General features: G+C 62.3%; 22 protein-coding genes. 11 read left to right on the top strand and 11 right to left on the bottom strand.

Translation table 11 applies throughout. From position 1 onward, the window contains the following. Positions 1-62: 62 nt before the first annotated feature. Complete coding sequence (locus SNL23_RS02450) at positions 63-647, bottom strand: TetR/AcrR family transcriptional regulator (RefSeq protein ID WP_318301513.1); 585 nt, start codon at positions 645-647, stop codon at positions 63-65. Between the two features lie 133 nt (positions 648-780). Here SNL23_RS02450 and SNL23_RS02445 point away from each other — a divergent pair, with 133 nt between their 5' ends. Further along, complete coding sequence (locus SNL23_RS02445) at positions 781-1953, top strand: MFS transporter (RefSeq protein WP_318301512.1); 1173 nt, start codon at positions 781-783, stop codon at positions 1951-1953. Here SNL23_RS02445 and SNL23_RS02440 read toward each other — a convergent pair whose 3' ends face one another. Both SNL23_RS02440 and SNL23_RS02435 read right to left on the bottom strand, forming a co-directional pair. After that, a complete protein-coding gene (locus SNL23_RS02440) occupies positions 1954-2310 on the bottom strand; it encodes a type II toxin-antitoxin system HicB family antitoxin (protein WP_076014294.1) in 357 nt (118 codons plus the stop codon). After that, on the bottom strand, positions 2307-2558 hold the full coding sequence (locus tag SNL23_RS02435) for a type II toxin-antitoxin system HicA family toxin (protein ID WP_076014293.1): 252 nt from the start codon (positions 2556-2558) through the stop codon (positions 2307-2309). The genes SNL23_RS02440 and SNL23_RS02435 overlap by 4 nt, the downstream gene beginning before the upstream one ends. 189 nt (positions 2559-2747) lie before the next feature. On the opposite strand from SNL23_RS02435, the gene SNL23_RS02430 reads away from it, so the two are divergent. The 5 genes from SNL23_RS02430 to SNL23_RS02410 all read left to right on the top strand — a co-directional run bounded on the left by SNL23_RS02430 (position 2748) and on the right by SNL23_RS02410 (position 29892). After that, positions 2748-3731, top strand: coding sequence for a TauD/TfdA family dioxygenase (locus SNL23_RS02430; protein WP_318301511.1), 984 nt, complete (start codon positions 2748-2750; stop codon positions 3729-3731). Positions 3732-3886: 155 nt separating this feature from the next. Beyond that, positions 3887-10432 (top strand): non-ribosomal peptide synthetase, encoded by a 6546-nt coding sequence (locus SNL23_RS02425; protein WP_318301510.1) that lies wholly within the window; start codon positions 3887-3889, stop codon positions 10430-10432. A gap of 2 nt (positions 10433-10434) precedes the next feature. Further along, positions 10435-18351, top strand: coding sequence for a non-ribosomal peptide synthetase (locus SNL23_RS02420; protein WP_318301509.1), 7917 nt, complete (start codon positions 10435-10437; stop codon positions 18349-18351). A 138-nt stretch (positions 18352-18489) separates the two neighbouring features. Next, complete coding sequence (locus tag SNL23_RS02415) at positions 18490-28872, top strand: amino acid adenylation domain-containing protein (RefSeq protein WP_412104142.1); 10383 nt, start codon at positions 18490-18492, stop codon at positions 28870-28872. 60 nt (positions 28873-28932) lie between these two features. Next, positions 28933-29892, top strand: coding sequence for an alpha/beta hydrolase (locus SNL23_RS02410; RefSeq protein WP_076014288.1), 960 nt, complete (start codon positions 28933-28935; stop codon positions 29890-29892). A 76-nt stretch (positions 29893-29968) separates the two neighbouring features. Here SNL23_RS02410 and SNL23_RS02405 read toward each other — a convergent pair whose 3' ends face one another. The 5 genes from SNL23_RS02405 to pvdM form a co-directional block, all read right to left on the bottom strand. After that, a complete protein-coding gene (locus SNL23_RS02405) occupies positions 29969-32428 on the bottom strand; it encodes a TonB-dependent siderophore receptor (protein WP_318301507.1) in 2460 nt (819 codons plus the stop codon). 95 nt (positions 32429-32523) lie between these two features. Next, complete coding sequence (locus SNL23_RS02400; RefSeq protein ID WP_318301506.1) at positions 32524-34182, bottom strand: cyclic peptide export ABC transporter; 1659 nt, start codon at positions 34180-34182, stop codon at positions 32524-32526. 203 nt (positions 34183-34385) lie between these two features. Then, positions 34386-35234, bottom strand: coding sequence for a dihydropyoverdine dehydrogenase (gene pvdO, locus SNL23_RS02395; protein ID WP_076014346.1), 849 nt, complete (start codon positions 35232-35234; stop codon positions 34386-34388). A gap of 87 nt (positions 35235-35321) precedes the next feature. Further along, entirely contained in the window at positions 35322-36602 is a 1281-nt protein-coding gene (gene pvdN, locus SNL23_RS02390) for a pyoverdine-tailoring periplasmic protein PvdN (protein WP_167663056.1), read from the bottom strand. 9 nt (positions 36603-36611) lie between these two features. Continuing rightward, complete coding sequence (pvdM, locus tag SNL23_RS02385) at positions 36612-37958, bottom strand: pyoverdine-tailoring dipeptidase-like protein PvdM (protein ID WP_076014284.1); 1347 nt, start codon at positions 37956-37958, stop codon at positions 36612-36614. Positions 37959-38130: 172 nt separating this feature from the next. On the opposite strand from pvdM, the gene pvdP reads away from it, so the two are divergent. Continuing rightward, a complete protein-coding gene (gene pvdP, locus SNL23_RS02380) occupies positions 38131-39759 on the top strand; it encodes a pyoverdine maturation tyrosinase PvdP (protein ID WP_318301505.1) in 1629 nt (542 codons plus the stop codon). A gap of 27 nt (positions 39760-39786) precedes the next feature. Here pvdP and SNL23_RS02375 read toward each other — a convergent pair whose 3' ends face one another. Genes SNL23_RS02375 through SNL23_RS02365 form a run of 3 tightly spaced genes read right to left on the bottom strand, consistent with a single transcriptional unit; the run spans position 39787 to position 44329 of the window. Further along, on the bottom strand, positions 39787-41181 hold the full coding sequence (locus tag SNL23_RS02375) for an efflux transporter outer membrane subunit (protein ID WP_076014282.1): 1395 nt from the start codon (positions 41179-41181) through the stop codon (positions 39787-39789). 7 nt (positions 41182-41188) lie between these two features. After that, on the bottom strand, positions 41189-43156 hold the full coding sequence (locus tag SNL23_RS02370; RefSeq protein ID WP_167663059.1) for a MacB family efflux pump subunit: 1968 nt from the start codon (positions 43154-43156) through the stop codon (positions 41189-41191). Next, the gene (locus SNL23_RS02365) at positions 43157-44329 is read right to left on the bottom strand and encodes an efflux RND transporter periplasmic adaptor subunit (protein WP_318301504.1); all 1173 of its coding nucleotides are present in this window, start codon (positions 44327-44329) and stop codon (positions 43157-43159) included. Positions 44330-44599: 270 nt separating this feature from the next. Between SNL23_RS02365 and SNL23_RS02360 the strand changes: the two genes are divergently transcribed. The 4 genes from SNL23_RS02360 to SNL23_RS02340 form a co-directional block, all read left to right on the top strand. After that, entirely contained in the window at positions 44600-45082 is a 483-nt protein-coding gene (locus SNL23_RS02360) for a sigma-70 family RNA polymerase sigma factor (RefSeq protein WP_167663060.1), read from the top strand. Between the two features lie 128 nt (positions 45083-45210). Next, positions 45211-46548, top strand: a complete 1338-nt coding sequence (locus tag SNL23_RS02355) for a lysine N(6)-hydroxylase/L-ornithine N(5)-oxygenase family protein (RefSeq protein WP_318301503.1) — start codon at positions 45211-45213, stop codon at positions 46546-46548. A gap of 184 nt (positions 46549-46732) precedes the next feature. Continuing rightward, positions 46733-47953: a putative DNA modification/repair radical SAM protein gene (locus tag SNL23_RS02345; RefSeq protein WP_017476886.1), complete on the top strand. Its 1221-nt coding sequence runs from the start codon at positions 46733-46735 to the stop codon at positions 47951-47953. Next, positions 47950-48780: TIGR03915 family putative DNA repair protein (locus SNL23_RS02340; protein WP_076014277.1), on the top strand; the 831-nt coding region annotated here is incomplete at its 3' end. The genes SNL23_RS02345 and SNL23_RS02340, both read left to right, overlap by 4 nt.

The following is a 48780-nucleotide window of genomic DNA, read 5'->3' as shown; positions in this document are numbered from 1 at the left end:
GTAGCCGTTACCTAAATAACGGATATGCCCCCCTGGATCCTGACAACCCCCGCCGCACTCGTTCAGCGAACGACATGGAGCTTCAACCCGCGCAACAACAACTCCAACCCATGCAAGGCTTCTTCCAGCCGCGCCCCCGGGTCTCCATCCTGAACGATCCACAGCGATGCGCTTACCAGGCTGCCATTGATCAGCCTCGCCAGCGCCTGGCTGCACGCCTGCTCGACGAGGCCCGCCTGCATCAGGTCATCGAGCAAACGGCGCAGCGAGTCCACGCATTGCTGCTGGTCAGTTGCGCCCAGCACTGCCGGGGCATCCTGCAATACGATGCGCTGGACCTCGGGATCCTGAGCCATGCGCAAATAAACTCGGCAGCGCTCGCAAAACCCTTCCCAAGGATTAACGGCCTGTTCCGAGATACGCTGCAGGCTCGCGTCCATTTCACCGTCCAACTGCGCAACCACCGCCGCCAGCAAGCCTTTCTTGTCGCCAAAATGATGGTACAACGCTCCCCGGGTCAGGCCGGCGCGCGCGGTGAAATCGTCCATCGACGTTTGGGCGTAACCTTGCGTGGCGAAGGCCTGGCGGGCGCTGGCGATCAGGCGGGCGCGGGTGTCTTCGATCATGTCGGCACGGGCTCGGCTCATGGGTAAGGCTCGCAATAGGTGATTGACATACGGTGCGTATGTTACGCATGATTTATCACATACGCACCGTATGTATTTTGCCCCGAATACTTCGAATAGCAAGTTTCAGGGTGCTCAGGAAGAGGTTACACACATGGCAAACCCCTACGCCGAGCTGTTCCAGGCGCCAGGTTCCAGGGCTTTTGTATTGGCGGGCATGCTCGCCCGCATGCCGATCTCCATGACCGGCATCGGCTTGATCACCATGCTGTCGCAAGTGCACGGCGGTTACGGTTTGGCCGGTGCGGTGACGGCCACCTTCGCACTGGCCACCGCGTTTTGCGCGCCCCAGGTCTCACGGCTGGTAGACCGCTACGGCCAGGGCCGGGTGTTGCCGGTGGCTGCTTCCATCGGCGGCGGCGCGCTGTTGCTGCTGTTGCTCTGCACCCGCTTGCAGGCGCCGACGTGGACGCTGTTCATCTTCGCCGCCCTGGCCGGTTGCATGCCCAACATGTCGGCCATGGTGCGGGCGCGCTGGACCGAGTTGTATCGCGGTCAGCCCAAGTTGCAAACCGCGTTTGCCCTGGAGTCGGTGCTCGATGAGGTGGTGTTCATTGTCGGCCCGCCGGTTTCGGTGGGCTTGTGTGTGCTGCTGTTTCCCGAAGCGGGGCCGTTAATTGCGGCACTGTTTTTGGCAGTGGGCGTGACCGCCTTTGTGCTGCAACGCCAGACCGAACCACCGGTGCATGAACACCACGCCGAACACGGCCGTTGGCTGATCGCCTCGCCCTCGGTGTTGATCCTGATGGTGCTGTTGATGGCCATGGGCGTCATCGTCGGCGTGGTGGATGTGGTCAGCGTCGCCTTCGCCCAGCATCAAGGCCAGCCAGCCGCCGCGAGCATTGTGCTGTCGGTGTACGCCATCGGTTCGTGCCTGGCCGGGCTGGCGTTTGGCGCGCTCAAGTTGAAAGCACCGCTGCCGCGCCAGTTCCTGTACTGCGGCGTGGCGACGGCGATCACCACGTTGCCGTTGCTGCTGGTGACGAACATTCCCGGGTTGGCGGCGGCGATCTTCATCTCCGGGCTGTTCTTCGCCCCGACATTGATCGTGTCCATGGCCCTGGTGGAGCAAATCGTCCCGCCGAGCCGTTTGACCGAAGGCATGACCTGGCTGATCACCGGCCTGAGCATCGGCGTGGCCATTGGCGCCGCCAGTTCCGGCTGGATGATCGACAACTTCGGCGCCCCCAGCGGGTTCTGGGTGGCGCTGGCGGCGGGGGCGGTGGTGCTTGGGGCGGCGGTGTTGGGGTATCGGCGGTTGGGCTGATTACCCTGCAACGAGTGCGCCGCGATGTTGCAGGAATTCGTTCAGCGCTTGCCGCGTGAGGTCGTTCAGCGTGACTTTTTGCCGGGTCGCCGCGAGGGCGGCGGCTAAATGGAGGTCGTGGCCGACACGGACGTTGAACGAGCCCTTGCAGGGCTTTTCCGGTGTTTGCCCAAGGCCTTCGCAGGTCGCGATATAGTCGTCTACCGCGTTGCAAAAGGCCGCGTCCAGTTCGGCGACGGTTTTACCCTCATAGCTGACCAGTGCCTTGATGAAAAGCAGCTTTCCGAACAGGCAATTGTCTTCGATGCTGGCTTCGATGGAGCCGATGTAGCCTTTGTGTTTCAGCTGATTGTTCACTGAATCAGTTCTCCTGATTTCAATTGTTCGATGATTTGGCGCCGAATGTAGTGTTTCAGTTCGTTGCCGGGGTGAGGCTTGTGCAGGGTGATCATTGCACAGGGGTCGCCCTTGTCGAACCTGACCCGGCTACCCGCCCCTTCGATTTGCGTGTAGCCCAGGCGCCCCAGCAGCGTGACGAGTTCGGGCCAGGTAAACGCTGATTGCTCATTGAGCAGTTTGGCCAGCAGCTTTTCATTTTTCGACACGGCGATCCTTGCCTGTAACTAAATGTAGTTGCAATTGATGGGTTGAGTCAATGATAGGACAGCCTCGCCGAGCCACTCGGTGTTTGATGTAACCCTTGATGACACTGCTGCCTGCGCAACAAATCCCCCGCTAATTTTTCCCCTCCGGATTCGTTTTATAGGGACGACGTGCCTTTGGAGCCGAGCCACATGAACGTACTGCTGGAATTCAATGCCTTCCCTTTGTTGAGTGAGCGGGGCAGCTTGCCATTGTTGATTGAGGCCCCGGAGCCTGGTCTCGGATTGATGGATGTGTTCAATGAGCTTCAACCGCTGGTTGAACAGCATCTGCCGCAGGCGGGTGGCATCCTGTTTCGCGGCTTTGAGGTGGGCGGTGTGGACGAGTTTCGCCAGTTTGCTCAGGCATTTGGTCATCCGTTGCTCAATTACGAGTTTGGCTCCACACCGCGCAGCAATGTCACCCAAGGCGTCTACACCTCGACCGAATACCCTGCGCATCAGAGCATTCCGTTGCACAACGAGCAGGCCTACACCCTCGAGTGGCCAATGAAAATCTGGTTCTACAGCGTGATTGCCGCGCAGACCGGCGGTGAAACGCCGATTGCCGATAGTCGGGAGGTGTACCGCCGAATGCCGGAGTATGTTCGCCAGCGTTTTATCGAGAAGGGCCTGATGTATGTGCGCAATTATGGCAATGGCCTGGATGTGGGATGGGAGCAGGTATTCAACACCGAAGATCGGGGTGTGGTAGAGGCCTATTGCCAAGCGCACGCCATCGAGTGGGAGTGGAAAGACGATGGCGAGCTGCGCACGCGCCAGACCTGCCAGGCGGTGGCCCGGCACCCGTCGACCGGCGATTGGGTGTGGTTCAATCAGGCGCACTTGTTCCATGTCTCCAACCTGCCGGACGAGGTGCGGGAAACCTTGCTGGACATCGTCGATGAAGAGGACCTGCCCCGTAACGTTTATTACGGTGACGGCTCGCCCATCGAGGCCGAGGTGCTGGACGAGGTGCGTCGGGTACTGGACGAGTGCGCTATCCGTTTTCCCTGGCAGGCGGGGGATGTGCTGATGCTCGACAACATGCTCGCCGCTCATGCGCGTTCGCCCTTTACCGGGCCCCGGAAGGTGGTCGTGGCGATGGCACAAGGTTATAGCGAGCAACCTCGCTGAACCCTTACTTGGCGAGCCCAGGCGCAGCGCCCAACGGCGTTGCGTGCAGGTGATCGGCCTGCGGCTTTCCTGGCTAAATTAGCCTCTCCCTTGCTCGTTCTACTGGAAACGCCTTGGCCCGCAGGCCAGGCCGCAGATCAGTAAGGACGGAATGCATGAACGCTCAAGATTCACTTAGACTCGCTCGTCGTTTTATCGAGTTGCCTGCGCCGAAGCGGCATTTGTTTCTTGAGGCCTTGAAAGCGGAGAACGTCGACTTTTCGCTTTTTCCCATTGCGTCCGATGTGCAGGTGGCGGAGCGGGACGCCTTGTCCTATGCGCAACAGCGTATGTGGTTTGCCTGGCAATTGGACCCGCGTGGCAGTGCCTACAATCTGCCCATGGCCGTGACGTTGCTGGGTGAGGTGGATCAGCAAGCGTTGCAGCAGGCTGTCGATAGTCTGCTGGACCGTCACGAAACCTTGCGTACGGTGTTTCGCGAGCAGGATGACCAGGTGCTTCAGCACGTCCTTGATGCCGGGGAGGTCAGGGTCGAATTCATCGACTTTTCAGCGTTCGAAGACGCTGAGCGCGACGGGCGGATCGACACAGTCACCCGTGCCGAAGCCCTTGCACCGTTCGATCTGATTCAAGGGCCTTTGCTGCGTATCAAGTTGCTGAAGAAAAACCATGACGAACACCTGTTGCTGGTGACGTTGCACCACATCGTCGCCGATGGTTGGTCGATGGGGGTTCTGATCGATGAACTGGTGCGGCTCTACGATGCTGCCAGTTCGGGTGAAACGGCAACGTTGCCGGCCTTGCCCATTCAGTACCGCGATTACGCACTGTGGCAGCGCAGTTGGCTGGAAGCGGGTGAGCAGGCACGGCAACTGACGTATTGGCTGGACAAGCTCGGTGACGAGCATCCGGTCCTCGAATTACCGGCCGACCGTCCACGGCCTGCGGTGCCGGGGCATCGTGGCGAGCAGTACGCCGTGGATATCGATCCGCAATTGGCAGCCCAACTGAGGGGTGTCGCCAGAAAACACAATGTCACCCTGTTTATGCTGATGCTGGCTTCCTTCAGTGTGTTGTTGTACCGCTACAGCGGGCAAAACATTCAGCGCGTCGGGGTGCCGGTTGCCAATCGGCAGCGTACTGAGGTCGAGGGGTTGATCGGGTGTTTTATCAATACCCAAGTGCTGCACACCCACATTGACCCATTGATCGATACGGCTGAGCTGTTGCGCCGGGTCAAGGCCAGCGCGCTGGAGGCACAGTCCTTTCAGGACCTGCCGTTCGAGAAACTGGTGGAGGTGCTCAACCTTGACCGCAGCACCGCCCACAGTCCTTTGTTCCAAGTGTTGTTCAACCACCAGGCGAACGTGACGGACGTCCAGACCATCAAGACCCGCTCCGGGCTGGTGCTGGAAAAATCCCCTCTGCCCAAGACCACGGCGCGCTTCGACCTGGCCCTCGATACCGTTGAAAGTGACGGGCAGTTGCAGGCGGCGTTTACCTTTGCTGTCGACCTGTTTGACCGGGCGACCATTGCCCGTCTGGCTGAGCATTGGGTGCAGGTGCTGCGGGGCCTGGCGCAGGAAACCGTACTGCCCATCGGTGAATGGCCCTTGGGTGATCAATTGCGGCCTCAGGACGGGCTTACCGTCGAGCCGGACACCTGCGTGCACAGCCTGATTGAACAGGTTGCCCGGGATTTTCCCGAGCGTGTGGCAGCGGTCCATGAGGGCCACACCATCAGCTACGGCGAGCTGAACCGCCAGGCCGGGCAGTTGCAGCAGCAGTTGCAGGCGGCAGGGGTTGTGCCTGAGCAGGCAGTGGGTGTGGTGGCCGACCGGTCACCGGGCATGCTGGTGGGCATGCTGGCGATCCTCAAGTGCGGTGCAGCCTATGTGCCCCTTGAGCCTGACCAGCCGGCCCAGCGCCTGGCCTTTATGCTTGAAGATGCGGGCATTGTTCACGTCCTCGCCCCCTCGAATTGGGCGCAAACGTTGCCGGTGGGCATACAGTCGATCGCCTTCGACCGCATCGCGGATCTGCCGGGTACGGCACCTTGCGTTGAGGTTGCGCCGGGTAATCTGGCTTACATCATCTACACCTCCGGCACCACTGGCACGCCCAAGGGGGTCGCGGTCTCCCATGGTGCGCTGGTCAACTACGTGCAGGCTGTTTCACGGCGCTTGCCGATGGCCGACATCCAGAACCTGGCGATGACTTCCACCCCGGCTGCGGACCTTGGGCACACGGTGTTTTACGGTGCGCTGTGCAATGGCAAGACTGTGCACCTGTTGAGCAAGGAACGGGTGCTGGATGCGGATGCATTTGCGACCTACATGACCGAACACCGGATCGATGCGCTGAAGATCGTACCGTCGCACCTGGACGCCATGCTTTCGGCCAGTGGCAGCGGTGCAGTGTTGCCCCGCGAGTGCCTGGTTCTCGGTGGCGAAGCCTGCTCCGAGGCTTTGCTGTCGCGGATTGCCGGGTTTTCTCCAGCGCTTGCGGTCATCAATCACTACGGGCCGACCGAAGGTACGGTGGGGGCGCTGACGGCGCCGCTGGTCGCCGGGCAACCGCTTCATTTGGGTGACCCGCTGGACAGCGTGCGGGTACAGGTACTGGACGCGAGCCTGCTGCCAACACTCGGCGGCGCCAAGGGTGAATTGCACATCGCGGGCGTTGGCCTCGCGCGCGGTTACGTTGCTCATCCGGGGCTGACGGCCGAGCGCTTCGTGCCGGACCCGAATGGCCCGGCGGGCTCACGGATGTATCGCACCGGCGACTTTGTGCGGCGTGACCCGACTGGCGCTTTGCGGTTTATCGGGCGCATGGACCATCAGGTGAAAATTCGTGGCTATCGGGTCGAGCCTGGCGAAGTCGAGCAGCGTCTGCAAGCGCTGCCGGGCGTCAGGAAGGCGCTGGTCCGGGTCACTGGTGTGCCCGATGCGTTGCAATTGGTTGCGTACGTGGTTGCCAGCCAGGCGCCACAGGACGAGGCGGCCCTGAAAGCTTCAGGCGTCGAGCTGCAACAGGCGCTCAGGGGCTTTATGCCCGAGCACATGATCCCTGGGCAGATCGTTTTTCTTGATGAAATGCCCCTCACTGCCAACGGTAAGGTCGACGCCAGCCGTTTGCCGGCCCCAGGCGCTGCGGGTGATGAGCGGCAGTACGAGGCACCCGTCACCGACCATGAAAAACTCATGGCCAGCATCTGGGCAGAGGTGCTCGGGGTCAAGCGTGTGGGGTTGGCCGACAACTTCTTTGCCTTGGGCGGACACTCGTTGCTGGCCACGCAAATCGTCTCCCGGGCGCGCCGCCAGTTGGGCCTGGATATCCCGTTGCGATTGCTGTTCGACACCGCGGACTTGCGCAGTTTCTGCGCCGAGATCACCGGCCAGGCCGGCGCGGATGACGCGCCGTTTCGAATCCTTGATCGCCAGCAGAACCTTGCGGTGTCTCATGCCCAGCACCGGCAATGGTTGTTCTGGAAAATTCACCCGCAGAGCTCGGCCTACAACACGCCAATGGCCGTGCGAGTCAGCGGTTCCCTGGACAAGCTGGCGCTGCGCGCGGCATTCGATGCGCTGGTGGCACGCCATGAAAGCCTGCGCACGGTGTTTGTCGAAGAGCAGGGCGTGCCCTGTCTGAAAGTCCTGCCGAGCCTTTCGGTGCCCCTCGCCGAGGAATGCATCGGTGCGTTGCAGGGCCAGGCTTTGGAGCTCAAGTTGCAGGAGGAGATCCAGCGCCCCTTTGACCTGGCGAACGGCCCGTTGCTGCGTATCAAACTGCTGCAAGTCGGGGCCGAGGAGCATTTGCTGTTGCTGACGCTGCACCACATCGTTTCCGATGGCTGGTCCATGAGTGTGATGGTGCGTGAGTGCATCGCCAGCTACAACGCCCGGGTTTCGGGGCAGGCACCTGTCGCGCTTGCGCCGCTGGCTGTGCAATACGCGGACTATGCCACGTGGCAGCGCGAGCGCCTCAACGACGGGCAGATGCAGGCCCAACTGGGCTACTGGAAAGCCCGCCTGGAAGATGACTTCAGCGTGCTGGAGCTGCCCGCCGACCGCGTTCGGCCGCAGGTCCAGAGCTACCGCGGCGGGCGCATCGACGTGCGCCTGCCCGCTGAGCTGGCGGCCGGTTTGCGCCGCTTGGCGGTGAGCGCCAATGCCACCTTGTTCCACATTTTCCTGGCTTCTTTCGGCTTGCTGCTGGCGCGTTACAGTGCCACTGAAAAGATCAACGTCGGTGTGCCGGTGACCAACCGCAACCGCCTGGAACTGGAAGGCCTGATTGGCTTTTTCGTCAACACCCTGGTGGTGCGGGTCGGGGTGGATTTTACCGCGACCTTCAATCAGCTACTGGCCCAGGTCAAGGAAACCAGCCTGCAGGCCCAGGCCAACAAAGACATCCCCTTCGACGTGCTGGTGGAGGAGTTGGCGCCGGAGCGTGGCCTTGGCCATAACCCGTTGTTCCAGGTGATGTACAACCACATGCGTGACCTGGGCGAACAGGTCACCGGGCAGAGCCTGATCGGTGCGGATGTGCAGGAACTCGACCTGATCGAAGGCACCTCGCAGTTCGATTTGTCGCTCGATACCGTGGAGCGTTCGGACGGTGTACTGGCGACGTTCGTGTATGCCAGTGATCTGTTTGACCACGCCCGCATCGAACGCATGGCTGAACATTGGTTGAACCTGTTGCACGCCCTGGCTGCACAACCCCAAGTGAGCGTCGACCGGTTACCGTTGTTCTCGCCGCAGGAGCAGGTACGCCTTGAGCGCGACTGGTGCCAGGGTGCACAGACCACCCACTTGGCCGATACCGCGGTGGCGCGCCTGTTCGAAGCGCGTGTGCACGAGCAGCCCCAGGCACCGGCGCTGCTGATGGGTGATGAGCAACTGAGCTACGCCGAGCTGAATCGCCAGGCCAACCGCCTGGCCCATAAGCTGCGTGAACTGGGTGTGGGGCCGGAAGTGTTGGTTGGGGTTGCCGTTGAGCGCAGCCTGGACATGGTGATCGGCCTGCTGGCCATCCTCAAGGCCGGCGGCGCCTACGTACCGCTGGACCCGGACTATCCCCGTGAGCGCCTGGCCTACATGATGGAAGACAGCGCGATTGTCCTGCTGCTGACCCAGACGGCCCTGCAGTCCCGGCTGCCGATTCCGCCGGGGCTGCCCAGCCTGTGCCTCGACCAGCCGGACGACTGGCTCGCCGCCTACAGCGCCGACAACCTGGCCGTGCCTGTTGACCCGCAGTCCCTGGCGTATGTGATGTACACCTCGGGTTCCACCGGGCGGCCCAAGGGCGTGGCGATTAATCAGGGCTCCCTGAGCCTGCACGCCCAGGTATCGCTGGGGTTCTTCAACCTGTCGGCGAGCGACCGGATCCTGCAATTCGCCACCTTCAACTTCGATGGGTTTGTCGAGCAGTTGTACCCCGCACTCACGTGCGGCGCCTCGGTGGTGATACGCGGGCCGGCGTTGTGGGACAGCGGAACGTTCTACCGTGAATTGATCGACAAGGACATCAGCGTGGTCGACCTGACCACTGCCTACTGGTTCATGTTGGCCAAGGACTTCGCCGCCAAGGGGCCGCGCGATTACGGGCGCCTGCACCAGTTGCACGCAGGTGGCGAAGCCATGCCGCCGGAGGGTGTCGTGGCGTGGAAACAGGCAGGCCTGGGCCATGTACGGTTGCTCAATACCTATGGGCCGACCGAAGCCACCGTTACTGTCACCGCTCATGACTGCACGGCGTTCGCGGCGCCAGACAGTTCGGCACCGCCGGCGTTGATGCCTATCGGCAAGGCCTTGGGCGGGCGCTCGATTTACCTGTTGGATAACGGTGCGGCCCTGACCGCTCCCGGCGCTATTGGTGAGCTGCAGATCGGCGGCGGCCTGTTGGCGCGCGGCTACCACAATCGCCCTGCGCTGACGGCGGAACGTTTTATCCCCGACCCGTTCAGCGAACATCCTGGAGGTCGCCTGTACCGCACGGGCGACCTGGCACGCTACGTTGAAGACGGCGTAATCGAATACGTCGGCCGCATTGATCATCAGGTGAAGATTCGTGGCTTTCGCATCGAACTCGGGGAAATCAGTGCGCGGCTGTTGGAGCACCCGGCGCTGGGCGACGCCTTGGTCATCGATATCGATGGCGTGCTCGGCAAGCAACTGGTGGGCTACCTGGTGCCGACCGATGCGGCCATCCTGCATGCCGACGCCGAGGTCCAGGCCGCGTTGCTGGGGCGCATTCGCGAGGACTTGAGAAGCAGCCTGCCGGACTACATGGTGCCCGCGCACCTGATGTGGATGGCCGAGCTGCCCCTGACCCCCAACGGCAAGCTCGACCGCAAGGCCTTGCCGGCCCCGGATGCCCGTCAGATGCAGGCCCATTACGTGGCCCCGGCCACGGAGCTTGAGCAACAACTGTGTGACATCTGGGCCACGGTGCTGCGCATCGAGCGGGTCGGCATGCACGACAACTTCTTTGAGCTGGGCGGCCACTCCTTGCTGGCGGCCCAGGCGATTTCCCGAATCAACACCCAACTGGGCATCGATATGCCAATTCGCCAGATCTTCGAGACACCTGTCTTGAGTGAGTTTTCACGAACCCTGGAAAGTGCCGGCCAATCGCTGACTGAAGCGGGCTTGTCCGATATCGAGCAACTGATGAACGAAATGACGGAGGCTTGAACATGGATAAGACTACAGCTGAACGGATTGCCAAGCGCTTCGTTGGCCTGCCACTGGAGCAGCGCCGCCAGATCCTGGAAAAAATGCAGGCCACCGGCCAGAGCTTCAAGCTGTTGCCGATTGCGGCTACCCGTCATGACGTGGCACGCATCCCGCTGTCGTATGCGCAACAGCGCATGATGTTCCTGTGGCAACTGGAACCCGACAGCTCCTTCTACAACATCCCGATGGCCGTGAGCCTCAAGGGCGAGCTGAGCCTCGACGCGTTGAACCAGGCGTTAAGCCAACTGGTGCAGCGCCACGAAACCCTGCGGACGCGCCTGGTCTCTCAGGACGGCGAGTTTTACCAGGAGATCCTCGAACACCCAAGCGTTGTCCTGGAACACGAAGCTGTGGACGACCGTGCAACGCTCGACACCCTGGTCAAGCAGGAGCTGAGCCGGCCGTTCGATCTGCTCAACGACCCGCTGCTGCGGGTCAAACTGTTCCGCCTGGAGGCGCACGAGCATGTGTTGACGGTGTGCATGCACCATATCGTCAGTGACGGCTGGTCCAGCGAACTGATGGTCGAGACCTTCGTGCAGTGCTATGACAGCCTGGTGACCGGGCAGGCGATAAACCTGCCGCCGTTGCCGATCCAATACGCCGACTACGCCATCTGGCAGCGCGCCTGGCTGGAAGCGGGCGAGGGCGAGCGTCAGTTGCAGTATTGGCAACAGCAACTGGGCAGTGAGCAACCGGTGCTTGAGTTGCCTCTGGACCATCCGCGTCCAGCCCAGGCCAGCTACAAGGGCGCGGTGCTGCGGGCGGATATTGCGCCGGCCTTGTCGGCAAGCCTCAAGGCGCTGGCGCAGAAAAACGGCCAGACCCTGTTCATGCTGATGCTCTCGGCATTGGCCGTGGTGCTGTCGCGTTACAGCGGGCAGTCAGATATCCGCATCGGCGTGCCGAACGCCGGGCGCAATCGCAAGGACCTGGAGGGGCTGATCGGCTTCTTCATCAACACCCAGGTCATGCGGGTTCAGGTCGATGAATACACCACCTTCCAGGCGCTGCTTGAGCAGGTAAAACACGTGGTGGGGGGCGCACAATCCCATCAGGAATTGCCATTCGAGCAACTGGTGGATGCCCTGGCGCCGGAGCGCAACCTGAGCCACAACCCGCTGTTCCAGTTCAAGCTCAACCAAAACGTCGCGGGCGAAGCCAGCAGCGCAGGCGCGCGCAAGACGCTGAGCGGGTTGAGCGTCGAAGAGTTCCCCTTGAGCGGTGCTGACGCACGTTTTGACCTGGCGTTTGACTTCAGCGATAGCCCGAACGGTATCGAGGCCTGGTTCACCTACGCTACAGACTTGTTCGAAGCGCCGACCATTGCGCGTATCGCCCAGTCATTGCAGCAGTTGCTGCAGCAATTGGCACAGGCCCCGGACAGTCGCTTGCTCGACCATCCACCCGCCGCCCCGGCTTCCCTGGAAGGTGACGTGCTCGCGTTTGCGCACACCGATTTTCTCAGCCTGTGGCAGCAATCGCTGGAAATGGCGGGTGACACGCCAGCGGTGCGGTGTGGCAACCAAATGCTCACTTACCCGCAGCTGGAGCGCCAGTCGAACCAGTTGGCGGCTTACCTGCGTCAGCAGCAGATCGGCGCCGGCAGCCTGGTTGCCTTGTGCCAGGAGCGCTCCGTTGAGTGGGTCATCAGCATTCTTGCGGTGCTGAAAACCGGTGCGGCCTTCTTGCCGCTGGACGGCGCCCAGCCAACCGAACGCCTGCAAACGCTATTGGTCGACAGCGCTGCGGCCTTGCTGATTCGTCCTTCTGGCGATGAGCGGTTGGCGCAACTGGACGCCTGCCCGGTATTGGCCTTCGAACCGGCTACCTGGAGTCACTGCAATGAAGCGGCCGTGAGCCGCGACGTATTGCCGCAGCACACCGCCTATGTGATCTACACCTCGGGCTCCACCGGCCAACCCAAGGGCGTGGTACTCAGCCACCAAATGCTGGCCAACTATGTGCAAGGTGTCCTGGAGCGCTTGCAGGTACCGGCGGGGGCGAGCATGGCCATGGCATCGACCGTGGCGGCGGATTTGGGTCACACCATGCTGTTTGGCGCACTGGCCAGCGGCCGGCTGTTGCACCTGCTGACCAAGGACCATGCTTTCGACCCGGACAGTTTTGCCAGCTACATGAACGAGCATCAGGTGGATGTGCTGAAAATTGTGCCCAGTCACTTGCAGGGGCTGCTGCAGGCCGCCGACGCGGGTGCTGTGCTGCCTCGGCGCCTGCTGATTGTCGGTGGCGAGGCGTGCCCTTGGTCATTGGTCGACAAGGTGCGTCAACTGCATCCGGATTGCCGCGTGGTCAACCATTACGGGCCAACGGAAACCACCGTGGGGATTCTCAGTCATGAAGTGCTGGAAAACCTCGAGGGTTATCGCACCGTGCCGGTGGGCCGGCCGCTGGCCAACAGCCGGGTGCGGGTGCTGGATAGTGGGTTGAACCCCGTGCCTGAACGGGTGGCGGGTGAGTTGTACCTGGGCGGGCAGGGCGTTGCCCAGGGTTACCTGGGCCGTGCGGCACTGACCGCCGAGCGTTTTGTGCCAGACCCGCAGGCGCGTCACGGCGAGCGCCTGTATCGGGCAGGCGACCGGGCACGTGTCGAACAGGGCCGGGTGGAGTTTTTGGGCCGTGCCGATGAGCAAGTCAAAATTCGCGGTTACCGGGTTGAGCCTGGGGAAATCGCCGAGCTGTTACGCACCCTCGAGGGTGTGCAGGATGCGGTGGTCCTGGCGCAAGCCCTGGAAAGTGATCCGAGCCGTCTGCAACTGGTGGCTTACTGCGTGGCGGCCCCCGACATCAATGCTGCAACACTGGCCCCGCAGTTGCAGGCACGCTTGCCGGACTACATGGTCCCGGCCCATATCCTGCTGCTCGAGCGCTTGCCGCTGACCCTCAATGGCAAGCTCGACAAGCGTGCCTTGCCCCAGCCTGAAGTGGTCAGTCGCGAGTACGTGGCACCGGTGGGCGAGATTGAAGAGAAGCTCGCGAGTGTGTGGGCCGATGTGCTCAAGCTTGAGCAGGTGGGCACCACGGATAACTTCTTCGCGTTGGGCGGCGATTCAATCCTCAGCCTGCAAATCATTGCCCGGGCCAAACGCCAGGGCATCAAGATCACCCCTAAGCAACTGTTCGAAAAGCAGACCGTTGGTCTGTTGGCGCAAGTGGCCAAACGGGTTGAGGAAAAACCTCGCACCACGGCACCACAGCCGGTGCAGGAAGCAAATGGCAGGGTCCCGTTGTTGCCGATTCAGGCGCGGTTTTTCCAGACGCCTGTCGATCAGCGGCAGCGCTGGAACCAGTCAGTGCTGCTGACCCCCGCCGAACGCCTGGCCCCGGCTGCCCTGGAAACCGCATTGCAAGCGCTGGTGCAGGCCCATGACGCGTTGCGCATGAGTTTCAGCGAACAGCAAGGCCAATGGCGTGCGGAACTCCGGGCCCGTGCGCCTCAGCCTATCCTTTGGCAAAACACCCTGGATGACCTTGCGCACCTGCCCAATGCAGCCGATGAAGCCCAAGGCAGCCTCGACCTGAACGAGGGCCCGTTGGTGCGCGCGGTGCTGTTCGATCTGCCGGACGGCCAGCAACGTGTGCTGCTGGTGATTCACCATCTGGTGGTGGACGGTGTTTCCTGGCGCGTGCTGCTGGAGGACCTGCAAACCGCCTATCGACAGGCTGACCAGGGCGTCGCCATCACCCTGGACGCCAAGACCAGTTCGCTCAAACTGTGGGCCGCGAATCTGCAGCGCTATGCCGGCGAGGAAGCCCTGGCGGCTGAACGTGATTATTGGCTCAACGCGCTGGATCAGGGGAGCGCGGCGTTGCCGTGTGACTTCGTCGACGGTGCGCTGACCAATCGTCAGGCCGCCAACGTCTCTTCACGCCTGGACAAGGACCTGACCCACAAACTCCTCAAGCTGGCGCCCGTGGCGTATCGGACCCAGGTCAACGACTTGTTGTTGACTGCCCTGGCCCGCGTGCTGTGCCAGTGGAGCGGGCAGCCGGCGGTGAGCATTGCCCTGGAAGGTCATGGTCGCGAAGACCTGTTCGACGACATCGACCTGAGCCGCACCGTCGGTTGGTTCACCAGTTTGTTCCCGGTCAAGCTCACACCCCAGGCCTCGGTTGGCGAGAGCATCAAACACATCAAGCAGCAACTGTGGCAGGTGCCCAACAAGGGGATCGGCTACGGCGTGCTGCGTTACCTCGGTGCCGAGGCGTTTGCCGCTCAACTGCGTGCGCTGCCCGAAGCCCGGGTGACGTTCAATTACCTCGGGCAGTTCGACGGCAGTTTCGCCCGGGAGCAGGGCGCGCTGTTCGTACCGGCGAGCGAAGGCACCGGCAAGCGTCAGAGCGACGATGCGCCGCTGGGTAACTGGCTGAGCATCAATGGCCAGGTGTATGACGGCGAGCTGACCCTGGACTGGACCTTCAGCCGCGAGATGTTCCGCGAGGACACGGTGCAGCGCCTGGCCAGTGCCTACGAACAGGCACTCAAGGAAGTGATCGAACACTGCCTTGACGAGACCAGCCAAGGTGTCACGCCGGGGGACTTCCCGCTGGCCGGCCTGACCCAGCAGCAACTGGACCGCCTGCCGGTGGCTGCGCGGGACATCGAGGACATTTACCCGCTGTCGCCGATGCAGGAAGGCCTGTTATTGCACACCTTGCTGGAGCCCGGTTCGGGCATTTACATGATGCAGTACTGCTACCTGGTGGAGCACGGCATTGACGTGCCGGCCTTTATGCAGGCCTGGAAGCTCGTCGTCGGACGTCACGAAGTGCTGCGTACCTCATTCTGTTGGGATGTCAGCGAACGCATGGTGCAGATCGTTCACAGGCGACCGGAGCCGGCCATTCGTTTCTACGATTGGCAGCACGTCGACAGTGCCGATTACGAAAGCAAACTGGCTGTCGAGCTGGCGGAGGAATTGCACCAGGGCTTTGATCTGGCCAGGGAAGTACCGTTCCGCCTGCGCCTGATCCAGCTGGCGCCGGAGCGCTTCGGTTTTGTCTTCAGCAACCACCACGTGCTGTTGGACGCCTGGTGCCGAATGGGCATTGTGGATGAGTTCTTCAAAATCTATGACGGGCTGCTCAAGGGCGTGCCGGTGCAACTGCCGGTGCCTTCGCGCTACCGTGATTTTATTGCCTTGCTCGAAGGGTGGGATCAGGGTGCTTCCAAGCAATTCTGGACGGACAACCTGCGTGGCTTTGAGCGGCCGACGCCGTTGCCGTTCGACCACACCGTCAACCGTGAACAAGGCGAGGCGACGGTGGACGACCGGATCGTCTACTTCAGCCGCGAGCAGAGTGCCGCATTGGCTCAGAAGGCGCAGAGCGCGCAATTGACGGTCAATACTTTGGTGCAAGGTGCCTGGGCGATGCTGTTGCAACGTTACAGCGGCGAACGGGACGTACTGTTTGGCATCACCGTGGCGGGGCGGCCCATCGAGTTCCCGGAAATGCAGGCGACAGTAGGGCTGTTCATCAACAGTATTCCACTGCGCGTAGCCGTGCCGGGAGCGGAGTCCACGCAGAGTGCCAGGGCGTGGTTGCAGTCACTGTTCGAGCATAACCTGGGGTTGCGCGAGCATGAGCACCTGCCGTTGGTGACTGTCCAGGGTTGCAGTGAAATCGGCGCCGGGCAACCCCTGTTCGACAGCCTGTTCGTGTTCGAAAACGCGCCGGTGGAATCCAGCGTGGGGGTGCAGGCGGCGAGCATGAAAGTCCAGGCCGGGACCTCTCGCACCCACACTAACTACCCGATCACGGTGGTGGTGTACCCGGGTGAAGTGCTGGGCCTGCATTTGTCCTATGACCAGCGTCTGTTCGACGCGGCGACCATCGAAACCTTGCTGGCTGATTTCCAGGCCACGTTGCTGGCGCTGGCCGAAGGTCTGGATCAACCGTTCCATCAACTGCCGGGCCTGAGCCACGGCGTGTCCGAAGCCGATCAACTGCCGGCGTCACTCAACGAGGGCTATGCCCGGTTGTTCGGCGCAACCGTTGCGGACAACCGCCAGCGTATCGCCGCCAGTTGCCAGGGCCGTAGCTGGACCTATGACCAACTGGACGTGCAGTCCACCCAATTGGCCCGGGTCCTGCAATCGGCAGGCGTCGAGGCCGATGGCCTGGTCGCTGTGCTGGGTGAACGCGACCTGCCGTTGCTGGGCATGGTGATCGGTACGTTCAAGGCGGGTGCGGGCTACTTGTCCCTGGACCCGAACCTGCCGCTGAAACGCCTGACGGATGTACTGGGCCTGAGCCGTGCGTCGGTGCTGGTGTGCGACAGTGCGTGCCACACCCTTGCCCAGCAATTACTCGAGGGGCTTGAGCAGCCACCGGCCTTGCTCGTCTGGGAGCAGGTGCAGGCGCAACCGCCGCTGACCAACCCCTTGCGCGCACTGCCGATGGATGCCGGGCGCCTGTTGGCGTACGTGATCTTCACCTCAGGCTCCACCGGTGTGCCCAAGGGCGTGATGGTGGAACAGGCCGGTATGCTCAATAACCAATTGAGCAAAATTCCTTACCTGGGCTTGAGTGCGGCGGATGTGATTGCCCAGACGGCGTCCCAGAGTTTTGACATCAGTGTGTGGCAATTGCTCACCGCCACCTTGTGCGGTGCCAGGGTGCAAGTCATCCCGGATGCCATTGCCCAGGATCCGCAACAGTTGCTGGAGCATGTACGCACCACGGGCGTGAGCGTACTGGAGTGCGTCCCCGCGATGATTCAGGCGGTATTGGAGCTGCCCGCAGTAGCGTTGCCCGCCTTGCGTTACCTGCTGACCACGGGGGAAGCCATGCCGCCCGCACTCGCAGCACGCTGGCTGGAACGCTACCCGCAGATCGAGTTGATCAACGCCTATGGTCCTGCGGAATGCTCCGACGACGTGGCCCTGTACCGCGTCCGGGAGCCCGCTGGGCAAACGCACTTGCCGATTGGCACGCGCACCGATCACAACCGTTTGTATGTGCTGAATGATTTGCTCGAGCCGATGCCGGCACGGGCTACGGGTGAGCTGCATATTGCTGGTGTGGGAGTAGGGCGCGGCTACCTGGGTGACCCGGTGCGCACCGCCCTGAGTTTCGTTCCTGACCCGTTCAGCATCCATCCCGGCGGGCGCTTGTACCGCAGCGGCGACCTGGCCCGGCAACAGCCTGGCAGTGAGGTGCTGGAGTACATTGGCCGAGCCGATTTCCAAGTGAAGATTCGCGGCTATCGCATTGAACTCGGAGAGATCGAGGCGCGTCTGCAGGCTCACGAGGCGCTGCTGGGCGTGGTGGTTGTGGATGTCGAAGGTGTCGGTGGCAAGCAATTGGTTGCGTACTGCGTGCCTCGCGACCCGGCGCTGATCGAGGCCGGCCCGCAGGTGCTGGGCGCGCTGCGTACCGCGCTGGCGGAGCATGTACGTGCCAGCCTGCCGGGCTACATGGTGCCAGCGCAATGGGTGATGCTGCCTGCCTTGCCGTTGACCGCCAACGGCAAGCTGGACCGCAAGGCACTGCCGCAGCCCTCTGCCAGCCAGTTGCAGGCGGACTATATAGCGCCGGTGACTGAGCTGGAGCAACAGATGGCCGCAATCTGGGCTGATGTGTTGAAAGTGCCGCAGGCAGGCCTGGGTGACAACTTCTTCGAACTGGGTGGCCACTCGCTGCTGGTGGTGCAAGTGGTGGTGCGTGTGCGCGAGCAGTTATCGATCGAGGTCAGCCTGCGCGAACTGTTCGAACATCCGACCCTGGCCGCGTTCAGCAAGGTGGCTGCCGGCAAGCAGGACCAGAGTCAGACGATTCACAGCGAATTGGCTAAATCTTTGGAGGCCCTCAAACGTCTTACTACAGAGGAAATTGATGAGCTGACTTTGTAGGAGGGAGAGGGACACCTGACTCCCACATTGCAGCATTCAAGGAGCCGGACATTGTCCGGCTCTTTCATGTGTTCAACACCCCCGCGTGCCCCCGGGCGTTGAGCCGGTATTGGTGTAGGAGAGGTTCAAGTGCAAGCATTGCTCGATTCCGTAGAGTCACTGTCACCCAAGGAACGCAAGGCGCTGGCCACCTTGCTCAAGCGACAGGGCGTCAACCTCTATGGGCTCACCCCGATATTCAAAAGGGCCAGTGCCGAGCTTCCTTTGCTTTCCTACGCGCAGCAGCGCCAATGGTTTCTCTGGCAACTGGCACCGGACAGCAGCGCCTACAACATTTGTGCCGCGCTGCGCCTTGAAGGGGTGCTGGATGTGGAGGCCCTGCGCGCCAGTTGCCAGGCATTGGTGGAGCGCCATGAAGTGCTGCGCACCACCTTTCGCCAGGAAGACGACCAGACCGTGCAGGTGGTGCATCCGACGGGGGGCTTCACTTTGCAGGTCGATCCGTTGGCGGGCGCCGACCTCGACCGGCAGATCAAAGCGTACGTGCAGGCACAGACCGCCCAGCCGTTCGACCTGGAGCAAGGCCCGCTGCTGCGCATGAACTTGCTGCGGGTGAGTGAGCAGGACCATGTGCTGGTATTGACGGTGCATCACATTGTTGCTGACGGCTGGTCGATGCCGATTCTGGTCAACGACCTGGTGCAGTTTTACGCCGGCCACTGCCAAGGCCAGGCGGTCACGCTGCCTGAGTTGCCGATCCAGTACGCCGACTATGCCCTGTGGCAGCGCAACTGGATGGAAGCCGGCGAGCGTGAGCGTCAATTGGCGTATTGGCTGGAGAAGCTGGGAGGCGAGCAGCCGGTGCTGGAACTGCCCGCCGACCGCATGCGCCCGACGGTGCCCAGCGGCGCCGGTGCGCGCGTGGCGATGGATCTGGACGTGGCGTTGCTTGCATCACTCAAGGGCCTGGCGCAGCAACACGGCGTGACCTTGTTCATGGTGCTGCTGGCGTCCTTCCAGGCGCTGTTGCATCGCTATTCCGGGCAGCGCGAAATCAGGGTCGGCGTACCCATTGCCAACCGTGCCCGCAGTGAAACCGAAGGCCTGATCGGCTTCTTCGTCAACACCCAGGTGTTGAAGGCCGAATTCGATCCGCAGCTGCGATTCAGTGACTTGCTGCAACAGGTCCGGCAAACCGCGTTGGATGCCCAGTCCCATCAGGACCTGCCCTTCGAACAACTGGTGGAGGCGCTGCAACCCGAGCGCAGCATGAGCCACAGCCCGTTGTTCCAGGTGATGTTCAACCACCAGACCCAGGTTGCCAATGCCAGCCGTAACTTGCCGGGCCTGACGGTCAGTGGGCTGGACTGGCAAAGTCATACCACCCAGTTCGACCTGACCCTCGATACCACCGAGCACGCTGCCGGCCTGTCGGCCTCCCTGACCTACGCCGTCGACCTGTTCGATGCCCGTACCATCGAGCAGCTCGGTCGGCACTGGCACAACCTGTTGACTGCCATTTGCCAACAGCCTGCGCAGCGGATCAACGAGTTGCCGCTGCTCTGCGCCGACGAGCGCCAGCGCATCGTTGAGGACTGGAACCGCACTGCGGCGTCCTATCCCCGCGAACACTGTGTGCCGCAACTGTTTGAAGCGCAGGTTCAAGCCACTCCGGATGCCTGTGCACTCACCTTTGCCGGGCAGTCGCTGACCTACCGACAGCTCAATCGACAGGCCAACCAACTGGCGCACAAGCTGCGCGACATGGGTGTCGGCCCGGAGGTGCTGGTGGGCGTGGCTCTGGAGCGCGGGCTGGAGATGATTGTCGGCCTGTTGGCGATCCTCAAGGCCGGCGGTGCCTATGTGCCCCTTGACCCGAACTACCCTCGTGAACGCCTGGCACACATGATGAACGACAGCGGCCTGAAGCTGCTGTTGACCCAGGGCAGCCTGGTGGACCAACTGGCGGTGCCGGCCACGGTCAGCAGTCTGTGCCTGGACCAGGCTCCCGGCTGGTTGGGTGACTGCAGCGAAGAAAACCTCCCGGTGCTGGCTTTGCCGGCAAACCTGGCCTATGTGATCTACACCTCCGGCTCCACGGGTTTGCCCAAGGGCGTGACGATTCGCCACGATGCCTTGGTCAATTTCCTCTGGACCATGGCTGAACGTCCGGGCGTCGACGCCGGCGACCGTGTGCTGTCCCTGACCTCGTTATCCTTCGACATCGCAGGCCTTGAGCTGTACCTGCCGCTGCTGCGGGGGGCCTGTGTGGTGCTGCTGCAAGACCAGCAGAACCAGGACCCCCACGCGCTGCTCAAGGTGATCGACGAGCAAGCCGTCAGCGTGATCCAGGCCACCCCCTCCACCTGGCGCATGCTGCTGGATGCCGCTCCCCCGCAGGCACTGGCTGGCAAGAAAGTCCTCAGCGGCGGCGAAGCCCTGACTGCCGAGTTGGCCGAACGCCTGATCGCCCAGGCGGGCCATGTGTGGAACCTGTATGGCCCGACGGAAACCACCATCTGGTCGGGCGTGCACTATGTGCAGCGCAGCAGCGACGTCTGGCTGGGACGCCCTGTCGGCAACACCACGTTCCATGTGCTGGATGGCAACTTCGATGCTGTCCCGGTGGGCGTCAGTGGTGAGCTGTACATCGGTGGAGAGGGCTTGGCCCGCGGGTATCTGCAACGTCCCGGGCTGACCGCCGAGCGCTTTGTGCCGGACCCGTTCGGTAACGGCCGTCTTTATCGCACGGGTGACCTGGTGCGCTACCGCCAGGAGGGCGTGCTTGAGTACATCGGCCGTCTCGACCACCAGTTGAAGATTCGCGGGTTTCGTATCGAGCTCGGCGAAATCGAATCGCGCCTGCAGGCTCATGAATACGTGCGCGAAGCGGTGGTCATCGACATCGACGGGCCGTTGGGCAAGCAGTTGGTGGCTTATCTGGTCAGCCACGACCCAAGCGCCCACCAGGCCGATGACGACACCCAGAATGCCTGGCGACAAACCCTGAAAACCTGCCTGAAACAGCAGTTGCCGGACTACATGGTGCCGACCTACCTGGCCTTTGTAGAAAAGATGCCGCTGACACCCAATGGCAAACTGGACCGCAAGGCCTTGCCGCGGCTGGACGCCAACAGTGCCCCGCAAGCGAGTTATGTGGCGCCGCACACCCCGCTGCAAGTGGCGCTGGCTGAGATCTGGGCGCAGGTGCTGAAGGTCGAGCAAGTTGGCCTGAGTGATAACTTTTTTGAGCGGGGTGGCCATTCCCTTCTGGCAACGCAGATGATCGGCCGTATCCGTCAGCGCCTGGGCCTGGAAGTGCCGCTGCGCCGGCTGTTCGAGGCCCAGGACCTGGCCGGCTTTGCCGAACTGGCGGGGCGGGCAGCGAGTGCTGCCAGCGTGCAGGCGATTACCCCGGTCGACCGCAGCCAACCCATTGCGGTGTCTTATGCACAGCAACGGCAGTGGGTTCTTTGGCAACTGGAACCCACCAGCGCCGCCTACAACATCAGCGCGGCCTTGCGCCTGAGCGGGCCTCTGGACAGCGAAGCGCTGCGTCGTGCGTTCGAAGCATTGATCGGCCGCCACGAAACCCTGCGTACCACGTTTACCCAGGACGGCAATACGCCGTTGCAGGTCATCCATCCGGCCGGCGAGTTTGTGCTGCAAAAGGAGACCCTGGCCGGGCAGGCGCAGTTGGCCGCGCGGGTTCAGTCCCTGGTGCAGCAGCCGTTCGACCTGGAGCACGGCGCGTTGCTGCGGGCACGCTTGCTGCACTTGAGCGACGAGGAGCAGGTGCTGGTATTGACCCTGCACCACATCGTGACTGACGGTTGGTCGACACCGATCCTGGTGGACGAACTGGTGCAACTCTACGCCGGCTTCAGCCAGGGCCAGGCGGTGGACCTGGCCCCGTTGCCGATCCAGTATGCCGACTACGCCGCCTGGCAACGCCAATGGATGGAGGCCGGCGAACGCGACCGGCAGCTGGCGTACTGGACGCAAAAACTTGGCGGCGAGCAGCCTGTGCTGGAGTTGCCCACCGACCATGCGCGCCCGGCATCGCCCAGTCGTGCCGGCGCCCAAGTGGCCGTCACCCTCGAACCTGCGTTGATCAATGACCTGAAGGCCCTGGCCCAGCGCCAGGGTGTCACGCTGTTCATGCTGTTGCTGGCCTCGTTCCAGACCTTGCTGCACCGCTACTCGGGGCAGGCCGAGGTGCGTGTCGGCGTGCCAGTGGCCAACCGTACACGGGGTGATATCGAGCGATTGATCGGTTTTTTCGTCAACACCCAGGTGCTCAAGGCCGAATTCGAACCGTTGGTGAGCTTTGCCCAGGTCTTGCAACAGGTCAAACAGACAGCGCTGGAGGCCCAGGCCCATCAGGACTTGCCCTTCGAGCAATTGGTCGATGTGTTGCAGCCCGAGCGCAGCCTGAACCACAGCCCGTTGTTCCAAGTGATGTTCAACCACCAGACCGATGCCAAAAGCAGCCGTCAGCCATTGCCGGGGCTTACCGTCGAAGGCCTCGACTGGCAAGCCCACAGCACGCAGTTCGACCTGACGCTGGACACCGTCGAGCATCAGGATGGCCTGTCGGCAGCGTTCACCTACGCCAGCGAACTGTTCGACGCCGGCACCATCGAGCAGTTGGCGCAGCATTGGCGCAATGTGTTACTGGCGGTCATCGAGCAACCCTCGCAACGGGTCGAAGATCTGCCGCTGTTGGACGACGCACAACGCCGTAAAATCGTCCGAACCTGGAACCGCACCGAAGCCGTCTACCCCGGTGAGCGCTATGTCCATCGTCTGTTTGAGCATCAGGCACGCCAGCAGCCTCATGCCACGGCATTGCTGTTTGCGGAGCAAACGCTGAGCTACGCGCAACTCAACCACCGTGCCAACCGCCTGGCGCACAAACTGCAGGCGCTGGGCGTCGGCCCGGAAGTGTTGGTGGGTGTGGCCCTGGAGCGTAGCCTGGAGATGGTGATCGGCTTGCTGGCGGTTCTCAAGGCGGGGGGCGCCTACGTGCCCCTCGACCCGGATTACCCGTCGGACCGCGTGGCCTATATGTTGGCTGACAGCGGTGTGGGCTTGCTGTTGACCCAGAGCGCGCTGCTGCAACAAATACCGGTCCCCGAGTCGGTGCAAACCGTCTGCCTGGATCAGGACGGAGACTGGCTGGAGGGCTACAGCGACCGTAACCCTGAGCCGTCGCTGGCACCGGGCAACCTGGCTTATGTGATCTACACCTCGGGCTCTACGGGCCGGCCAAAGGGAGCAGGCAATACCCATGAGGCGTTGCTGAATCGGCTCAACTGGATGCAAAAGGCCTACGCCTTGCACGGCGATGACACGGTGCTGCAAAAGACCCCTTTCAGTTTCGACGTCTCGGTGTGGGAGTTCTTCTGGCCGCTGATGGCCGGCGCGCGGCTGGCCGTTGCTCAGCCAGGAGAACACCGCGACCCGGAACGCCTGCGCGATGCAATTGTGCGTTACCAGGTCAGCACCCTGCATTTCGTGCCTTCGATGTTGCAGGCCTTCATGGCGTGTGAGGGGGTGGAAGCCTGTCGTGGCATCCGCCGCGTAATCTGCAGCGGCGAGGCGCTGTCCAAGGCTCTGTCGGAGCAGACTCGTGCCCGTCTGCCTGGCGCAGGCTTGTACAACCTCTATGGTCCGACCGAAGCAGCCATCGACGTCACCCACTGGACCTGCGGCGAAGAGCACGGGGTCAGCGTGCCGATTGGCAGGCCGATCGATAACCTCAAGACCCATATTCTTGAGTCGAGCCTGAACCCGGCGGCACGCGGTGTCAGCGGTGAGCTGTACCTGGGGGGTATTGGCCTTGCCCGGGGCTACCACCAACGTGCGGCCCTGACCGCCGAGCGCTTTGTACCCGACCCTTTCGACCCGGTGGGAGGTGGCCGCTTGTACCGCACCGGCGATCTGGCGCGTTACCGGGAGGAGGGCGTCATTGACTACGTCGGGCGAATTGACCACCAGGTGAAAATCCGTGGCCTGCGCATTGAATTGGGTGAGATCGAGGCGCGGTTGATGGAGCATCCGCAGGTTCGCGAAGCGGTGGTGCTGGCGGTAGGCGGGCCTTTGGGCACGCAACTGGTTGGCTATTTTGTACCGGTGAACAGTGCCTCAGCCCAGGCTGGCGATGCGTTGCGCAGCGAGCTGGCAAGCTTCCTCGGCCAGGGGCTGCCGGACTATATGGTGCCTGCGCACCTGATCAGCCTTGATGGCATGCCCGTCACGGCCAACGGCAAGCTCGCCCGCAACCTGTTGCCAGCGCCGGACGTCAGCCAGGCGTTGGTTGACTACGTTGCCCCGCGTTCGGCGATTGAGCGCCAATTGGCGGATATCTGGCAAGACGTGCTGAACCTGCCCCGGGTAGGGATCACCGATAACTTCTTCGCCTTGGGCGGGGATTCCATCATCTCGATCCAGGTGGTCAGTCAGGCCCGGCAGGCGGGTTTGCAGATGGCGCCCAAGGATCTGTTCCTGCAACAGACCATCGAGAAACTGGCCGCCAACGTGACCCCGGTTCATGCCCCGGTCAATGCGCAGCCGGTCACCCTGCATGGGTTGAGCGAACAGCAGGTGCAGGCCTTGCCCATTCCCCATGGGCAGGTCGAGGCGGTGTACAGCCTTTCACCGATGCAGCAGGGCATGTTGTTTCTGGGGCTGAACAGCAATCCTGAAGACGAGCTGTACATCAACCAGCTCAACGTTTCGGTCGACGGCTTGCACGTAGAGCGCTTGCGCCAGGCCTGGGCCGACGTGGCGCAAAGGCACGACGTGTTGCGCACCGGGTTCCTCTGGCAAGACCTGGACGAGCCGCTGCAATTCGTCCTGCGCGACGTTGCCCTGCCGATGACGGAACTCGACTGGCGCCATGAGGCGGCCACGGACGGGTTGATCAAGGACATGGCACGGGGCGAGCGCCTGCGGGGCTTCAACCTCGACCAAGCGCCGTTGCAGCGTGTGGTGCTGATCCGCCTGGCGGATGACCGTTATCAACTGATCTGGACCTATCACCATATCCTGCTGGACGGGTGGAGCACGTCCCAGTTGATGGGCGAAGTGTTGGCCCGATATTCCGGGCAAACCCTGGACCCTGTGGTGCCGTATCGCAATTACATTGGCTGGTTGCGCCAGCAGGACCGCGTGATCAGCGAAACCTTCTGGCGTCGCCAGTTGGCCGAGTTCCAGGAGCCGACTTACCTGGCGGATGCCTTCGCCAGCGGCGAGCGCGAGCATGGGCACAAAGCCCTGTACAGCCGCTTTACACCCCAGGTGACCCAGGGTTTGAAGGCGTTTGCCGCGGCGCAGCGCATCACCCTGAACACATTGGTACAGGGCGCATGGCTGTTGTTGCTCAGCCGTTACAGTGGCCAGCGCAGTGTGTGTTTCGGGGCTACCGTGGCCGGGCGTCCGAGTGCCTTGCCGGGCGCGCAGAGCATGTTGGGGCTGTTCATCAACACGTTACCGGTGATCCACGACGTCGATCCGCAAGCCCGTGTGGGCCAGTGGCTGCAGGCTGTGCAGCGGGTCAACCTGGAGCTGCGCGACCATGAATACACCCCGCTGGGGGATATCCAGCGTTGGGCCGGGCGTTCCGGGCAGGCTTTGTTCGACAGCATCATCGTCTTTGAAAACCAACCGCTGGATCGCACTTTGCGGGAGTGGAAGGATGATTCGCTGCGTTTCGGCGACGTCGGCGGGGCGGGCCTGACAGACTTCCCGATGGACCTGATGGTGACCCTGGAAGACTACCTGGCGATTGAGTACATGTACCTGCGCCAATGCTTCAGCGATGTGGCGGTGGAAGGGATCCGGGCCAACATGGAAGCGTTGCTGCTGGCACTGTCGGCGAACGCCGACCAGCGTGTCGGCAATCTCGGCCTGCTGCACACGCCGGCCGTGTACGCCCCGACCCCAGTTCAAAACCTGCCGCAGCCTTTGGTCCACCAACGCATCCAGTACTGGGCCGAGCACCAGGGCAGCGCAACGGCGGTCAAGGTCGGCAACCGAAGCCTGTCGTTCGCCGAGCTGGAATCCCGCGCTAACCAACTGGCCCATCAACTGATCGCCGAAGGCGTGGGGCCGGAAGTACGGGTCGGCGTGGCGTTGCCTCGTAGCGAAACCATGATCGTGGCTTTGCTCGCGGTGCTCAAGGCGGGGGCCGCCTATGTGCCTATCGACGCCGCTTACCCGCGTGAGCGCCTGAGCTATTTGATCCAGGACTCCGGCATCGCTTTACTGTTGACCGATTCGCGGCTCGCCGCCAGCCTGCCAATCAGCCCGGCGTTGCATGTGCTGGAGCTTGACCGCCTGGACGGCAGCCAGTGGCCTGTTACCGCGCCAGCGCATCGGGTGCACGAGGAAAACCTCGCCTACGTGATCTACACCTCCGGTTCTACCGGCCAGCCCAAAGGCGTGGTGGTCAGTCATGGACCGTTGGCGATGCATTGCCGTGCGGTGGGCGAGCGCTACGAAATGAGTCCCGCCGACTGCGAGTTGCTGTTTATGTCATTCGCCTTCGACGGTGCCCACGAGCGCTGGCTCACGACGCTCACGCACGGCGGTTGCCTGTTGCTGCGTGACGACGAGCTCTGGACCCCCGAGCAGACCTACGAGGCCATGCACCAACACGGCGTCACTGTGGCAGCGTTCCCACCGGTGTACCTGTTGCAGTTGGCCGAACACGCACGGCTCGATGGCAACCCGCCGTCGGTGCGGATCTACTGCTTTGGCGGTGACGCGGTGCCAGAGGCCAGTTATGCCCTGGCCCGTGAGGCGCTTAAACCGCAGTACATCATCAATGGTTACGGGCCGACGGAAACCGTGGTTACGCCACTGATCTGGAAGGCTGCTGAAGGCCAGGCGTGTGGGGCGATTTATGCGCCGATCGGCGAATGTGTGGGCCAGCGCAGTGCCTACGTCCTCGACATCGACCTCAACCCGCTGCCGGCGGGTGTCGCGGGGGAGTTGTACCTGGGCGGGGAGGGTGTTGCACGGGGCTATCTGAACCGTGCCGCGCTCACGGCCGAGCGCTTCGTGGCCGATCCGTTTACCCCGGGTGGCCGCCTGTACCGCACCGGCGACCTGGTGCGCCAGCGCGAGAGCGGTACGTTCGACTACCTCGGTCGCCTGGATAACCAGGTGAAAATCCGCGGGTTCCGTATCGAGCTTGGAGAGATCGAGGCCCGCCTCAATGCGATGCAAGAGGTCGGGCATGCCGCCGTCGTGGTGCGCGAGGGGCCTGGCGGCAATCAACTGTTTGGGTACGTCACGCTTAACGGCGATGAGGGCGGAGGAATCGTCGAGCAACTGCGCGAGCGCTTGAAGCAGGCGCTGCCGGAGTACATGGTTCCGGCGCAATTGATCGTGCTCGACCGGCTGCCGCTCAATCCCAATGGCAAGCTGGACCGCAACGCCCTGCCGATGCCGGATGCACGCAGTGAATACGTGGCACCGCGCAACGAGCTGGAACAGGCCATGGCGGATATCTGGCAAACCATTCTCAAAGTGGAGCGGGTCGGGGTAACGGATAACTTCTTTGAGCTGGGGGGTGATTCGATCCTCAGCATGCAAGTGGTGGCCAAGTCCCGCAGCCTGAAGAAGTTCGGTTTCACCCTGCGCCTGCGGGACCTGATCCAGAAGCCGAGCATTGCGCAGCTCACCGCCGTGCCTGGCAAGAACGTGCCGCTGCTGGCCCTCAATGCCGAGCTCGGTGCCACGCCTGCGTTGTTCTGTGTACATGCCGGTTTCGGCACGGTATTCGACTATGAGCCGCTCGCACGCCGTCTGAACGGCAAGTGCTCGGTGATCGGTATCCAGGCCCGACAACTGCTGGACCCGAGCTGGCAGGATCAATCGCTGGTGGCCATCGCCCGGGACTACGTCGGCTATCTGCGGAACAAACAGCCCCAAGGCCCTTATCGCTTGTTGGGCTGGTCCTTGGGCGGCACCTTGAGTCTGCTGATGGCGGCTGAGCTTGAGCAGCAGGGGCAGACGGTCGAGTTTGTCGCGTTGCTCGACAGTTTTGTGCCGTCACCCGCCAACGCCGAACAGCAGGACCATTGGCTGGATGATTTGAGCGAGCTGTTGCGGGCGACGGTACCCGACGCGGGGGCCGTGGATGTCAGCGATACCCGCCAGGAAAGCCCGCAGCTTGCGCGTGCCCTGATCAGTGAGGCCCTCAGCCAACGGCCGGCCACGCATGGCCTGGGGGTGGATGAGCTGGCGCAGGTATTTGCCTGCGCCCGTACCCTCAAGCGGCTGTCCCGCGAGCTGGATTATTGCCCGAAAGTGACGGCGCGCCCCCTGAGCTGGTGGGTGGCGGGGCGTGAAGATGAACAACGTGAGCTGGCCCGGCAGATCGGTTGCCCCGACCTGCCTGGCCTCCCGCTGACCTGCGGGCACTTTCAGGTGCCCAGGGAGCTGTCGGTGTTGCTTGAACTGGAAGACGCCCTGGATGGTTTGACCATCGTCGCCGAGCCTTCCTGAACCTTGACCTGTGTCGACAGGCGCCGCCACCGGCGGCGCCTGTCTGGAGAAACCTTGCCCATGCCCCTTAATCCTGATCTCGCCGCCTACCTCCAGTTGGTGGAAAGCGGCCGCCGCAGCGGAAAAGCGCTGCCGATGCACCAGCTGCAACCGGAAGAAGCCCGTCGCCAGTTCGATCAATCCTCGGCACTGATGGACCCGGGTGCCGATGAGCCGGCGTTTATCGAGTCGCGTACCTTCACGGCCCGCGATGGTCACCGTGTAGAGGCCCGGTTGTACCGGCCGCCCGAACTGGACGCTAGCCAACTGAGTGGCGCCGTGCTTTACCTGCATGGCGGGGGTTATGTGGTGGGCAGTCTCGACTCCCACGACGCCCTGTGTTGGAACCTGGCTCAGGAGTGCGGGTTGCCGGTGTTGTCGGTGGGTTACCGGCTGGCCCCGCAGTGGCGGTTTCCGACGGCATTCAATGATGCCCAGGACGCGTGGCAATGGCTGGCGCTCAATGCGCGGGAACTGGGTATCGATGCTGAGCGCATGGCGGTCGTTGGCGACAGCGTTGGCGGTAGCCTGGCGACGGTGCTTGCCAGCAGCCTCGCTGGCCAGGAGGAGCTGCCTCGTCCGTGTCTGCAGGTGCTGATTTACCCGGTGACCGATGCCAGCCGCATCAGTGCTTCGGTGGAGCGCTACGGGGTTGGGCACTTGTTGGAAAAAGACACCCTGGAGTGGTTCTACCAGCAGTATCAGAACGATCCGGCCGACCGCCTGGACCCGCGTTTCTCGCCGCTGCTCGGCGAGGTGAGCGCTCACGTGGCGCCGGCCTTGCTGATCGTGGCCGAGTGCGACCCGCTGCATGATGAAGCGGTGGCCTACGCCCGGCATCTCGAGGCTGGGGGCGTGCAGGTGCAACTGGAGGTGTTCGAGGGCATGTCCCATGATTTCTTGCGCATGGGCTCTATCGTTGATGAAGCCGATGTCGCTCGGGAGCGTATTGTCCTGGCGTTGGCCGAGCGCCTGGGCTGACACACCGGTTTTACGGTGGGCATAAAAAAACCGCATCCCCAGGGATGCGGTTTTTTTTATCGCCGTTTAACCGCTATCAGAAGGTGTACTTGGCGGTCACGGTGAAGTTGCGTGGGTCACCGTAGACGTCATACGGGCTCCAGGTGGAGTTGCTGGCGATGCCCTGGTAGTACTTTTTGTCGAACACGTTGTTGACGTTCAGTTGGGTGTCCAGGTTTTTGGTGACCTGGTAGCCGGCCATCAAACCGACGATGGCATAGGCGTCCTGCTCGACGTGGAAGTTTTGACGCTGGCCGTTGAAGGTGCTGACGCCTTTGTTATAGGTACCGCTTTGGCTATAGACGTTGGCACCGATACGCAGTTTGTTCAGGTCACCCTGCAGGTGGTACGTGGTATTGGCCTTGAACAGGTGGCGTGGTACGTCGGTGTCGAACAGGGTGCCTTCCTTGTTCTTGTCGGCATCTTTCTCGTACAGCGCCTGGGCGTAGGTATAACCGGCACCCACTTGCCAGTTCGGCGTCAGCGCACCGTTGATCTCCAGCTCGATACCCCGGCTCCTGACCTTGCCCGCGGCTTCATAGCAAGCGTAGCTGCCGGTCGGTATGACCTTGCAGCTGCTGTAGTCGGCCACTTCAGCAGCGCGGTTGAGCTGGTCGATCTGGAACAACGAGGCGCTGGCGTTCAACGCACCGTCAAAGTATTCGCCCTTGATACCCACTTCATAGTTCTTGCCGGTGATGGGCTTGATACTGGCACCGAGCTCGTCCTTCTCGCTTTGTGGCTGGAAGATATCGGTGTAGCTGGCATAGAGCGAGTAGGTGTCGTCCAGGTCATAGATGACACCGGCATAGCGGGTCAGGTTACGCACCACCTTGGTTTTGCCCGAGGTGTAGTACTGGTCGCTGATCTGGTTGTAGACATCATTGGAGTCGTACCAGTCCAGGCGCGCGCCGAGAATCACCTTCAGCGGATCGGCCACATTCCAGCGAGTCGTAACGTAGAGGCCTTCCTGGTTGACCTTTTCGCTGAGGGAGTAAACGTCTGGAACGGTTGGTTTTGGCTGACCCTTGGGGTTGAAATTGTTGATGTCGACGTTGTTGAAGAAGATCGTGCCGCCGGTGGCTTCGGTCTTGAGCTGGCGCTTGCTGGCGCCCACCACCAGTTCATGCTGGCGGCCGAACAGCGCAAACGGGCCACTGGCGAAGAAGTCATAGGTGGACTGGTCGTAGTCGCGGCTCTGGTTGAACACACGTTGCCGGTAGGAGTAGTCGCTGTTGCGTTCCAGTACTGCACCCAGCAGCTTGAAGTCGGACCAGTTTTTCGACGCGCCAAAGTGCAGGCGCCAGTCGTTGTCGAGGCGGTGATCCACTTCGGCGAACACGGTTTTGTTGTCAATGTCCTGGTGCGACCAGTTGTAGCCGAACGTCTGGGAGCGCGAGAAACCCATGCTGCTGCCGTCGGGGTTCACCGGCAAACCGCCCCAGTTGATGTTGTTATTGTCATTCTGATCAGACGCGCCCACGGTCAGGGTGGTGCTGTCGTTGAGGTCAAATTCGGTGATGCCGTAGAACACGCCGCGCTCGCGACCGGCGTAGTCCTGGTAGCTGTCCTTGTCCTGGTAGGCGCCGACGAAGCGACCACGCACGGTGCCGCTGTCATTGACCGGCCCCGACACATCCAGCTCGCTGCGGTAGTTGTCCCAACTGCCGGCGCTGCCGGTGACGCTCGCCTGGAACTCCTTGGTAGGACGCTTGCGCACCATGTTGATGGCGGCCGAAGGGTCACCGGCGCCTTGCATCATGCCCGTGGCACCGCGTACCACTTCGACACGGTCATAGGGGGCCAGGTCGGCGGTGGCGACCCAGTCGGCGGAATAGGTCGTGGGCAGGCCATCGAACATCAGGTTGTTGATGGGGAAACCGCGGGCGAAAAACTCACTGTTGGCCGGTCGCGCCGCGGACAGGCGCAGGCCCGGTGCCGCCTGGACCACATCGTCGAGGCTGCGCATGCCCTGGTCGTCCATGCGCTGGCGAGTGATCACCGTCACCGCCTGCGGGGTTTCACGCAGGGACAAGGGTAACTTGGTGGCCGTCTGCATTGCGCCGGTGGTGTAGGAACCGCTGTTTTCAGTGGTCGACCCCAGTGTCTGGCCATTGATGGTGGTCGCGCCCAGTTCCAGCGCGCCGCCCGCCGAGGCACTGACGGTCACCGCAGAGCCTTGCACCTGGAAATGCACGCCGCTGCCCTGCAGCAAGGTGGCGATGGCGGCAGAAGGGTCCAGGTTGCCATGCACGGCGGTGCTGCGCTTGCCCTCAAGGTCCTGCGGGCTATACAGCACTTGCAGGTTGGATTGGGTACCGAAAGCCTGCAACGCACTGCTCAACGACTGCGCCGGAATGTTGAAGGGCATTTCCTGGGCGTGTACCAGCATGGGCAGAAGCCCTGCCAGGCCAGCCGCGCAAACGCGCAGATTTGGCGTGAGCGCGTGGCGAATCATCATGGCCAGGACGTGGGGGCGAAGTCGATGTGCAGGCATTATTGGAGTGCTCTTAAGGGTCAACGATCGAGAGATCTTAGTGAGATTACTTCTCAGTTACCAAGTGAGACGCACGTCATCGGCAAAACCGGAAATTAAACCTCGGCAATTTCCTGTTGTTGTGCCGTGACCTTGCCCGAGCGCATGTGCACCAGTTGGTCGGCGACGTCGAAATAGCGGTCGTCATGGCTGATGACGATGATGGTTTTGCCCAGGCGCTTGAGGTCCGGCAGCAGTTCGGTATAGAAAATCCGGCGGAAGGTCGGGTCCTGGTCAGCCGCCCATTCGTCAAACACCAGCACCGGCCGTTCCTCAAGCCAGGCATTGACCAGGGCCAGGCGTTTGCGCTGGCCGGTGGAGAGGTCGGTGGTGGTGAAGGCGCCGTCCTTGATGCTGACCTTGTGGGCGATCTCCAGGCGTTGCAGGTATTGGTTGGCGGTGGCGGGGATGTGCAGGTCGTCGCGTACCAGATCATCGAACAGGTAGTAGTCGGCGAAGATCGTGGTGAACAGTTGGCGATAGTCGTCGCGGTTCTCGGCTGTGATGGCGTGGCCGTTGAGGCGCACCTCACCCTGTTGTGGTGCGTAGAGCCCCAGCAACAGTTTGATCAGCGTGGTCTTGCCGCAACCGTTCTCGCCGACGATAAAAATAATGTCGCCTTGCTTGATGTTCAGGTTCACGGGGCCCAGGCGGAAGGGTTCGCTGCCTTCCACGGGAGGGAAATCAAAGCGCACGTCATTCAGCTCAAGGTTGTGCACCACGGTTTTCGGTGCTTCGGCGTCGCTGAGCAACAGGTGTGGCTCCGGCGAAGAGAAACGCTCCGACAGATCGGCAATGCGCCGGAAGGCAATTTGAGCGCGGCTGACGATGGGCAGTGTGCCGATCAAGTGCTCAAGCGGGCCTTTCATGTACAGCAGCACGAGGACGAAACCGCTCATGACGGTCTTGTCGGCACTCGGCCAGTAAGCCTGCAAGGCCAGGGCGAGACCGATGACCACGAAAAACAGCATCGAGCCGAATGTCTTGGCAATGATGAAAATATTGACCGAACGTACCTGGGTGTCGCAGATGCTATTGGCCGCCGCCTGGATGCCGTCCACGTTCATGCGATGGCGACGGGGGCGGTGAATGCGCAACTCCTTGGCGCCGGAAGCAATCGCGGTGTAGTGCTTTTGCAGCTCTTCTTCCTGCTCCCGTGCTGCGTAGAAACCACTCATGCCGCGCGCCCGGGCTATGTACTGGGCAACGCTGCCGATGACGATGGCAATCAGCATGATCAGGAACATTGGCCACGAGAGCATCGCCAGGTAGCCCAGGCAACCGAGGGTTACCGTCAGGGAAATGGCCAGGGGCGCAAAGGCGAAGGAGAAGTCGCTGATGGTGTCGATGTCGTGGGTCAGTACCGGTATGAGCCGGTGATTGCGGTAGCGCTCGATCTGTTCGATGGGCGCCGACAGGACTTTTTCGCCGAGCTCCTTGCGCAGTCGCGCGATGATTTTCTGGCCCACATAGTTGGTGCCGATATCGGAAAAGATCGAGCTGGTCAGCGCCAGTACACACAGGCCGGCGAACAGCAGGACCACGCCTTGGGTCAAGCCTTCGTCCGAGTGCAGCGAGGTGTTGATGGTCGCCAGCAGGGTCGTGATGGCGAGGCCACCTACCATGCCCAGCACAATCGAGAGCGTCACAATGGGCCAGAAGGGTTTGAGCAGGGCGAACAGTTCGCTGATGGCGCCGCGTGGTTGGCTGGTCATGAAATCTTCCTGTGTGTGGGGATGCCCGGCAATTGCGGGCCGAAACGGGCAGGCACGAACGATCCGCAAGGCAAGCCTGGAGGCTTCTGGCCTGCTGGGTTCTTAGCGAATAGACGAAGGGAGTGGTGCGGGATTTAGGGCAGCATCGCGCGGCGCACGCGCAGTGGTGAGGGGCGGGCGCCCTCACCACATGGTTTTGAGGGTCAGAGTTCCCGTGCGACGCGGAACCCCAGGAAATCACCTCTTACATTTTTCTCGCGGCTGTTACGGTTTCCCGATCGGGAGAATACCGGCGCTTCGCCCCAGTCGTTGCCACGGATGTGGGCGTCGTTGCAGTCACCACCGGTCAACCAGGCGCTGCCATCGGCAGGTGCCCCTTCGTAGTTGGGGTGCCAGCAGTCGGCAACCCACTCGTAGACGTTGCCGTGCATGTCGTACATGCCGAACGCGTTGGGCGGGTAGCTGCCTACCGGTGCGCTATAGGTATAGCCATCCTTGGGGCCGTAGGTGTTGGCATGTTTGCTGATCTGGTATTCGCCCTCGTCATCGAACGGGAAGGGGAATGATCCGGTGCTGCCGGCGCGAGCGGCATACTCACGTTCGGACTCGCTGACCATGCGGTACTTCTGTCCGGTTTTTTTCGACAACCATTCGGTGTAGGCCTGGACCTCGAAGTAGTCGATGCACACCGCCGGCTGGCGCGGCCCCTGTTTGTAGCTGGGCTTGCTGGCCTTGCACAGGCGGCCCGGGCGCGTATCACCGTCCTTGATCACTACGCCGGTTTCGCGGATGTAGGCGTCCAGTTCGGCGGCGGTGACATGGAAGCGGCTCATGGCGAAGGGCTTGGCGAACGTCACGGTGTGCTGCGGGCCCTCGTCGCCTTCACGGCCGATCTCGTCTTCCGGCGTGCCCATCAGGTAGCTGCCGGCGGGCAGCACCACCATTTCCGGGCAATTCTTGCAGTCCTTGAACACCTTGCCCGGGGCTGGAGCGGTTGCCGCGTGTGCAGTCAGGGGCGCCAGGTTGGCGAGCAGGGTCGCCAGGCACAGCATCAGCAGCGCTCGCAACGAACGGGGCTGGCGGGTAGGGAGCGGGGCACTGTTCATGTGTCGTCTCTATAGGGGAAGGGAAGTGGCGGGTTACAGGGTCTTTTCGAGCACGGTCATGAAGCGATCAATCTCGCCTTCATTGTTCAGCAGCCCGGGAGCGCTGCGCACCACCGGGCCGGCGTCGCGATTCACGGCATCGACCACGACGCGGTTGTGCATCAGGTAGGCGGCGACCTTGTCGCTGTCCTGGCCCTTGACCCTGAAAAACGTAAACCCGGCTGACAGCTCAGGGCTGCGGGGCGTGACCAGCTCGATGGACGAGTGGGCCTGCAGGCGGCTTTTGAGGTAGTCATTGAGTTCATGGATGCGGGCCTGGACTTGAGCCTTGCCCAGCTGCAAATGCAATTTGAAGGCTTCATCCAGGGCCCAGCGGTGTTCGAAAGCGTGATAACCGCCGGGTGTCATGGTGGTGGCGAAATCCGTGTCCTGGGAAAAGGTCGGCTCGGTGGGGGTGACGTCCTTGAGCTCCTCGGACCGGGCACAAATAATCCCCGTGCCTCGGGGGCCAAACATCCATTTATGGGTGCCGGCGATAAAAAAGTCGCAGTGCATGTCCGGGAACGCCAGGTCTTCGACACCAAATCCGTGCACGCCGTCGACCACGTAGAGGATGCGATCCTTTTCATCGCGATCGCGGTTGTGCTCATCCACCAGTTTGCCGATCTCGCCGATGGGCAGCTTCACGCCGCTGCCCGACTGCACCCAGGTCATGCCCAGCACGCGGGTGTTGGGGCGAATGCCCTTGGCAATCGAGCCAAGCACCTCATCCACCGACACCTGGTGGGCGTCATCGAAGAGTTTGATCTTGCGCACCTGGGTGCCTTGTTTCTCGATGCGGAACTGCAGGCTGTTGCGCGTCGAATAGTGTTCATGAACGGTGGTCAGAATCTCCTGGTCAGGCCGTACATGAATACCGCCATAAATCATCGCCAGGCCTTCGGTGGTGCTGCCGGTGAGTGCGATCTGCCCGGGCTTGGCTTGCAGATAGCGCCCGGCCCAGTCCCGCACCTGGGCTTCGCATTTCCAGGTGTGCTGCAGGTCCCAGTCCATGGCCAGCGCGGGGTTGCGGTCCAGCTCGGCCCGGTGGCGTTCAATGGCCTCGCGCACGGGTTTGGGATGGGACGTGATCAGGAAGTTGGAGAAGTGCAGGTAGTCCGGGTCCTGGGTAAATAGTTGTCGCAGTTGCGCCCATTTATCGGGATTGACGACGGGCACGGGTGCTGTGCCAGCCCGGGCCTCAAGGGCTGCGCCCAGGGGCAGGCTGGCAGCCAGAATGCCTGCATGTTTGAGAAAGGTGCGGCGATCAGTCATGGCGGCAGTTCACTTGGCAGAAAGGGAGGCGACGGGTTTGGCTGCTTGTTGGACCTGGTCCCAGACCCGCAGGAAGTTGCCGCCCCACAGTTTGGCGATGTCCGCTTCCGAGTAGCCTCGCTGCAACAGTTCAGCGGTGACGTTACGAATTTCGCTGACGTTGTCCCAGCCCTGCACGCCGCCACCGTCGTTGAAGTCCGAAGCAATGCCGACGTGATCAATACCGATCTTGCGCACGGTGTAGTCGATGGCATCTCCCAGGTCCTTGAGGGTTGCCTTGGGCTCCTCGTCGAGGATCGCGTACAGGCTGCTGGCGTACTGGCCGAATTTCTGCTCGGGCCAGGCGGCGATTATCGGGTCGCCGGGCATCAGCGCGACATGCAGGTTAGGCAGGGGAGGCAGGTCGAACCGTGCGCGCAGGGCATTGAGTTTGTCCTGGGTCTTTTGCGTCAGTGGGCGCAGGTAGGTGCCGAACCCGACCACCTGCACGACGCCGCCGCTTTGCTTGATCAGCTGCATTTCCTTGTCGCTGAGGTTGCGTGGAATATCCACGGCCGCCCGAGGAGCGGAGTGGGAGGCAACCATCGGCGTGCGGCTCAGTTGTGCAACCTGCTCCAGGGCCTTGGTCGACATCTGCGACACATCAATGATCACCCCCAGATCGTTGAGGCGCTGCACGGCCTGCTTGCCGATATCCGACAGGCCATCGAGCGCGTCCGGTGAGTCATTGAAGAAGGGCAGCGGGCGGGATGAGTCGGACCAGCTGTTGTTGCCGACATAGCTGAACCCGAACATGCGCATGCCACGGGCCGTCCACAGGTTCAGTTGGTCGAGGTCATCGCCCAGGGGATAGGCGTTGAGCATGCTGATGAAGATTGCGAACTTGCCTTCACCGTGCAGGCGCCGGAAATCGTCCGGGGTGTAGGCGATGCCCACCTGGTTGGGAAAGTCGCGAACCATGCCCGTGATGATTTTGTAGCGCACTTCCTGTTGGTTGCGGGCCTCATCGACGAACCCGGCAGTGGGCTTATGGGGGGCGTTGTTGCCGTTCCACATTTCGGGCCAGCCAAATATGGTCAGTGCAGCGCCCGACAGGCGTCCACGATTGGCCTTGGCGAGGTCGAATTGCCGTGGGCCGTCCTTGTCGGCCTCGTTGCCCTCGGTGCCGAACGTCAAGGGCACGGTGATATGGCTGTCGAAGGAAATGATGCGGTCCTGCAACTCCGTCGCCTGCTTCATCACCTTGACGGGATAGCCGGAGGAGTAGCTCCAGACAAGCCAGGCCGCGCCGGCGGCCACGGCTACCAGCAGCGGGAGGCCGATATACAGGGCTTTCTTCGAACGAGGTTTAATCATCGCCATCTCAGTCAGGTCTACCGTCGAAATGCAGGCGCAGGGGCCTTTGCTATCTGGGAAGAACGAGCCGCGGGCGAAAAAATTTAGCCGCAGGGGCGCGGCTTAAATTTTCTCGCGCCATGAACGTTCTAGCTTGGATAAAGCCTGCTTCAGGGCTGACACAGGTAGGGCAATGACGATTTCTCGACGATGGTTCATGGCGGGTCTGGCGCTGACCGGAGCAGCCGTTCCGGCAGCGTTCTATGGGCGTCGCGAGCTATTGCGCCAGGCGCATCCCGAAACCCCGGGAGAGGCGACGGTCGAGTTGGCGGACACCGCCGGCCAGCATTTGGCCAATAGCCTGCGCGGGGTTTGGGACATTCAGTTTATCGGCGCCGATGGTGGCCTGGAGGGTTTGCCGGTCGAGGGGCTGGAACTGTTTCTCGACATTGCCCCGCGCGGGCGTGGCCTGGTAGGCGTCCTCGACACCGCCGAGGCGTTGCGCAGTGATGCCGAGCCGCGTTACCAGGTGGTCGGCGACCTGGCCCCGGGCAACGCGGCCCAACTGTATTGGCGAGTGGGGCGCAGCGATGCGGCCGATGGCGCACCTGGCTACGAATTCAAGGCGAGCCTGGACGAAGTATGGGCGGCCTATGGCAACGCCGGGCCCGGCACCCTCAGCGGATCTGTACAGCGATTGGATCGCGCCCTGGCGCTGCCCGAGCTGGACCTGCGCTTTGTGGCTGTCAAACGCCGCTTTCCCGAGGCCCGTGAGCGGATCGGACTGAACGATACCTTGCTCGCCTGGCTGATCGCTCCACAGCATCGGCTGTTCCACCAGTTGTGGCACGCCTCGCGGGACAAATGGCACAAGTTGCCGGAGGACAAGCGCGGTGCCCTGCGCGGTATCGGCTGGCAGCCGGGCCCCAGGGACCAGGAGCGTGGCGCACGCGGGCCGGACAAGGACCGAAACGGCTCCGGGATCGACTTTTTTTTCATGCACCGGCACATGCTTGCCACGGCGCGTTCGATGCAGGCACTGCCCTCCTGGCGCCACTTTCCTTTGCCACAGCCTGAGCTGTTGCGCGATCGACTGGGGTTTGCCCACTATTTCGATAACCATGACGGGTTTGCGTTACCGCCAACCTGGCTGGCGGAAGGGGACGACACCTATAGCCAGTGGGTCAGTGACATCAAGTCCGCCGAGACCTACCACAGCAACTTTCAGGTCTGGGAATCTCAGTACCGGGACCCACGTTATTTGTCGAAACTGACCCTTGGCCAGTTCGGCTCCGAAATCGAGCTGGGCCTGCATGATTGGTTGCACATGCGCTGGGCCTCGGTGCCGCGTGACCCGTCCAACAACGCGCCGGTACCCTTTGCCAGGGGGCAGGCCGATTTCTCGCCGCGCTGGTATATCGCCGAAAACGACTTTCTGGGGGATCCTTTTTCTTCCCATGTGAATCCGGTGTTCTGGCATTTTCACGGGTGGATCGACGATCGGCTGGAAGATTGGTTTCGCGCTCACGAGCGCTTTCATCCCGGTGAACTGACGCGCATGGAGGTCAATGGCGTGCCCTGGTTTGCGCCGGGGCGCTGGGTCGAAGCGGGTGACCCTTGGCTCGGCCCCACCACGCACGGGTGCAGCACGACACCCGGGCTGCAGGTGGGTACCTCGGTAGAAATGGATCCGGAGACCATGAAGCTGGCGCTGCGCATCATTTTCGAGGCGGATGAGAGTATGAAGGACCTGTTCCGTCGAGTGCCGCAACGCCCATGGTATGCACGGCACCTGTCCCTCGGACGTTCCTTCTGGGACTGATCGGTTAGCCCTGCGGCAGGCATGGCTTCACTGTGCCTGCCAGCCTCCCCCCAGAGCCTTGTACAGCGCGATACTCGCCTGCATGCGCGCCAGTCGTAATTGCACGTTCAGGTCCTGCGCTGCATACAGTGTGCGTTGAGTCTCCAGCACCGTCAGCAAATCCTCGGCACCTGCTTCATAGCGACTCTGGGCAATCTCAAAAGCCCTCTGCGCCTGGTCCAGCTCTTCACGCTGCCACTGCCGCTGCTCGTCGAGGCCGTGGATGCTGTTGAGGGCTTTTTCAACGTCGGCAAACCCGTTGATGATCGCGCCCCGGTAGAGTTGCAGGAGCTCATCCTGGCGGGCCAGGGTTTTGTCGCGCTCGGCCCCCAGGCGCCCGTTGTCGAAGATGGGCGCGGTGAGCCCGGCGGTGAGGTTGTAGAACGGGCTTCGCAGAATGTCTGACGCGGTGCTGGCGCCCGAGCCGATGCTGGCACCCAACAGGACGGTGGGCAACATGGCCGCACGGGCCACGACCACGTCGGCCTGGGCTGCGGCAAGTCGGGCCTCGGCGCTGGCAATGTCAGGGCGGCGGCTGAGCAGTTCACTGGGAATCCCGGCGGCGATGCCCGGCCAGTTGATGTGTTCGAAGCGTTGTTGCCCCAGGTCGAGCTGTTGCACCGGTACACCGAGCAGGGCCGCCAGGGTGATTACCGCCTCCTGCGCCTGTTGCTGCACCTGCGGCAATTGCCTTTGCTGTGCCGCCACCAGGCTCTTTTGCTGGGCCAGCTCCAGGGCGGTGGCCGAACCTGCGGTGTAGCGTGCCTGGACCAGGTCAAGCACGTTGCGCGCGTTGGCCAGGTTCAGCGCGGCGATACGGTTTTGCTCCTGGAGTGCCAACGCTTGCGTGTAGCTGTTGGCCACGCCGCTGAGCAGGGTCAGTTCTACGGTGGCTTGATCGAATTCGCTGGCACGCACCCCAAGTGTTGCGCTGTCACGCGCGGCGCGGCGGCCACCCCAGAAATCGACTTCGTAGCTGGCGGTGAGGCTCGCGTCAAAGCTGTCCACGGCCTTGTTGTCATCGTCGACATCCAGTTGGCTGTAGCCCTTGCCGCGCAGCAGTTTCTGGCGGCTGGCATTGACGCCGCCCACCACGGAGGGCAGCAGCGGTGCACCGGCGATCACGGCACTGGCTTGCGCCTGATGTACCCGGGCGATCGCGGCAGCCAGGTCGTAACTGCCAAGCTGGGCTTGGCTCACCAGCCGGTCGAGGGCCGGGCTGCCGAAGGTGCTCCACCATTTTCGGGTGTCCTGGCGTGGGGTGTCGGGGTTGGGTGACTGCCAGGCGGCGGGCGCATGCACACCACTGTCTACGGGAGGAGCCAGGTTGCTGCAGGCCGCCAGCATCAGGCTGACGGCGAGGAGGGACAATTGCGCTTTCATGGGGCGATCATTCACTGGTAAGGGCCGTGACCGGGTCAAGGCGAGCGGCTTTGCGGGCTGGCATAAAGCCGAAAACGACACCCGTCACCAACGCGCAGGCGAACGCGCCGAGGCCTGCCGGGAAGGAAAAAGCAACGGCGATATCGCTGAGGGTCAACACACCACCGATGAGCAAGGCCAAGACAATTCCGGTCACGCCGCCTACCAGTGAAAGCATCACGGCTTCAGTCAGGAACTGACGCAGGATGTCCCGCTGGCGGGCTCCGGTGGCCATGCGGATGCCGATTTCCCGGGTGCGTTCCCGTACGGTCATCAGCATGATGTTCATCACGCCGATGCCACCTACCAGCAGGGAGATGGCGGCAATCGCACCCAGCATCAGCGACAGGGTGTTCTGGGTACGGGCTTCGGCCTGAATCATCGCAGCGTTGTTGGTCAGTTCGTAATCGCGCTTGCCGTCATGCAGGTGCAGCATCAATTGGTCGATGGCCTGTTCAGCGTCTTTGACATTGCGCGCATCGGCGGCGGCGATCGCCACGTATTCGGGATTGCGGCTGCCGAACAGTCGGATGCTGGCGGCGGAATAGGGCACGGCAATCCGGTCGTCGCTGTCCTGGTCGCCAGAGCTTGCGCCCTTGCCGGCCAGTACGCCGACCACCTGGAAGGGCACGTTTTCAATCAGGATGTACTGGCCGATGGGGTCGGCAACGTCTTTGAGCAGGGTGTCCCGGACCTTCTTGCCGATCACCGCCACGGCCGAGGCTGCTTGTTCATCCGCTTCGGTAAAGTAGCTGCCTTCGACCACCGGCCAGTTGAAAATAGTCGGGAAGTTGGTGTCGTTGCCACCCACGTAGGCGGCGTGGTCAAGGTTGCCGAAACGTACCGTCGCCCGCGCGCCGTTGACGGGCATGATGCGTTGCACCTGCGGCAAGTCGGCAAGGGCAGCCACGTCATCCAGGGTGATGATGCCAGGCGGTGAGCGTGGGTTCGGCGTGTGGCCGCTGAGGTAAATAATGTTGGAGCCGAAGGCGCCCATCTGTGCCATGACTTGGCGCTTGCTGCCTTCACCCACGGCCAGCATCACCACCACTGACGCCACGCCGATAACGATCCCCAGCAACGTCAGCGCCGTGCGAAACCGGTTGATCCACATCACCCGCCAGGCTGCGCGGACCGCGTCCACCAGTTCACCTTTCCAGGCGCCGGTGTGCTCGCTGCCCAGGGCCAGGCGCTGGCGCAGGTCCACCGCCTGAAGGGCGCCTGTGGGGGCATCGGCAGCGGTGGCGTGTCGGGCGGTATCGCTGATGATCTGGCCGTCGCGGATTTCAATGATGCGCTTGGCGCGGGCGGCGACTTCCCGGTCGTGAGTAATGAGAATGACCACGTGCCCCTGGCCTGCCAGCTCATCCAGCAGGGCCATGACCTCCGCGCCGCTCTGGCTGTCCAGGGCGCCGGTGGGCTCGTCGGCGAGGATGATGTGCCCGCCGTTCATCAAGGCCCGTGCAATGGACACCCGTTGCTGTTGGCCGCCGGACAATTGATGGGGGCGGTTGCCGGTGCGGCTGGCCAGGCCCAGGCGGTCCAGCAGTGCAGCGGCACGGGCGTGACGCTCGGCTGCCGGCAGGCCGGCGTAGATGGCTGGCATCTCGACGTTTTCCTGGGCCGAGCCCGACGGGATCAGGTGATAGCCCTGGAATACAAAACCGAACGCTTCCCTACGCAACCAGGCCAGCTCATCGCTGTCGAGTTGGGCGACGTTTTCGCCGGCGAACAGGTAGTCACCCTGACTGGGTCGGTCCAGGCAGCCAAGGATATTCATCAGGGTCGATTTGCCGGAGCCCGAGGTGCCGACAATCGCGACAAACTCGCCCGCATGAATCGACAGGTCAATGCCTCGCAGCACGTCGACCTTGGGGCTGTCGTCACCGCCGTAGGACTTGCGAATATCGCGCAGTTCGATCAGAGGCGTTTGCATTCAGCCGTCCTTGCCGTCGGATGTACCGGTCAGCAGGTGATCGCCCTCGTTCAAGCCCTCCAGTACCTGAATGTGGCGCCGGTCGCTGATACCGGTGCGCACTTCGAGGCGTTTGATCGTGCCATTGGCCGCCACCACCTGGGCGATGTGCCGGTCTGGAGTGGGGCCGCTGCGCAGTGCTGCGATGGGCGCCGTGAGGGTGTTGTGGGCTGCACTGGCGACAAAAAATACCTGGGTGGTCATTTCGGCCATCAGCGCATGGTCGGTGTTTTCGACATCCAGCAACACCGTATAGAGCACCACCCGGCCGCTGCCGCTTTTGCTTGAACTGGCAGGGCTGCCGCCGCCCTGGCTGGTTTCGTTGAGAGGCTTTGGCGGGATCGGCAGGATCTGCCGCACCGTGCTGGTCCAGCGCCGTGCTCCACCACTCAAGGTGGTGAAGTAGGCGCTCATGCCGGGTTTGACGTGGCCGATATCGGCCTCCGACACCTCGGCCCAGACGGTCATGGGCGAAAGCTTGGCGATACGCATGATGAGCGGCGTCTGCTGCTGAGCGTTGAGGGTCTGGCCAACGCGAGCATCCACGGCCACCACTGTGCCCGACATCGGTGCGTAGATGCGGGTATAGCCCAGTTCGGCTTCGTCGCTGCGCAGGCTGGCCTGAGCCTGGCGGATCTGTGCCTGGAACATGTCGACACGCGCCTGGGTGGCGCTCAGTTCAGCCTTGGCGGTCTGGACGTCTTCCTCGCGCGTGGCGTTACTCGTCACCAGCCGTTGCTGGCGCTGATACTTCTGTCGCGCCAGTTCGTGCTGGGCCCGTTGCTCCTGCAACTGGGCCTGCAGGTTTTCAATTGCATAGCGACTCGCGTCCAGCTTGGCTTTTTGCGTGGACGGGTCGATCTCCACCAGCAGTTGGCCTTCCTTGACCTCGTCACCCGCCTCGACGTGGATCTTCTGGATCTGTCCGGACGCCTGGGCACCCACGTCTACATAGCGCCGGGGCTGAAGGGTGCCTAGCGCAGTCACACTGCTTTCGATATCACCCCGGGTCACGGTGACGGTCGTCAGACGGTCCCGGCCCGGTGGCAGGACCTGCCAGGCAGCGACACCAATAACAGGAATCAGGCACGCGACCACAAGCAGGGCGCGTCGGGCAGGTCGAGGGCGTTTCATGCTTAGGTTCCAGCCAGGAAAGATCGGGCCGCAGGTGCGGGAAGCTGTCAGGTAAACGAGAGAATTGGCCGAAGATTTAGGCCGTTACATATGTGGTTACAGCTCTTGTCGAAGAAAAAATGGCCTGTCGATGCAAGTCTTCTTTAAAACTAGATGAGAATTACTATAAATTACACACGCCTCAAACTGCCATCATCGAGCAGCGTCACCGAAACGGCGGTTATCTTCGATTTCAAGGACCTAATGCCGCTCTCCAAGCGGTTGGGAGTCATGTTGGAAAACTACTATCGCGAGCTGGTGTGTTTCCTTAATGCCAGGCTGGGCAACCGTCAGGTGGCCGAAGATGTGGTGCATGACGCTTATGTGCGGGTGCTGGGGCGCGCCAGTGAGGTCCCGATCGAGCAGCCCCGGGCGTTTCTTTATCGCACGGCGCTCAACCTGGTGATTGATGGTCACCGGCGCAACGCCCTGCACCAGGATGAACCCCTCGAAGTACTCGACAGCGAAGAGCGTTTTTCGCTGTCCTCGCCCCACCACAGCCTGGATCACGGCCAGCGCCTGGAGATGCTCGAGCGCGCCCTGGCCGAACTGCCGCCGCTCTGCCGTGACAGCTTCCTGCTGCGTAAGCTCGAAGGCATGTCCCACCTGCAAATCGCCGAACGCCTGAGCATTTCCCGCGCGCTGGTGGAAAAACATATCGTCAATGCCATGAAGCATTGCCGGGCACGTATGCGTGAGTGGGATGCGCACTGATTCCAGCGGTAGCTAAATTTTTTTTCATTGTCCTCGTCTTCTATCAACACATGACCTGTTGCTGTGCCTTCAGGTCGCTGAGGCTTTCCCGCCCCCAACGCCACGGGGCTTATCCAGAGGACACTGGAATGACACAGGCAATTGCATCGCCCGCGGTTCACGACCTGATCGGTATCGGTTTCGGCCCTTCGAACCTGGCGCTGGCCATTGCCTTGCAAGAGCGCGAGAAAGCCCAGGGCAAGCTGGACGTGCTGTTTCTCGACAAGCAGGCTGACTACCGCTGGCACGGCAACACCCTGGTGGCCCAGAGTGAGTTGCAGATTTCCTTCCTCAAGGACTTGGTGACCCTGCGCAACCCCACCAGTCCGTATTCTTTCGTCAATTACCTGAAAGCCCACGGGCGCCTGGTAGATTTCATCAACCTGGGCACCTTCTATCCGTGCCGCATGGAGTATAACGACTACCTGCGCTGGGTCTCCGGGCAGTTCCAGGCGCAAAGCCGTTATGGCGAGGAAGTGCTGGCCATCGAGCCGATCCTGCATCAGCAGCAGGTTGAGGCGTTGCGGGTGATCTCACGGGATGCCCAGGGTGAGCAGCACGTACGTACGACCCGCTCGGTGGTGGTCAGCGCCGGTGGTACGCCGCGTATTCCGTCGTCGTTCAAGGCGCTCAAGGACGACGGGCGGGTGTTGCATCACTCCCAGTACCTGGCGCGCATGGCCCAGCAGCCGTGTGTCGACGGCAAACCGATGCGCATCGCGATTATCGGTGGCGGCCAGAGCGCGGCCGAGGCGTTTATCGACCTCAACGACAGTTTCCCTTCGGTGCAGGTGGACATGATCCTGCGCGGTTCGGCGCTAAAACCTGCCGATGACAGCCCGTTCGTCAACGAAGTGTTCTCGCCGGAATTCACCGACCTGGTGTTCCAGCAGAACGGCAGTGAGCGCGAGCGCTTGGTCAACGAGTACCACAACACCAACTATTCGGTGGTGGACCTGGACCTGATCGAGCGTATCTACGGGATCTTCTACCGCCAGAAAGTCTCCGGCATCGCCCGTCACGCGTTCCGTACCCTGACCACCGTGGAAAAAGCCACCGCCGGGCCGTTGGGCGTCGAGTTGGCATTGCGCAACAACGCCACCGGCGAGACCAGCCTCAACCATTACGACGCCGTGGTGCTGGCCACCGGTTACGAGCGCCAGATGCACCGCCAGTTGCTGGCACCGTTGGCGGAATACATGGGCGACTTCGAAGTCAGCCGCGACTATCGCATTGTCACTGACGAGCGCTGCAAGGCCGGCATCTATATGCAGGGTTTCAGCCAGGCCAGCCATGGCTTGAGCGACACCTTGCTGTCGATCCTGCCGATCCGTGCCGACGAGATTGCCGCGTCGCTGTACGAACACGACCGCACCCGCGGCAAGGGCCGTTCGGTGCAGGATCTCTTGTTCGCGACCGCTAGCTGAGGACCGCCCGCTGCCCACTGTAGGAGCGAGCTTGCTCGCGAAGGTCGTCAACGATGACGATGGAAACCTGATACCCCGCAGCGCTCTCAGGTTTTTCGCGAGCAAGCTCGCTCCTACAGACGGCACTTGAACCCCGGGGCTTGCTGCTGATACTGTACAAAAAACCAGTATCGGTAGAAGTCCCATGCAGTTGATCGAAAAACTCAGCATCCTTGCCGACGCCGCCAAGTACGACGCCTCCTGCGCCAGCAGCGGCGCGCCCAAGCGCAGCTCGGAAGGCAAGGCGGGGCTGGGTTCCACCGATGGCATGGGCATCTGCCACAGCTATACGCCCGATGGTCGCTGCGTCTCCTTGCTCAAGGTATTGCTGACCAACTTCTGCCTCTACGACTGCCAATACTGCGTCAACCGCCGTTCCAGCGACGTGCCCCGTGCACGCTTCAGCCCGGAGGAGGTGGTGACCCTGACCCTCGATTTCTACCGGCGTAATTGCGTAAGCGGGCTGTTTCTCAGCTCCGGCATCATCCGTTCGGCCGACTACACCATGGAGCAGTTGGTGCGGGTGGCCAAACTCCTGCGGGAAGAGCATGACTTCCGTGGCTATATCCACCTCAAGACCATTCCCGAAGCCGACCCGGCGCTGATTGCCGAGGCGGGGCGGTATGCCGATCGCCTCAGCGTGAATATCGAGTTGCCGACGGACAAGAGCCTGCAAACCCTGGCGCCGGAGAAGCAGATCGTCTCGATCAAGCAGGCGATGCAAACCATCTACACCGGTGAACAGACCGTGCTTAACGAACCCCGCGCGCCGCGTTTCGCGCCGGCCGGGCAAAGCACGCAGATGATCGTCGGTGCTGATGACACCGACGACAGCACCATCCTCCACAGTGCCGAGGCGTTGTACGGCAATTTCAAATTGCGCCGGGTGTATTACTCCGCATTCAGCCCGATTCCCAACAGCCCGAAAAGCGTGCCCCTGGCTGCGCCGCCGCTGATGCGCGAGCACCGCTTGTACCAGGCGGATTTCCTGTTGCGCAGCTATGGGTTCAGCGCCAATGAACTGTTTGAAGGGCCGGGCGACCTGGCCCTGGATATCGACCCCAAGCTGGCCTGGGCGCTGGAGCACCGCGAGGTATTTCCGCTGGATTTGAACCGCGCCGAGCCTACGCTTATTGCGCGCATTCCCGGAATTGGCCTGCGCACCACCCAGCGGCTGGTGGACCTGCGTCGCCAGCGCAAGATCCGCTTCGAGGACCTGGCGCGCATGCGCTGTGTGCTGGCCAAGGCCAAGCCGTTTTTCATCACCAGTGACTACCACCCGCAACAGGCGGAAAGCACCAGCGTGCTGCTGCGCGAACAACTGCGCGACCGTCCGCAGCCGCAGCAAATGGGGCTGTGGGGATGATCAGCCTGGAATGCGACAACCTGTTCAGCACCTGGCGCGAGCAGGCGCGCTGGTTGCTCAGCCATCAGATTGACCCCAGCCACGTGAGTTGGGGCGTGGCCGAGGTGGCGGACCTGTTTGCCACCGACGAGCAGTACCCGGCAGAGTGCGGGCCGTTCCAGGCGCGGATTCCCAAGGCGCTGCTGGAGCTGCTGGAGTCTGCCGCGTGTTATCACGGTGAACAGCGCTGGAGCCTGTTGTACGAGGTGTTGTGGCGCGTCAGCCATGGGGACCGCACGGCGATGATGTCGGGGGACAAGCTGGGCAGCGAGTTGCAGCGGCGGATCAAGCAGGTGCAGCGCGAGGCACATCACCTGCATGCGTTTGTGCGGTTTATCGCGTTGCCGGCAGAGGCGGGGCCGGAGTTGCCCGAGTACGTGGCTTGGCATGAGCCGGCCCACGACATCTTGAAGGTTGCCAGCCAGCATTTTGTCGGGCGCATGGGGCGTCACCGCTGGATGATCGCCACGCCGCTGGACGGGGTTTATTACGACGGGGAGCAGTTGATGCATCGGCGGCAATGCCCGGTGGAGTGGCAGGCGTTGGCACAGAATGTCGAGGATCCCCACAGTGCGATGTGGCTGACGTACTACAGCCATATCTTTAACCCGGCGCGGTTGAATCCCAAGGTGATGGAAGGGCATTTGCCGAGTCGGTTCTGGAAGAATCTGCCGGAGGGCAAGTTGATTCCGGGGTTGATCAGCGAGGCGCGTACGGGCAAGCAGCGGGATGGGCAGGCGAAGATGATCGGGGCGCGTCCAGGCAAGCGGATTTCAAGCGGGCACGGT

This window comes from Pseudomonas sp. SED1 (assembly GCF_034044025.1).
Classification (GTDB): Bacteria; Pseudomonadota; Gammaproteobacteria; order Pseudomonadales; family Pseudomonadaceae; genus Aquipseudomonas.
The sequence above is the reverse complement of the archived record's forward strand: the minus strand, read 5'-3'. Positions and strand labels throughout refer to the sequence as shown.

Coding starts and splice junctions, on each gene's coding strand:
- SNL23_RS02450 (WP_318301513.1), bottom strand. CDS start 647: ATGAGCCGAGCCCGTGCCGACATGATCGAAGACACCCGCGCCCGCCTG.
- SNL23_RS02445 (WP_318301512.1), top strand. CDS start 781: ATGGCAAACCCCTACGCCGAGCTGTTCCAGGCGCCAGGTTCCAGGGCT.
- SNL23_RS02430 (WP_318301511.1), top strand. CDS start 2,748: ATGAACGTACTGCTGGAATTCAATGCCTTCCCTTTGTTGAGTGAGCGG.
- SNL23_RS02425 (WP_318301510.1), top strand. CDS start 3,887: ATGAACGCTCAAGATTCACTTAGACTCGCTCGTCGTTTTATCGAGTTG.
- SNL23_RS02420 (WP_318301509.1), top strand. CDS start 10,435: ATGGATAAGACTACAGCTGAACGGATTGCCAAGCGCTTCGTTGGCCTG.
- SNL23_RS02410 (WP_076014288.1), top strand. CDS start 28,933: ATGCCCCTTAATCCTGATCTCGCCGCCTACCTCCAGTTGGTGGAAAGC.
- SNL23_RS02405 (WP_318301507.1), bottom strand. CDS start 32,428: ATGCCTGCACATCGACTTCGCCCCCACGTCCTGGCCATGATGATTCGC.
- SNL23_RS02400 (WP_318301506.1), bottom strand. CDS start 34,182: ATGACCAGCCAACCACGCGGCGCCATCAGCGAACTGTTCGCCCTGCTC.
- pvdO (WP_076014346.1), bottom strand. CDS start 35,234: ATGCTGTGCCTGGCGACCCTGCTCGCCAACCTGGCGCCCCTGACTGCA.
- pvdN (WP_167663056.1), bottom strand. CDS start 36,602: ATGACTGATCGCCGCACCTTTCTCAAACATGCAGGCATTCTGGCTGCC.
- pvdM (WP_076014284.1), bottom strand. CDS start 37,958: ATGATTAAACCTCGTTCGAAGAAAGCCCTGTATATCGGCCTCCCGCTG.
- pvdP (WP_318301505.1), top strand. CDS start 38,131: ATGACGATTTCTCGACGATGGTTCATGGCGGGTCTGGCGCTGACCGGA.
- SNL23_RS02375 (WP_076014282.1), bottom strand. CDS start 41,181: ATGAAAGCGCAATTGTCCCTCCTCGCCGTCAGCCTGATGCTGGCGGCC.
- SNL23_RS02370 (WP_167663059.1), bottom strand. CDS start 43,156: ATGCAAACGCCTCTGATCGAACTGCGCGATATTCGCAAGTCCTACGGC.
- SNL23_RS02365 (WP_318301504.1), bottom strand. CDS start 44,329: ATGAAACGCCCTCGACCTGCCCGACGCGCCCTGCTTGTGGTCGCGTGC.
- SNL23_RS02360 (WP_167663060.1), top strand. CDS start 44,600: ATGTTGGAAAACTACTATCGCGAGCTGGTGTGTTTCCTTAATGCCAGG.
- SNL23_RS02355 (WP_318301503.1), top strand. CDS start 45,211: ATGACACAGGCAATTGCATCGCCCGCGGTTCACGACCTGATCGGTATC.
- SNL23_RS02345 (WP_017476886.1), top strand. CDS start 46,733: ATGCAGTTGATCGAAAAACTCAGCATCCTTGCCGACGCCGCCAAGTAC.